Below are 56803 nucleotides of genomic sequence, written 5' to 3'. Positions count from 1 at the left end.
GGGGGAGGTGCCCCAGTGGCCCAGCAGCCGGGGTTTGATGTGCTCCGGGCGCAGCGGCTCGGACAGCAGCGGGTTGGCCATCAGGTAGATCTGCCCGGCGGACAGGTAGTTGGCGGCCCGCCAGTGCGCGTCGAGGGCGTTCAGCTCGCTCGGGCCGAGCGGGGCGGCGGGGTCGGCCGCGCCGGCTGCCGAGGGCGGCGGCGCGGTGGTCGTCGGGTTTCCGGGGTGTCCCACGCTCGGCTCCTCGGTTCGCGCGGTGCGGGCGGCGGCTCGGCCCGGCGCGCCCTATCGGTTGCGCCGTTCGACGGTCCGGGGCGCCTCCCGATCGGTCGCGAGGTACTGCTCCGCCTCGATGATCGCCTCGTGGACGGTGCGCCGGCCCATCAGCACGCACAGCGTGTACGCGAGGTCCTCCAGCTGACGCCGGGCCACCGGGTCGTGCGGGTCGGCGAGCACCACCCGCTCCCAGACGCGGTAGCGCCGCAGCAGCGAGGCGAGTACGGACTTGTCCGGCAGCAGCATGCCGTCTTCTTCTCCCGACATCGGCCCGGCGTGCGTGCCCGGGGCGGCTGGCGGGCGCGTCGAGGGTGCGCCCGGACCGGAGTGGCTCCCACCTTGCGCCGGACGGGCGGTCGCTGCAACCGGACGGGCCCACCGCCTGAGCCGCCCGGCCTCAGTCGGGCGGCTCAGGTGCCGGGTCCTCGCCGGGACGGGCGCCGGGCGGCTCCTCGGGGGCCGTTCCGGGGTCCTCCGCGGGCTCCTCGGCCGGCTCGGGCGTCCCCGGGTCGTGCGGCACCGGCCGCGGTCCACTGGGCACGGGCCCCGGCCCGTCACCCGTCGTTGCCCTGCTCATGCTGGTGGTTCTCCCTCCTGGGTGGTTCCATCGTGCGCCGGTCCGCCGCCCGCCGCCCTTCCGGGGAATCCGCCCGCCGCGGCGCCGACCCGTTGATACGTTCACGTCATGGATGAGCGTGCGTGCGACGGCAGTGCCGGCGATGTGGACTACGGCGCCGTCGGCGGGGGCTACGCCGAGCACCGCCGCCCCGACCCGCGGATCGCCGCCCGGATCGACCGGGCCCTGGGCGCCGCGCGCACGGTGGTGAACGTCGGAGCCGGCGCCGGCTCCTACGAAGCGACCTCCCGCGAGGTCACCGCCGTCGAGCCGTCCGCGGCGATGCGCGCCCAGCGGCCGCCCCACCTCGCCCCGGCGATCGACGCGGTCGCCGAACAACTCCCCTTCGCCGACGACTCCTTCGACGCCGCGATGACCACCTTCAGCGTCCACCAGTGGAGCGACCAGGCGGCCGGGCTGCGCGAGCTGCGCCGGGTGGCCCGCGGCCCGGTCGTCGTGCTGACCTGCGACCCGCGGCGGGTCCGGGACTTCTGGCTGCACGCCTACTGCCCCGAGGTCCTGGACACCGAGGCCCGCCGCTACCCCGGGATCGACGCGCTGGCGTCCGCTCTCGGCGGCACCGTCGCCGTCGAGCCGGTCCCGATCCCCCTGGACTGCTCCGACGGCTTCAACGAGGCGTACTACGGGCGCCCCGAGCGCCTCCTGGACCCCGGCGCCCGCCGGGCGTGCTCCGCCTGGAGCTTCGTCGACGAGCCGGCCCGCACCCGCTTCGCCGACGCGCTCCGCCGCGACCTGGCCGACGGCACCTGGGACGCCCGCCACGGCGCACTGCGCGAACAATGCTTCCTGGAGGGTTCGTTGGTCCTGCTCAGGGCCCTCCCGGACTGACCCTCGCGGGCCCTCCGACCGGCACCGATCGCACTTTCGGGGCGGCTGTGCTCCTCTGGTAGCGAGGACGGTCCCGGTGCGGGCGTCGGACCGCGGGCCGAGGAGCACCGAGGAGCGCCGCGCCATGCCCCCCACCACCTTCCGCATCGCGATCATCGGGGCCGGCCCCGGCGGGCTGGTCTGCGCCCGGGTGCTCCAGCGGTACGGGGTCCCGGTGACGGTCTTCGAGCGGGCCCTCGGCCCGGTGGGCGTCGCGCCCGGCGGCCCCCTGGAGCTGCGGGCGGCGACCGGGCAGGCGGCGCTGCGGGTGGCCGGGCTGGAGCGGGAGTTCCACGCCGCGGCCCGGCCCGTCGGCCAGGAGCTCCGGCTGCTCGACCGCACCGGTGCGGTGCTCCACCGGGACCTGCCCGAACCCGGCACGCCCGCCGAGCGCCCGGAGATCGGCCGGCGCGAGCTGTGCCGGCTGCTGGTGGACTCGCTCGCCCCCGGCACGGTCCGTTGGGGCTCCTACCTGCGGACGCTGCACCCGCGCGGCGGCGGCCGGCACCAGGCGGTCTTCGACGACGGCGGGTCGGCCACCTTCGACCTGGTCGTCGGCGCCGACGGGACGTGGTCCCGGGTCCGCCCGCTGCTGTCCGAGGCGACCCCGCACTACTCCGGCGTGACCTTCGTCGAGACCGGCCTCGACGACGTCGACGCCCGGCACCCGGCGATCGCCCGGCTGGTCGGCCGCGGCACCATGATGGCGCTGTCCGCGGGGAAGGGGCTGATCGCCCGGCGCGACGGCCGCGGCCGGGTCCGGGTCTACGCGGCCCTGTGCGGCTCCGAGGACTGGGCACGGGAGGCCGGGGTGAACATCGCGGACGCCGAGGCGGTCCGCGGCGCGCTGCTGACGGCGTTCGCCGGGTGGCACGACCGGCTGCTGGCGCTGCTGCGGGACGGCGGCGAGGGGTTCGCCAACCGCCCGCTGTTCGCGCTGCCGGTGCCGCACACCTGGCCGCACACCCCGGGCCTGACGCTGCTGGGCGACGCCGCGCACCTGATGACCCCGCTCGCCGGTCCGGGCGCGGACCTGGCCCTCCAGGACGGCTGCGAGCTCGCCCAGCACCTCGCCGAGGCGCACACCTGGCAGACCGATCCGGACCGCGCGGTGCGGGTGTACGAGGCGGCGCTCTTCCCCCGCTCGACCGCGGCCGCGGAGGGGGCCGCCCGCGGCCTGGAGGCCGCCCTCGCGCAGGACGCCCCGCGCCGCGCGCACCACCTGCTCCGCCGCCGGCACCTGCACCCGCACCGACCCTGACCCGGCCCCGTCGTGCCGGGTTGCGGGCCCGCACCGCCCGTCGGACGATCGGCAGCGGAGGGACGCCGGGGGCGGCGCGCCCGCGCTCCGCCCGCCCGGCCCGCGGCACCGAGGGACGGAGCAGCGCGTGAAGATCACCGAGATCACGCCGGGCGCGCCCTGCTGGGTGGAGCTGGTCACCTCGGACGTGGCCGCGGCCGCGGTCTACTACCGCGAGGTCTTCGGCTGGCACGCCGGGACCGACCCGCGGGCGGCGGCCGGCGGCTACACGCTCTTCTCGATGGGCGACGCCCGGGTCGCCGCGGCGACCCCGCTGTACGCGCCGGGCCAGCCGACCGCCTGGACCGTCACCTTCGCCACCGACGACGCCGAGGCGCTGGCCGCGGCCGTGACCGAGGCCGGCGGCAGCGTGCTGGTGGATCCGCGGGACGTCTTCGACCTGGGCCGGTTCGCGGTGCTGGCCGATCCGACGGGCGCGGCCTTCGCGGTCTGGCAGGCCCGCGGCTTCGCCGGCGCCGAGCTGCTGAACGCGCCCGGCGCGCTCGGCTGGGTCGAACTCGCCACCGACGACGCCGAGTCCGCGGTGGCGTTCTACTCCCGGGTCCTCGGATGGACGGTCAGGGCCCATGGCACGTACACCCAGTGGGGGATCGGCGGCGCCGACTTCGGGGGGATGAGCACCGTGGAGGCGCGCGACCGGGAGGACGTCCGGCCGCACTGGCTGCCGTACTTCGCGGTCGAGTCGGTCGACGGGACCGAGGCGCGGGCCGCCGAGTCCGGGGGGATGGTGCTGATGGCGCCGACGGACGTCCCGGACGGGCCGCGGATCGCGATGGTGCGGGATCCGCAGGGCGCCGTCTTCGGGATCCACCAGGCGGGTACGGAGGGTTGACCGCGCGCACCGGCGCGCCGGGGGGCGAGTGAATTCCTTCGGCCGACGGGCCCATGCGGCGTCACACGGTCGGCCGCGTTTTCGTCGTTTCACCACACTGTTTGTGGTGTTTGCGCGTAATGTCCGCAACGCACCGATGGGTGGCACTGCGCGGCAACGCATCGCGCGTCGAGAACAGGAGACCCCTATGTCCACGACCGACGTCCTCGTGGCCCGAGGCAAGAAGCTCGCAGCCGGCGCGGGCGCACTGACCACGGCCGTCGCCCTGGGGGCGACGCTGTTCGCAGCGACTCCGGCCCAGGCGACGCCCCACCCCCTGCCCAGCCCTCAATCGCAGCCCTTTCCCCAGGAGCTGACCGGTCCGGACTACACGTACGGCACCGTCACCGCCGGCCGCGGGATGAACGAGCGCGAGTACCCCAGCACCGACTCCGCGTCCCGCGGCTACCTCCGCAACGGCGCCCGGGTCTACCTGGTCTGCAAGGTCCGCGCCCAGAACATCCGCGGCAACGAGGTCTGGTACCTGGTCCGCGGCGGCCGGCGGACCTGGATCGCGGCCAAGCACGTGACGAACACCGGCGCCGTCAAGTACTGCAACGACGGGCGTCGCGACCGCGTCCAGGGGAACGAGGCCGCCAGGCACGCCGGCTGAGGCCGCCCCACGCGGCGGGCTCCGGAACGGGCCCGGCCCGGCACCCCTCAAGGTGTCGCGCCGGGCCCGGTGTGCGCCCGCGCCCGACCGGTCACCGCCCTTCCGTATTACTGGAACGCGTTCTACTGTGCCCCCGACCCCGGAATCCGACGGGCCGTCAGCACCCGGGCGGCCACCGGGCGACGGGACGAGTGGACCGGACGACTGGTGGAGGGGCCGTGCACCTGGACTACACCCCGGAACAGCAGCGACTGCGCGCCGAACTGCGCACGTACTTCGGCGAACTGGTGCCGGACAACGCCTACGCCCGGTACGCCGACCCGGCCGCCCAGAAGCGCTTCTACCGCGCCACGGTGCGCCGGCTCGGCTCCGACGGCTGGCTGGGCGTCGGCTGGCCCAGGGAGTACGGCGGGCGCGGGATGACGCCCATGGAGCAGTTCATCTTCTTCGACGAGGCGGCCCAGGCCGGGGTGCCGCTGCCGCTGATGGCGCTGAACACCGTCGGCCCCACCCTCATGCGGTTCGGGACCGAGGAGCAGAAGGCGTACTTCCTGCCCCGGATCCTCTCCGGCGAGATCGACTTCGCGATCGGCTACAGCGAGCCCGACGCCGGCACCGACCTGGCCGCCCTGAAGACCCGCGCGGTGCGCGCGGGCGACGAGGAGACCGGCCACTACGTCGTCAACGGCCAGAAGATCTGGACCACCAACGGGGACACCGCCGACTGGGTCTGGCTCGCCGTCCGCACCGACCCGGACGCCCCGCCCCACAAGGGCATCACCATGCTCCTGGTCCCCACCAGCGACCCCGGCTACTCCTGCACCCTGATCAACACCCTTGCCTCGCACGACACCACCGCCAGCTACTACGAGAACATCACCGTCCCCGCCACCCGCCGGGTCGGCCAGGAGAACAAGGGCTGGCGGATCATCACCAACCAGCTCAACCACGAACGGGTCACCCTCGCCGCCCACGGCACCATGGCCATCCGCGCCCTCCACGACGTCCAGCGCTGGGCGGCCGGCACCAAGCTCGCCGACGGCCGCCGGGTCATCGACCTGGGCTGGGTGCGCGGGCGACTGGCCCGCACCCACACCCGACTGGAGGCCATGAAGCTGCTGAACTGGCGGATGGTCGACGCGCTCCAGCGGGGCACGCTGACCCCCCAGGACGCCTCCGCGGTCAAGGTCTACGGCTCCGAGGCCCGCCGGGACGCCTACGCCTGGCTGATGGAGGTGGCCGGCGCGGCCGGCTCGCTGACCGAGGGCTCGGCGGGCGCGGTGCTCCACGGCGAACTGGAACGCGGCTACCGCTCCGCGGTCATCTTCACGTTCGGCGGCGGCAACAACGAGATCCAGCGCGAGATCATCTCGTGGATCGGCCTGGGCATGCCCCGGGTGCGGCGGTGACCGGCCGGCGGGCGGCGCGGTGACGGCCGGCGACCCCGGGCTCTTCGGGCCCCGCTCGGTGACCTGGCAGCTGCACGCCGACCCGATGATGTGGATCGCCGGCGTCCGGGCCCTCTACCTCCAGGCGCTGCACCCGCGCGCGGTGCGCGGCGTGCGGCAGAACTCGGCGGCCTTCCGGATGGACGACCGGGGCCGGCGCGATGCCTGGGGCCGACTGATGCGCACCGCCGACTTCGTCGGCACCCTCACCTACGGCACCACCGACGCCGCCGAACGGGCCGGTGCCGCGGTCCGCGGCCTGCACCGCCGACTGACCGCCACCGACCCGGCCACCGGCGAGCGCTACCGGATCGACGAACCGGAACTGCTGCGGTGGGTGCACTGCGCCGAGGTGGACTCCTACCTCCAGGTGCTGCGCCGCTCCGGCTACCCGCTCACCGACCGGCAGGCCGACCGCTACCTCGCCGAACAGCGCACCGGCGCCCGGCTCGTCGGCCTGGACCCGGACACCGTCCCCGGCGACCGGGCCGCCCTCGCCGCCTACTTCGCCCGGATCCGCCCCGAGCTCGCGCTCACCCCCGAAGCCCGCCAGGTCGACGCCTTCCTGCGGCGCCCGCCGATGCCGCCCGCACTCGTCCCGGCCCGCGAGCTGCTCTGGCGGCCGGTGGCCGAGCTCGCCTACGCGGCGCTGCCGGGCCACGCGCACCGGCTCTACGGCCGGCCGGCACCCCCGCCGGATGTCGCCACCCGCCGGCTGCGCACCGCCGGCCGGCTGCTGCGCGCGGTACCGGCCACGGTCCGCTGGCAGCTGCCGCCGCGGCACGTCCTGCGGGCGGTGGCGCGGCTCGGCCCCGGCGCGCGGCCGGGTCCCTTCAAGCTCCGGGACTCCGCCGCCATACTGGACGGGCACGGCACACAGGGGGATCCACGCGGCTGAACGCGGGAGCGGGGGCGGCGACAGGGATGGCGGAGCACAGGCTGATCCAGGGGCGGTACCGGCTGCTCGACACCATCGGGCGCGGCGGCATGGGGGAGGTGTGGCGGGCCCGCGACGAGGCGCTGGGCCGGCTGGTCGCCGTCAAGTGCCTCAAGCCGATGGGGCAGCGCCAGGAGCCCGGATTCCTACGGGTGTTGCGGGAGCGCTTCCGGCGCGAGGCCCGGGTCGCGGCCGCACTGCAGCACCGCGGGATCACCGTCGTGCACGACTTCGGCGAGGACGACGGCATCCTCTTCATCGTCATGGAGCTGCTGAACGGCCGTAACCTCAGTCAGCTGCTGGACGACAACCGGCGCCAGCCGCTGCCCGTCCCGGACGTCATCGAGGTCGCCGAGCAGATCGCCGCCGCCCTCGCCTACACCCACGAACAGGCCGTGGTGCACCGCGATCTGAAACCGGCCAACATCGTCCGGACCACCGACGGCACGGTCAAGATCTGCGACTTCGGCATCGCCCGGCTCGGCCACGACATCGGCTTCACCGCCCGGCTCACCGGCACCGGCGTCGCCATGGGCAGCCCGCACTACATGTCGCCCGAGCAGATCGGCGGCGGCACCGTCGACCACCGCAGCGACCTGTACTCCCTCGGGTGCGTGCTCTACGAGATCGCCACCGGCGCCCCGCCGTTCGCCCAGGGCGACGCCTGGGCGGTGCTGGTCGGCCACCGCGACACGCCTCCGGAACCGCCGCGCGCGGTCCGCCCCGACCTGCCCGAGGCGTACGAGCGGATCGTCCTCGACCTGCTCGCCAAGGACCCGGACGAGCGCCCGCGGGACGCCGACGAGCTCGCCAAGCGGCTGGCGGACGCCCGCCACCGGCGCACCCCGCGCGGCGCCGGCCCCGCGCCGGACGACCTGACGCTGCCCACCCCGCGGCTGCCCTCCTGGAGCCGCGGGATCACCGCCGGTGCCCCGGCCGTCGGCGCCCGGGCGCCGCACCGTCCCTGGACGGACCCGGCGGTCGCGGTCCTCACCGACGTCTGGACCTCGGCCCGCGACCCGCTGCGCGGCGAGGCGTCCCCGGCCCTCGGCCCCGACCGGCCGAGCCCGTCCGGCGAACACCAGGCCCTCCTGGCCACCCTGGCCGCCCGGCTGGCGCACGCCCACACCCTGACCCGGGCGAGCCGGCACTTCGAGGCGCAGGAGCTCTTCACCGAGGTGCTGGCCGGGCGCGAGCGGCTGCTCGGCCCGGACCACCCCGACACCCTCGGCTGCCGCCACCACCTCGCGGTCGGCCTCGGCCGGCTGGGCCGCCTGGAGGAGTGCCGGACCGCCGCCCGGGAGGTCGCCGAGGCGCGCGCCCGGGTGCTCGGCGCCCACCACCCCGACACCCTCGCTTCACGCTGGCAACACGCCTTCGTATCAGGGCAGTTGGGGCGCTGGCCGGAGGCGCTCGCGGCCTATCACGGCGTGGCCGCGGGGCGCGCGGCGGCGCTCGGCCCGGACCACCCGGACACCCTCGCCGCCCGCTACGAGACCGGTGTCGCCCTGGGCCGGCTGGGCCGCAGCGCGGAGGCGCTGGCCCACTACCGCGACCTGGTGGCGGCCCGCACCCGCGCCCAGGGCCCCGACGACCCGGAGACCCTCCGCGCCCGGCACGGCCTGGGCGTCAACTACGGCCGTCAGGACCGCTGGCACGAGGCGCTGGCCGAGGCCCGCGAGGTCGCCGCGGCCCGCGCCCGGGTGCTCGGCGCCGACCACCCGGACACCCTGGCCAGCCGCCGGGAGATCGCCGTGGCGCTGGGCCGGCTCGCCCGCTGGGCCGAGGCGCTGGACGTCTACCGCCAGGTCGCCGACGCCCGCGCCCGGACCCTGGGCCCGGCCCACCTCGACGCGCTGGCCAGCCGCGGCGAGCAGGCCCAGTGCCTGGCGCGGCTGGGGCGGACGGACGAGGCGGACGCGCTGCACCGCCGGGTCGCGGCACTGCGCCGGGAGCGCGCCGGACACCGGCGGTAGCCAACGCCCCTGCGGGCCCTTGCGGACGACACAGGGGCTCGCAGGGGGCCGCAGGCCCGCAGGGTCAGCGCTCCGGTCGGACCCGGTAGAGCACGGTGGCGTGCGGCGGAACCTTTCGGGCGATGATGGTCCGGGCGGTCCGCACGCTGCGCCCGGTGACCAGATCGCGCAGCCGGTAGGACTGCGCCGCCGGCAGCCCGGCCGCGCGCGCCGTGATCGACAGCGTGCGGGCGGTGCTGCCGCCGTTGAACAGCGCGATCGCCCGGTCGCCGTTCCGCAGCGGCTTGGACAGCACCGCCGCGTCCCCGTCCTGCTGGACGATCTGGCCCTGGACGCCCAGCGGGTCCTGGTCCACCGCGATCACCTCGCGGTTCCCGAGGATCGCCAGCGCCGCCGGGGAGAGCTTGCCCAGGTCGGTGCTGGAGATCAGCGGCGCGGCCATCATCGCCCACAGCGACATCTGGCTCTGCATCTCGTCGCGGCTCAGGCCGGAGTCGCCGACCAGCAGGAAGTCGGGGTCGTTCCAGCGCCCGGGGCGCTGGAGGTCGGCGAGGTTGGCGTTGTAGCGGAAGTTGCCGCTGATGGACGCCCACTTCGCGGCCGGGGTGCTCTGCTGCAGCGCGATGTCCGCGCCGCCCCGCCACAGGTTGCCCAGCTGCCCGGACCACGTGATGACCCGGTGCCAGACCGCGTCCCCGGCGAACTGGAAGTAGGCGGGCGCGGAGATCGAGAAGGTGATGGGCCGCCCGGTGGCCCGCAGCGCTCGGCTCTGCTGCGTGTACAGGTCGTGGAACACCTTCTCCTTGCTCTGTCCCGAGGGCACCGGGACGTTGCAGCCGTCGGCCTTGAGGTAGTCCACCCCCCAGCTCGCGAAGAGCTTGGCGTCCTGCTCGAAGTGCCCGAGGCTGCCCGGGTACTTCCCGCAGGTCAGCTTGCCGACGTCCTCGTAGATGCCGAACTTCAGCCCCATCCGGTGGAGTTGCGCTCCGACGTACGCCATGCCGTGCGGGAACTTCGCCGTGTCGACGACCAGCTCGCCCTGGGGGCCGCGCTCCTTGGTCATCCAGCAGTCGTCGACGGTGACGGTGCGGTAGCCCTTGTGCGCCAGCCCGCTGCGGACCAGCGCTCGTGCGTTGTCCAGGACCACCTGCTCGTTGAGGCCGCCGCACTGGTAGTACGACCAGTTGTTCCAGCCCATCGGGGGCGTGGGGGCGAGGTTGGGGTAGTCGGACTCGTGGGCGGTGCCGGGCGCGCGGGCGGCGGAGGCCGGCGCGGTGGCCGCCAGCAGCCCCGCCGAACAGGCGGCGACGGTGGTGAGTCCGAGGAGGGTGCGGCCGATGCGGGATACCGACGGATGGGACACAGGTCACCTCACGTGGCGGGTGGGCCGGCCGATGAGAACGGCCGACGGGGGCGGTTCCAGGGCGCGCACGGCCGGACGCTAGAAGCGGACTGACGAGCGGTCAAGAAGCCGCACCGCCCGGAACAAACGATTCATTCGGCCGGCGCCGCGCGTTTCCTCCCTGGTGGTCGCCGGACCTCCGTGCTACCAAGAGGCATGCCGGAACGGACTTCGTACGACGTCGTCATCGTCGGCGGCGGGCACAACGGACTGGTGGCCGCCGCCTATCTCGCCCGCGCCGGGCGGAGCGTGCTGGTGCTGGAGCGGCTGGACCACACCGGCGGCGCCGCCGTCTCCGCCCGGGCCTTCACCGGGATCGACGCCCGGCTGTCCCGCTACTCCTACCTCGTCAGCCTGCTGCCGCCGAAGATCGTGCGGGACCTCGGGCTCCGCTTCGCGGTCCGCAAGCGCACCGTCTCCTCGTACACCCCGGTCGTACGCGCCGGCCGGCCCACCGGCCTGCTGGTCGGCGGCGGGGCCGCCCGTACCCGGGCCTCTTTCGCCGAACTCACCGGTTCCGACCGCGAGTTCGATGCCTGGCAGGACTTCTACGCCACCACCCGCCGGCTCGCCGAGCGGGTCTTCCCCACGCTCACCGAACCGCTGCCCACCCGCGCCGGGCTCCGTGCCCGGATCGACGACGACGCCGCCTGGCACGCCCTCTTCGAGCGACCCCTGGGCGAGCTGATCGAGAAGACCTTCCACGACGACCTGGTGCGCGGCGTGGTCCTCACCGACGGGCTGATCGGCACCTTCGCCACCGCCCACGACCCGACGCTCCGTCAGAACCGCTGCTTCCTCTACCACGTCGTCGGCGGCGGCACCGGCGACTGGGACGTCCCCCTCGGCGGGATGGGCGCCCTCACCGACGCGCTCGCCGACGCCGCCCGCCGGGCCGGCGCCGAGATCGTCACCGGCTGCCCGGTCACCGCCCTCGCCACCGACGGCCGCACCGCGGAGGTCACCGGTGAGGGGTGCGGCACGATCGGCGCCCGCCACGTCCTGGTCAACGCCGCGCCCCGGGAACTGGCCCGGCTGCTCGGCGAGCCCGCGCCGCCGCCCGCCGAGGGCGCCCAGCTCAAGGTGAACATGCTGCTCACCCGGCTGCCCCGGCTCCGCGACCCGCGCACCGACCCGCGCGAGGCGTTCTCCGGCACCTTCCACATCGCCGAGGGGTACGACCAGTTGGAGACCGCCCACGGAGAGGCCGCGGCCGGCCGGCTGCCCAGTGCGCCGCCCTCGGAGATCTACTGCCACTCCCTGACCGACCCCTCCATCCTGGGCGCCGACCTGGTCCGTCGGGGCCACCACACCCTCACCCTGTTCGGACTGCACACCCCGGCCCGGCTGTTCGCCGCCGACACCGCCGAGGAACCGGCCACCCGGGACAAGCTGCTGGCCGCCACCCTCGCCCAACTCGACGCGCAGCTGGCCGAACCGCTCGCCGACTGCCTGGCCGAGGACGCCGACGGTCGCCCGTGCGTCGAGGCGCGCAGTCCCCTCGACCTCGACCGCGAACTGGGCCTGCCCGGCGGCAACATCTTCCACCGCGAGCTGGCCTTCCCCTACGCCGACGAGGCGGACGACCTCGGCACCGCCGCCGCCCGCTGGGGCGTCGCCACCGGCCACGCCAACGTCCTGCTGTGCGGCGCGGGCGCGCTCCGCGGCGGCGGGGTGAGCGGCATCCCCGGCCACAACGCGGCGATGGCGGTCCTGGAGGAGTCGGCGGCGCGGTGAGGGAGACCAGTTTCTGGCGCAGCATCAGAAAATCTCTTCCCTCGTGCGGCCCGCTGCGGCATCCTGCGCCCATGCAGACGGAGCTGAGCAACGCGCTGGGAGTCGAGCACGCCGTCTTCGGGTTCACGCCGTTCCCCGCGGTGGCCGCCGCGATCACCCGGGCCGGCGGGTTCGGGGTGCTCGGCGCGGTCCGCTACACCGCACCCGGCGAACTGGCCCGCGACCTGGACTGGATGCAGGAGCACACCGACGGACTGCCCTACGGCCTCGACGTGGTGATGCCCGCCAAGAAGGTCGAGGCCCCGAAGGGCCAACCGCTGAGCGAGGCCGACGTCGAGGCGATGATCCCGCAGGAGCACCGCGCGTACGTCGCGGCGCTCCTGGACACGTACGACGTGCCGCCGCTCGCCCCCGGCGAGGCGTCCGGCTGGCGGATCACCGGCTGGATGGAACAGGTCGCCCGCACCCAGCTCGACGTCGCCTTCGACTACCCGATCAAACTGCTCGCCAACGCCCTCGGCTCCCCGCCCGCCGACGTCGTCGAGCGCGCCCACCGGCACGGCGTCCGGGTCGCCGCCCTGGCCGGCAGCCCGCGCCACGCGCTGCACCACAAAGCCGCCGGGATCGACGTCGTCGTGGCCCAGGGCTACGAGGCCGGCGGCCACACCGGGGAGATCGCCACCATGGTGCTCACCCCGGAAGTGGTGGCCGCCGTCGATCCGCTGCCGGTGCTCGCCGCCGGCGGGATCGGCACCGGCGAGCAGATCGCCGCCGGACTCGCCCTGGGAGCCCAGGGCGTCTGGCTCGGCTCGATCTGGCTCACCACCGAGGAGGCCGATCTGCACTCCCGGCGACTGACCGCGAAGCTGCTCGCCGCCGGCCCCGGCGACACCGTCCGCTCCCGCGCCCTGACCGGCAAGCCCGCCCGCCAGCTGCGCACCGCCTGGACCGACGCCTGGGACGACCCCGACGGCCCCGGCACCCTCCCGATGCCGCTCCAGGGGCTGCTGGTCGCCGAGGCCAACTCCCGCATCCAACGGCACGAGGTCGAGCCGCTGCTGGGCACCCCGGTCGGCCAGATCGTCGGCCGGATGACCAGCGAGCGCAGCGTCCAGGCGGTCTTCGACGACCTCACCCGCGGCTTCGAGCGGGCCATCGACCGCATCAACCGCATCGCCGGACGCGCCTGATCCGCCGATCCGCCGATCCGCGATCCGACGATCCATCGATCCGCCGATTCGTCACTGCCCGAGGAGGACCCGACCATGACCGACACCCCCAACGGCTTCTGGGCGCAGGCCACCGCCGACCCCGGCCGGACGGTCCTGATCGCGCCGGACGGCGAGGAGTGGACCGCCGGCCGCCTGCACGCCGCCGCCAACCGGCTGGTCCACGGGCTGCGCGCGGCCGGCCTGGAACGGGGCGACGCCTTCGCCGTGGTCCTCCCCAACGGCGTGGAGTTCTTCACCGCCTACCTCGCCGCCTCCCAGGCCGGTTTCTACCTCGTCCCGGTCAACCACCACCTGGTCGGCCCGGAGATCGCCTGGATCGTGGCCGACTCCGGCGCCAAGGTGCTGATCGCCCACGAGCGGTTCGGCGACGCGGCCCGTCAGGCGGCCGACGAGGCGGGCCTGGCGGCCGGGCGACGCTACGCCGTCGGCGCCGTCCCCGGCTTCCGCCCGTATGCCCAACTCCTCGACGGGGAGCCCGAGTCCGCGCCCGCCGACCGGACCCTGGGCTGGGTGATGAACTACACCTCCGGCACCACCGGCCGCCCCCGCGGCATCCGCCGCCCGCTGCCCGGCAAGCCCCCCGAGGAGACCTTCCTCGGCGGCTTCCTCGGCATCTTCGGCATCCGGCCGTTCGACGACAACGTCCACCTGGTCTGCTCGCCGCTCTACCACACCGCCGTCCTGCAATTCGCCGGCGCCTCCCTGCACATCGGGCACCGCGTCGTCCTCATGGACAAGTGGACGCCGAAGGAGATGCTGCGCCTGATGGCCCGGCACCGCTGCACCCACACCCATATGGTCCCCACCCAGTTCCACCGCCTCCTCGCGCTCCCCGAGGAGGTCCGCCGCGGCTACGACGTCTCGTCGATGCGGCACGCCATCCATGGCGCCGCGCCCTGCCCCGACCACGTCAAACGCGCCATGATCGACTGGTGGGGCGGCTGCGTCGAGGAGTACTACGCGGCCAGTGAGGGCGGCGGTGCCTTCGCCACCGCCGAGGACTGGCTGAAGAAGCCCGGCACGGTCGGCCGGGCCTGGCCGATCAGCGAGCTCGCGGTCTTCGACGACGACGGCAACCGGCTCCCGGCCGGTCAACTCGGCACCGTCTACATGAAGATGACCACCGGCGGCTTCACGTACCACAAGGACGAGGGCAAGACGCGGAAGAACCGCATCGGCGACTTCTTCACCGTCGGCGACCTCGGCTACCTCGACGAGGACGGCTACCTCTTCCTCCGCGACCGCAAGGTCGACATGATCATCTCCGGCGGGGTGAACATCTACCCCGCCGAGATCGAGTCGGCGCTCCTCGCCCACCCGGCCGTCGCCGACGCCGCCGCCTTCGGCATCCCGCACGACGACTGGGGCGAGGAGGTCAAGGCGGTCGTCGAGCCCGCCGAAGGCCACCGGGCCGGACCGGAGTTGGCCGCCGAGATCCTCGACCACTGCGCCCGCCTACTGGCCGGCTACAAGCGCCCCCGCTCCGTCGACTTCACCGCCGCCATGCCCCGCGACCCCAACGGCAAGCTCTACAAGCGACGGCTGCGCGACCCGTACTGGGAGGGCCGGGAGCGCGCCGTGTGACCGACGGCCGCACCGCACCTCCCACCCCCCGAGGCGACGCGAGCCGCTCCGGCCGCAACGGCTAGCCTGGACCCCTGACACGGCTCGTGCCGAGGAAACTCATCGGAGTGCGCACACGGTCCTCAGGGGGAAGTCGAACAGGTGGAGCAACCGGCGGAAGACCTCGGGGGCGAGCTGCGGCAGCTGTACCGCGCGGCCGGAAGTCCGGCCGTGGACAAGCTCGTCGAGCTGTCCCAGGGGCAGCTGCCGGTCAGCCAGTGGCCGACCCCGTCGGCCGTCCACGGCTGGTTCCACGCCGGCGCGGTGCCCACCTCGTGCGCCGTCCTGCTGGCCTTCGTCGAACTGCTGGACGGCTTCGCCCGACAGGCCAGCGACGGCGCCCACCTGCCGCGCTCCGCCCAGTGGTGGGAGCTGCTGTGGTACCGCACCACGCGGCCACCGGCGGACGCCCCGGGGCCGGGGCCGGGGCCGGGGACGGGGGGCGGCAACCTCGTCGAGGGACACGCCCGACTCCTCGGCCCCACGGTGCAGGCCGGGGCCATCAACGGCGGTGTGCACGTCCATCCGCCGGCCGACCCGGGCGGCGCACCGCCCCCGTCGCAGCCCCCCGGCGTACCGTCGCAACGGGACCCCCGGGTCGTCATCCGCGTACAACGGGGCACCGAGACCATCGAGTTCTACGACGAGGGGCTGGCGCGCATCTGGATCACCGCGGTACTCGACCAGCGGCACGCCGAAGACGGGAAGCGCAACGATGAGCACTGACCACGGGATCGATCCGGCGACGGCACTGCGGGCCGCGGAGATCCTGGAATCCCCGCGCCGGCTGCACCGGGGGCTGGAGGAGACGGACGACGCCATCGCCACCCTGGACAAGGTGCTCACCGCCACCCCGCCGGGACCGCTGCGGATCACCATCCTGTCCAACCTGGGCCTGATCCGGATGGTCCGCTTCCAACTCACCTCCTCCGTGGCCGATCTGGACGCCGCCATCCACTGCTTCCGGGAGGCCCAGACGGCACACACCGCCCAGCTGCCCGAGGGCAGCCACCCCGAGCTGACCGCCACCATCCCCAACCTGATCGGCGCCCTGCACGCCCGGGCCGAGTACACCGGCAACTGGGACGACCTCGACGAGGCGATCGTCCTGGGCCGCGAGGCGGTGGTCCGCATCCCGCCCGGTCTGCCCCAGCGCTCCGCCGCGCTCGCCAGCCTCAGCAGCGCCCTGCGCATCCGCTACGAGCGCGCCGGCTACGAAGGCGACCTGACGGAGGCCATCGACCTGGGCCGGCAGGCCAGCGCGGACCTGCCCGCTGACCACCCGCGGCAGGGCGCGGTGCTCTCCAACCTCGGCAGTTCCCTGCTGGCGGCGGGGCTGTCGGCGGACGCCGTGCGCGCGTACGAGCAGGCGGTCGAACGGTTCGCGGCGGCGGGCAACCGGCACGGCCGGGCCCGCACGCTCACCAACCTCGCCGGGGCGCTGGCCCAGGACGGCCGGATCGAGCAGGCGCTGGCGGCGTCCTGGCAGGCCCTGGCCGAGTTCCGGACCCTCGGCGACGCGTCCGGCGAGGCCCGGGTGAAGAAGAACGTCGCCTCGTCCCTCGCCGTGTGGGAGGAGTCCGCCGCGCAGGACGCGCACCACACCCGGGAGGTGTACGCGCACGCCCTCGCGGACTGCGTGCGGGTCCTGGGGGAGGACGACGCCACCACCCGGGCCCTGACGGACCGGCTCGCCGTCCTGCGGCACGGCGCGGCACCCGCCGGCGACGCGTCGTGACCCGCCCCCGTCCAGTACCTTGACCGGCCCCCGGGCGCACCGCAGGATCGCCGCATGACGGATGCGAGGGACGCGCCCGGAGCGCGCAGCAACACGGTCGACGGGGTCCTGCGGCGCAGCGCGCGTCGGGTGCCGGAACGGACCGCGGTCCGGTACGCGGGGCGGAGCTGGAGCTACCGCGCACTGGACGACGCGGTGACCGCCGCCGCGCGGGTGTTGCGCTCCGAGGGGCTGCGCCCCGGCGACCGGGTGGCGTCCTACGGGCACAACTCCGACGCGTATCTGATCGGCTTCCTGGCCTGCGCCCGCGCCGGGCTGGTGCACGTGCCGGTCAACCACGGTCTCACCGGCGAGGAACTGGCGTACCTGCTGGACCAGTCCGGCAGCGCCCTGGTGCTCACGGACGTCGCGCTGGCGTCCCGGTTGCCGGCCGGGACCCGGGCCGTCCCCCTGCACGGCGCGCCGGACGGGCTGCTGGAGCGGCTGGCGGAGCAGCCGGCACAGGACGGGGCGGCGGCCGACGCCGGTGCGCTGCCCGAGGCGTCCGAGGACACCCTGGTCCAGCTGCTCTACACCTCGGGCACCACCGCGCTCCCCAAGGGCGCGATGATGACCCACCGGGCGCTGGTGCACGAGTACACCAGCGCCGTCATCGCCCTCGACCTGAAGGAGAGCGACCGCCCCGTCCACGCGCTGCCGCTCTACCACTCCGCGCAGATGCACGTCTTCCTGCTGCCCTATCTGGCGGTCGGGGCGGAGAACACCCTCCTGGACGGGCCCGATCCGGAGCGGATCTTCGCGCTGGTGGAAGCGGGCGCGGCGGACAGCCTGTTCGCCCCGCCCACGGTGTGGATCGCGTTGACCCAGCACGCCGGCTTCGACACCCGGGACCTCGGCGGGCTGCGCAAGGCGTACTACGGCGCCTCGATCATGCCGGTGCCCGTACTGGAACGGCTCCGCGCCCGGCTGCCGCACCTCGCCTTCTACAACTGCTTCGGCCAGAGCGAGATCGGCCCGCTGGCCACCGTCCTGGGCCCGGACGAGCACGAGGGCCGGATGGAGTCCTGCGGCCGTCCGGTGCTGTTCGTCGAGGCCCGGGTGGTGGACGAGGACGGCCGGGAGGTGCCGGACGGCACCCGCGGCGAGGTCGTCTACCGCTCGCCGCAGCTGTGCACCGGCTACTGGGACAAGCCGAGCGAGACCGCGGAGGCGTTCCGGGACGGCTGGTTCCACTCGGGGGACCTGGCCGTCCGGGACGCGGCGGGCTATTTCACGGTGGTCGACCGGGTCAAGGACGTCATCAACTCCGGTGGCGTCCTGGTCGCCTCGCGCCAGGTGGAGGACGCGCTCTACGCCCATCCGCAGGTCGCCGAGGTCGCGGTCATCGGGCTGCCGGACGAGCGGTGGATCGAGGCGGTGACCGCGGTGGTGGTCCGGCGCACCGACGGCGCGGAGGAGAACGGCGTGGTCGGGGAGGCGGAGCTGATCGCGGCGGCGCGGGCTCGGCTGGCGCCGTTCAAGGTGCCCAAGCGGGTGGTGTTCGTGGACGCGCTGCCGCGCAACGCCTCCGGCAAGGTCCTCAAGCGTGCGCTGCGCGAGCGGTTCGACACCCGCCGGGCGGCGCGCTGAGGGCGGCTGTCAGTGCCCGCTGCCATGCTGGGAATCGGTACTGACCAGCGCGTGATGGGAGCTCCACTGATGCTGACGACCCACTTCGTCCCGGGCTCGCCGAACTGGCTCGACCTCGGCGCGCCCGACGTCGACGCCGCCGCGGCCTTCTACTCCGCGGTGTTCGGCTGGACCTTCCAGTCGGCCGGCCCGGAGAGCGGCGGCTACGGCTTCTTCCAGCTCGACGGCAGAACGGTCGGCGCGGTCGGCCCGCTGACGGAGGAGGGCGCGAGCCCGTCCTGGACGCCGTACTTCCACACCGCGGACGCGAACGCCACCTGCAAGGCGGTGGAGCAGGCCGGCGGCCGGGTCCGGGTCGCGCCGATGGACGTCTTCACCGCCGGCCGGCTGGCCATGCTCACCGATCCGACCGGCGCCGACTTCGCCGTCTGGCAGCCCGGCGAGGTCAAGGGCCTGGAGGCGGTCATGGAGCCCGACACCCTGTGTTGGACGGAGCTCTACACCACCGACGCCGCCGCGGCCAAGGAGTTCTACGCCTCGGTGTTCTCATGGAGCTACCAGGACATGCCGATGGGCGGCGGCCCCGTCTACAGCATCGCCTCCGCCCCCGGCGCCGGACAGGGCGAGGACACCGCGCACGGCGGCATCATGCAGCTCCCGCAGGAGAATCTGGACGCCGGCTCGACGCCCGAGTGGCACCCGTACTTCGGCGTGACCGACTGCGACGCCACCTTCAACGCCGCCGTCCAGCACGGCGGTACGCCGCTCATCGCCCCGATGGACGTGCCCGGCGTCGGCCGGCTGGCGATGCTGATGGATCCGGCGGGCGCCCCCTTCGCGCTGATCAAGGGGGACCCGTCGATGACCTGACGTCACCCGCTCCGGCGCGCGTCCACGATGCGCTTGAACTTCCCGACCGAGCGCTCCAGCGTCTCCGGATCGACGATCTCGACGGCGACCGTGACGCCGATGCCGTCCTTCACGCCGCGGGCGATCCGGTCGGCGGCGGCCGTCCGGTCGTCCGCCGTGGCGCCCGGTCGGGCCTCGGCGCGGACGGTCAGCTCGTCCAGCCGGCCCTCGCGGGTCAGCCGGAGCTGGAAGTGCGGGGCGACCCCCGGGGTGCGCAGCACGATCTCCTCGATCTGCGCCGGGAAGAGATTGACCCCGCGCAGGATGATCATGTCGTCGCTGCGCCCGGTGACCTTCTCCATGCGGCGGAAGGCCGGGCGGGCGGTGCCGGGCAGCAGTCGGGTCAGATCCCGGGTGCGGTAGCGGATGACCGGCATCGCCTCCTTGGTCAGGGAGGTGAGGACCAGTTCGCCGTGCTCGCCGTCCGGCAGCACCTCCCCGGTGATCGGATCGACCACCTCGGGATAGAAGTGGTCCTCCCAGATGTGCAGTCCGTCCTTGGTCTCCACGCACTCCTGTGCCACGCCGGGGCCCATCACCTCCGACAGGCCGTAGATGTCGACGGCGTCGATGGCGAACCTCTCCTCGATCTCCCGGCGCATCTCCTGGGTCCAGGGCTCGGCGCCGAAGATGCCGACCTTCAGCGAGGTCGAACGGGGGTCCACGCCCTGCCGCTCGAACTCGTCGAGCAGGGTGAGCATGTAGGACGGCGTGACCATGATGATCTCGGGGCGGAAGTCCTGGATGAGCCGCACCTGACGGCTGGTCATCCCGCCGGACGCCGGGACGACCGTGCAGCCGAGCCGCTCCGCGCCGTAGTGCGCCCCGAGTCCGCCGGTGAACAACCCGTACCCGTAGGCGATGTGGACGGTGTGCCCCGGTCGGCCGCCCGCCGCGCGGATCGAACGGGCCACCAGGTCCGCCCAGTCCGAGAGGTCCCGCTCGGTGTAGCCCACGACCGTCGGCCGCCCGGTGGTGCCGCTGGAGGCGTGCAGCCGCCGCACCCGCTCCCTGGGGACGGCGAACATCCCGAACGGGTAGTGCGCCCGCAGATCGTCCTTGACGGTGAACGGGAAGCGGGCCAGGTCCGCCGTCGAGCGGCAGTCCTCGGGACGTACCCCCGCCCGGTCGAACGCCTCGCGGTAGAAGGGGACGTTTTCGTAGGCGTGCCGCAACGTGGCCCGTAGCCGGCTGACTTGGAGCGTGTGCAGGGCGTCCGTCGAGAGCCGCTCCGCGTCGTCGCACCAGTCGGTCCCGCAGGCCCCGAGGTTCGCCCCGCTGTCCGTCGCCGTTTCCGGCATGGATCTCACCGCCTCGTTTCCCTACCGATCATTCGGTAGCTGCGTGCGGGTCCAAGTAATCAGCGCGCGGCGAACACGTCAAGGGGCGTGCCGAGGAAGGCCCACGGGTAGCGTCGGGCGCATGGGTGACATACGGAAGGTGCAGGTGGGCGACGTCCGGCTGGCGTACCGCGGATGGGGCGCGGCGGACGCGCCGCCGGCGATCCTGCTGCACTGCCTCGGGGAGGACGGCGAGGACTGGCGCGGCGTGGTCGGGCGACTGGCCACCACGCACCGGGTCCTCGCCCTCGACCAGCGCGGACACGGCCGCAGCGACTGGCCGGGGGAGTACGGATTCGAGCGCTGGCGGGACGACGCGATCGGCTTCGTCGAGACGCTCGGCCTCGGCCCCGTCACCCTCGTCGGCCACTCCGCGGGGGCCACCGCCGCCCTCCTGCTGGCCGCCCACCGCCCGGACCTGGTCACCCGCCTGATCGTGGAGGAGCCCGCTCCGCCGGTCCCCGCCGACCCGCCGCAGGAGGTCCCCGAGCCGCCGCCCGGCCCGCCGACCTTCGACTGGCAGGCCAAGATCGCCGTGGTGGCCGAACGGAACGCCCCCGCCCCGCACTGGCGCGACGGCCTGCCCGCCATCACCGCCCCCACCCTCGTCATCGCCGGCGGCCCCACCAGTCACATCCCCCAGCACCACCTCGTCGAACTGGCCGGCGCCATCCCCAACGCCCGCCTGGTCACCATCGACGCCGGCCACCTCGTCCACGAGGAGCGGCCGGCCGCGTACCTGGCGGCGGTCACGTCGTTCCTGGCGGGCGGCCGGTGAGAGCCCGGCGGGGCGGCGGACGGCGCCTGGCGCGCAGGCCGGGGCGGCCGTAGGCTCCCGGCATCCGCAACCCCCCGTGGCCCGCGCGCCGTTCGCCGGGCCGCGGTTCCCAGAAAGGCTCGATGTGCAGGTGACCACCTCGATACGCCGTGCGCTGCTCGCCGGGACCGCCGCGGCGGTGCTGTTCGCCGGGGCCGGGAGCGCCGTCGCGGCGCCGGCCGCCGGGGCCGCGCGTCCGGTGAGCGCGCCGGTCGGTGCCGCACCCGCGCCGATCGGGCAACTCCGGCCGCTGGTCGCGCTCTCCGCCGAGCGGCTGGCCACCGCCGATCTGGTGGCCGCCGCCAAGTGGGGCACCGGCGGCCCGATCGACGACCCGGCGCGGGAGCGGGAGGTGCTGGACGCGGTGGCGGCCCTGGCCCGCCGGCTGGGCGCCGACCCGGCCGCGACCGTGCGGATCTTCCGGGACCAGATCGAGGCGAGCAAGGTCGTCCAGCGCGGTCTGCACCGCCGCTGGACCGCCGACCCGGCGCAGGCGCCCACCACCCGGCCGGACCTCGCGCGGATCCGCACGGAGATCAACCGCATCAACGGGGAGCTGGTGCGGGCCATCGCCGCGTCCCCGCAGGCCCGCACGGCGCCCGGCTGCGCGCCGCGGCTGGCGCTGTCCGCGCTGTGGGTGGGCCACGAGCGCCGGCTGGACGCGCTGCACGCGGCGGGGCTGGCCCGGTCGCTGCGCTCGGTCTGCGGGGGCTAGGGCGCGATGTGGACACGAGCTGGGGCCCGCAACGTTGCGCCCGCCGCCCGGTCGGTCGCTCACGCCTCCCGTTCGCCCGCCGCCACCGCCTTCGCCCAGCGGTAGTCCGCCTTGCCGCTGGGCGACCGCTGGATGCGGTCGGCGAAGACGACCTGGCGCGGCACCTTGTAGCCGGCCAGCCGGGTCCGGCAGTGCGTCTGGAGGACGGTGAGGTCCAACGGGCCAGCACCCGGGCGGAGTTGGACGACAGCGGCGACCCGGTTGCCCCAGCGGTCGTCCGGGACGCCGGCCACCAGCGCGTCGTAGACGTCCGGATGCGCCTTGAGGGCCTGCTCGACCTCCTCCGGATAGATCTTCTCCCCGCCGGAGTTGATGCACTGCGAGCCCCGGCCGAGCACGGTGACCACGCCGTCGGCGCCGAGGGTGGCCATGTCGCCGAGCAGCACCCACCGATCGCCGTCGGCCTCGAAGAACGTCTCGGCGGTCTTGTGCGGGTCGTTGTGGTAGCCGAGCGGGACGTGGCCGCGCAGCGCGAGCCGGCCCGGTTCGCCGACCGCTGAGCGCCGGTGGGTGGCCGGATCCACCACGGCCATCCGGGAGTTGACGTTCAGCCGGAAGCCCTTGTCCGGGCCGGAGTCGTCGGTGGCGGTGCCGTTGAATCCGGACTCCGAGGAGCCGAAGTTGTTCAGCAGTAACGCGTTCGGCACCAGCGCGGCGAACTGGGCGCGGACCGTGTCGGAGAGGATCGCCCCGGAGCTGCTGACGCTGAACAGGGACGAGCAGTCGGTCCCCTTGAGCGGTCCGGCAAGGGCGTCCACCAGCGGCCGCAGCATCGCGTCGCCCACCAGGGAGACGCTGGTGACCCGCTCCCGCTCGATGGTCCGCAACACCTCCTCGGGCACGAACTTGCGGTGGACGACGACCTTCTGGCCGAAGTGGAAGGCGATGAACGCGGTGAGCGTCGAGGTGCCGTGCATCAGCGGCGGCGTCGGGAAGAAGACCAGGCCCTCGCCGCCGGCCGCCACCCGCTCGGCCAGTTCCTGAGGGCGGCCGACCGGCTCCCCGGTCGGCGCGCCGCCGCCCATCCCGGAGAAGAAGATGTCCTCGTGGCGCCAGACGACGCCCTTGGGCATTCCGGTGGTCCCGCCGGTGTAGATGACGATCCGGTCGTCGGCGGAGCGCGGCCCGAAGCCGCGGGCGGGGGAGCCGGCCGCCACGGCCTGCGCCAGCGGCACCGGCGCGATCGACGGCTCGGCGGCCCCCGCGGGCGGGGCGCCGACCCGCACCAGGTGCCGCAGCCTCGGCGCCTGCGGCAGCACCCCGGCGACCCGCTCGGTGAACTCCCCGTCGAAGACCAGTGCCACCAGGTCGGCGTCGCGGTAGAGGTAGGCCAACTCCTCCTCGACATAGCGGTAGTTGACGTTGACCGGGACGGCGCGGATCTTCAGGCAGGCGTAGGCGGTCTGGAGGTACTCGACGCCGTTGTAGAGGTGCAGGCCGACGTGGTCGCCGGGGCCGACGCCGTGGTCGGAGAGGTGGTGGGCCAGGCGGTTGGCGGCCCGGTCCAGCTCCGCGTAGGTCAGTCGCCGCTCGGCGCCGGTGCCCGGATGGTCGAGGTGCACCAGCGCCTCGCGGTCGGGGACGGTGTCGACGATCGACTCGAAGAGGTCGGCGAGGTTGTACTCCATGGCTCCTCCAGACCGGGCGGGCGTCGGCTCGGGCGTCATTAGAGCGTCGTGGCGTAGCGCAGGGAAGGGCCCCGACCAAGAAAACTGACTGGTCGTCAGAAAAGCCTTGAACTCGCCGTGCGGCTACTGCAACCTGTTCTACGTCGTGAGACGGGAGGACGGAATGGGCGGGACCGAACACGCCGCGACCGCACCGGCTCGGCCGGAGGACGCGGGCACCGAACACCTCACCGTGACGCGCACCGGCGCGACACTGGTGCTCACCCTCAACCGGCCGGAGGCGAAGAACGCGCTGTCCCTGCCGATGCTCGTCGGCCTCCATGACGGCTGGCTCGCCGCCGACGCCGACGACGGCATCCGGTCGATCGTGCTGACCGGCGCCGGCGGCTCCTTCTGTGCCGGCATGGACCTCAAGGCGCTGGCCGGCGGCGGGATGACCGGCGAGGCGTACCGGGAACGGCTGCGCGCCGACCCCGACCTGCACTGGAAGGCGATGCTGCGCCACCACCGCCCGCGCAAACCGGTGATCGCCGCCGTCGAGGGCCACTGCGTCGCCGGCGGCACCGAGATCCTCCAGGGCACCGACATCCGGGTCGCCGGCGAGGGCGCCACCTTCGGGCTCTACGAGGTCCGGCGCGGCCTGTTCCCCATCGGCGGCTCCACCGTCCGCCTGGCCCGCCAGATCCCCCGCACCCACGCCCTGGAGATGCTGCTCACCGGCCGCCCCTACCCGGCGCCCGAGGCCGCCCGGATCGGCCTGATCGGCCACGTCGTCCCCGACGGCACCGCACTGGAGAAGGCCCTGGAGATCGCCGAACGGATCAACGCCTGCGGCCCGCTCGCCGTCGAGGCGGTCAAGGCGTCCGTCTACGAGACCGCGGAACTGACCGAGGCCGACGGGCTGGCCGCCGAACTCGCCCGCGGCTGGCCGATCTTCGACACCGCCGACGCCAAGGAGGGCTCCCGCGCCTTCGCCGAGAAGCGGCCACCGGTCTTCCGGCGCGCCTGATCCCACCCGACCGAGGAGTCCGCCATGTCAGAGGTCCTCACCGCACCGCTCGTCGTGGAATTCCCCTTCACCCGCTCGCTCGGGCCGGTCCAGGGCGCCTTCCTCACCGGACTGCGCGAACGCACCGTCCTCGGGATCCGGGCCCGCGACGGCCGGGTGGTGGTGCCGCCCGTCGAGTACGACCCGGTCACCGCCGACGAACTGCGCGACCTGGTCGAGGTCGCCCCGACCGGCACCGTCACCACCTGGGCCTGGAACCCCTCCCCGCGCCGCGGCCAGCCGCTGACCACCCCCTTCGCCTGGGTCCTGGTCCGGCTCGACGGCGCCGACACCGCCCTGCTGCACGCCCTCGCCGCGCCCGCACCGGAGGCCGTGCGCACCGGGATGCGGGTCCGGATCCGCTGGGCCGTCGCACGCACCGGCGCCATCACCGACATCGCCTGCTTCGAGCCCGCCGACGGTGCGGCGGCCGAGTATCAAGTCACCTCACACAGCGGTGAGTTCGCCGATCCCGTCACCGGTATCACCGCCCCGGCCCGGCTCGACTACGCCTACGCGCCCGGCGGCGCCCAGTCCCGCTACATCCAGGCGCTCGCCGAACGGAAGACCGTCGGCGAACGCTGCCCGGCCTGCCGCAAGGTGTACGTGCCACCCCGCGGTGCCTGCCCCACCTGCGGCGTGGCGACCGACGAGCAGGTCGAGGTCGGCCCCCGCGGCACCGTCACCACCTTCTGCATCGTCAACATCAAGGCCCGCAACCTCGACATCGAGGTGCCCTACGTCTACGCCCACATCGCCCTGGACGGCGCCGACCTGGCGCTGCACGCCCGGATCGGCGGCATCCCCTACGACCAGGTGCGGATGGGGCTGCGCGTCGAACCCGTATGGACCGAGGGCGCACGGTTCCCCGACCACTACCGCCCCGCCGGCGAGCCCGACGCCGACTACGACAGCTACAAGGAGCTGATCTGATGTCCGAGCCAGTGCGCGGCCCGGTGCGCGAGGTCGCCGTCGTCGCCTTCGGGCAGAGCGAGCACGTCCCGGACAGCGCGGAGACCTCCGAGGTCGAGATGCTGATGCCGGTCCTGCACGACGTGCTTGCGCAGACCGGCCTGAAGGCCCGGGACATCGACTTCACCTGCTCCGGCTCCTCCGACTACCTCGCCGGCCGCGCCTTCTCCTTCACCATGGCCCTGGACGGCGTCGGGGCCTGGCCGCCGATCGCCGAGTCCCACGTCGAGATGGACGGCGCCTGGGCGCTGTACGAAGCCTGGGTCAAGATCCTCACCGGCGAGGCCGACACCGCACTGGTCTACGCCTACGGCAAGTCCTCGCCCGGCGACCTGCGCGAGGTCCTCACCCGCCAGCTCGATCCGTACTACGTCGCGCCGCTCTGGCCCGACTCGGTGGCGCTCGCCGCCCTCCAGGCCCAGGCCCTGATCGACACCGGGATCACCGACGCCCGCGAACTGGCCGGGATCGGCGCGCGCAGCCGCGGCGGCACGGACGCCGACCCCGGCCGGCAGCTCGTCGGACCGCTGCGCACCGGCGACTGCCCGCCGGTCGTGGACGGCGCCGCCGCGGTGATCCTCGCCGCCGGCGACACCGCCCGCCGCCTGGTCGACCGCCCCGCCTGGATCCGCGGCATCGACCACCGCATCGAGGCGCACAGCCTGGGCGTCCGCGACCTGACCGACTCGCCCTCCACCCGGCTCGCCGCCGAACGCGCCGGAGCCTTCGAGGCGCCGGTGGACACCGCGGAACTGCACGCCCCGTTCACCTCCCAGGAGGTCGTGCTGCGCCGCGCGCTGCGCCTCGACGCCGCCGGCGGCACGGTCCGCGTCAACCCGTCCGGCGGCGCGTTGGCCGCCAACCCCGTGATGGCGGCCGGGCTGATCCGCCTCGGGGAGGCCGCCGCCGCCATCCACCGCGGCGCCTCCGACCGCGCCCTGGCGCACGCCACCTCGGGGCCCTGCCTGCAGCAGAACCTGGTCGCCGTCCTGGAGGGGGAGCGATGAGCAACGCAGCGACCGCGAAGGAGCCGGTGGCCGTCGTCGGCGTCGGTCAGACCAAGCACGTCGCCGCCCGGCGCGACGTCTCGATCGCCGGACTCGTCCGGGAGGCCGCCCAACGCGCCCTGGCGGACGCCGAGTTGACCTGGGCGGAGATCGACGCCGTGGTGATCGGCAAGGCCCCCGACTTCTTCGAGGGGGTGATGATGCCCGAGCTGTACCTCGCCGACGCGCTCGGCGCCGTCGGCAAACCGATGCTCCGGGTGCACACAGCCGGCTCGGTCGGCGGCTCCACCGCCCTGGTCGCCGCCAACCTCGTCGCCGCCCGGGTGCACCGCACGGTCCTCACCCTCGCCTTCGAGAAGCAGTCCGAATCCAACGCGATGTGGGGGCTGTCCCTGCCGATCCCGTTCCAGCAGCCGCTGCTGGCCGGCGCCGGCGGGTTCTTCGCCCCGCACGTCCGCGCCTACATGCGGCGCACCGGGGCCCCCGACGCCATCGGCTCCCTGGTCGCCTACAAGGACCGCCGCAACGCCCTGAAGAACCCCTACGCCCACCTCCACGAGCACGACCTGACCCTGGAGAAGGTCCAGTCCTCGCCGATGCTCTGGGACCCGATCCGCTACTCCGAGACCTGCCCCTCCTCCGACGGCGCCTGCGCCATGGTCCTCACCGACCGGGCCGGCGCGGCCCGCGCCCCGCGCCCGCCGGCCTGGGTGCACGGCGGGGCGATGCGCAGCGAACCGACCCTCTTCGCAGGCAAGGACTTCGTCTCCCCGCAGGCCGGCAAGGACTGTGCGGCGGACGTCTACCGGCAGGCCGGCATCACCGATCCGCGCCGCCAGATCGACGCCGTCGAGATGTACGTCCCGTTCTCCTGGTACGAGCCGATGTGGCTGGAGAACCTGGGCTTCGCCGCGGAGGGCGAGGGCTGGAAGCTCACCGAGTCAGGCGCCACCGCACTCGACGGCGACCTGCCCGTCAACCCCTCCGGCGGGGTGCTCTCCACCAACCCCATCGGCGCCTCCGGAATGCTCCGCTTCGCCGAGGCCGCCCTCCAGGTCCGCGGCCAGGCCGGCGAGCACCAGGTGGACGGCGCCCGGCGGGCGTTGGGGCACGCCTACGGCGGCGGCGCACAGTTCTTCTCGATGTGGCTGGTGGGCGCCGAGGCCCCGGTCGGGTGACGGCCCCGCAGCGGCCGGACGTCCCCTGTCCGTCCCAGGGTCCAGTCGTTACCCTGGCCACCGACGACGACCGGGAGGAGTGGTTACGTGGCCGACACGATCACCGACCAGCGGCTCGCGGGCGGGCCCAGGCCCGCACTCGACCTCACCCACGCGGAGTGGCAGACGAGCACGCGGGGCGTGGGGGGAGACGTCCAGATCGCCTTCGTCGAGGGCTATGTCGCGATGCGCAACGGCCGCAGCCCGGAGATCCCGGCGTTGATCTTCACCCCCGGGGAGTGGCGCGGCTTCGTCCTCGGCGCCCGTGCGGGCGAATTCGACCTGACCTGACCCGACCTGATCCCGGCAGGTCCGACCCGGGCAGGTCCGATCGGACTGCCACCGGCGCGTGACGACCGAGGCCGGCCCCGCCCGACGGCGAGGGCCGGCCCGTCACGTGAGCACCACGCACCCCCGCTCCCGCAGCGCCCGGACCGGCGCCGCCGCGTCGTCCACCGCGTTCCAGCGCAGATCCAGCTTCTCCAGGGACGGCAGCCCGGCGATCCACGGCGGCAGCGCGTCGATCCGATTGCCGCGCAGGTCCAGCCGTCGCAGCAGGGGCAGTCCGCGCAGCGCCCCGGGGACGTGCGGCAGCGCGTTGTCGCGCAGCTCCAGCTCGCGCAGCGCGCCGAGCCCGGCGACCCCGTCCGGCAGCCCGGTCAGCGCATTGCCGCCCAGCCACAGCTCACGGAGCCCGCGCAGCCGTCCCACCGACTCGGGAAGGGCCGTCAACCCCGCCCGCTGCACCCGGAGTTCGACCAATCCGGCCATCGCCCCGATCCCCTCCGGCAGGCGCCCGAGCGGATTGTCCCCGGCGTTGAGATACCCCAGCCGGTCCAGCCGGCACAGCGCGTCCGGCAGGGCGGTGAGGCGGTTGTCGTGGACGTAGAGGAAGCGGGTCAGGCTGCCGGCCAGCGCGCCGATCTCCTCGGGCAGCTCGGTGAGCGCGTTGTGCCCGAGGTCGAGGGTGTGCAGGCGGCGCAGTCGGCCGAGGCCGGCGGGGAGCCGGGTGAGGCGGTTGTCGGCCAGGATCAGGACCTCGCAGCCCTGGTGCCGCCACACCTCCTCCGGTACCGAACCCAGGCCCGCCCGCCAGTAGTTGAGGTGCCCCGGAGCGGGCCGCGGCCTCAGGGCCACGGCCGCAGTTCCGGCAGCGGACCGGCGACGCCCGCCCGCACGCACCCGAGCGGGGTGTGCGGGGCGCGGCCGGCCAGCCAGGCCGCGAGCGCGGTGAGCGGACCGCGCACGGTCACCACCGGCGCGTCGGCGGGACCGTACCGCAGCGCCGCCGCCTCGCCCGCCGGTTCCAGCACCAGTCGGACGCCCTCGGGCGCCCGGGGCGCCAGATGGGCCAGGAGGTGGTGGCACAGCTCCGGCGGCCACTGGTCCGTCCCGTGCCCCAGGTCGGCGTCCGACGTGTGGATCACCAGCTCCCGCCACCAGGCCAGCAGCGCGTCGCGCAGCGCGCCGTCGCGGTAGCGCACCGGGCGGGACCAGTCGTCCGGACCGACCGCCGCCCAGGCCGCGGACGCCTCCGCCAGCGCGTCGCCGACCGCCGTCCGCAGCGCCGCGGCGTCGCGCCGGGCGCCCTCCTCGATGGCGGCGGTGCGGGCCGGGAACCCGCCGTCGTACGGCTCGATCAGCTCCCCGCGCAGGGCGTAGCGGGCCTGGCGGGCCATCGCCCGGCCGATGCCCTCGATGTGCGCGAGGACATGGGCCCGGGACCAGCCCGGCAGGGCGCTGGGCGCGCGCACCGCGGCGTCGGTGAGCCCGGGCAGCAGGGCGCGCAGCCGGGCGTGCCCGGCCTCGACGGCGTCCCGTACGGCCTCGGCGGCAGGGGGTGCGCCCGCCGGCGTGCCGGCGGCGCGGTGGGTCATGGCCACAGCAGCTCCTTCGTCCATGCGGTCCCGGTACGGCGGTACGCCGGCCGGTTGTGGTCGCGCGTCGCCACCGGATCGAAGTCCGGCGGCTCGCCGTCCCCGAACACCGGCGGATCGCACAGCAGTTGACGGAGATCAGCCATGCTTCCCCCCTCGGGTGTTAATGGATGAGCGAGACCGTACCATTAGCGCCATGGACGCAACACGGCTCGCTCTGGATCTCGCCGTCACCATCCGCCACGACGGAAACGGCGGCGTCGCCGACGACCTGGCCGACGCCGCCGGGCTCGCGGCCTGGACGGCCGACCGGGCCGCCGCCCTGGACTGCGCCGAGGGCGACCCGCCCCCGGCGGACGAGGCGCTGCTCACCGCAGTACGGGAGCTGCGGGCCGCGGTCCGCTCACTGTTCGCCCGTGCCGTCCGCCCCGGCCCGCCCAGCTCCGCCGACGCCCACCGGCTGCTCCCGGAGGACGAGGCGCTCGCCCGACTGAACGCCGCCGCCGCCCGGGTCCCGACCGCCCCCCGACTCGTCTGGGAACCCGGCGCACCCCCCGTCCTGCGCGACCTCCCGGCCGGCGCCCCGCCCGCCGCCGACCGGCTCACCGCCGCACTGGCCCGGGCCGCCCTCGCCTTCCTCGCCGGCCCGGACCGCGACCTGCTGCGGGCCTGCCCGGCCCCGCGCTGCGTGCGGTACTTCGTCAAGGACCACGCCCGCCAGGAGTGGTGCAAACCCTCCTGCGGCAACCGCGCCAGGGTCGCCCGCCACCACGAGCGGCGCCGGCGGAGCGGGGACGTCTGAGAGCGCGCCACGGCGGTGCGCCGGGGGCGGGCGCCCGCGCGGTGCGCCGGGCCGGGCCACGTACGATGGCGGCATGTCCTTCCTCCGCCGCCGCAGCGCCACTCCCGCCGGTCCAGACTTCGACGTACTCGCCATGGACCCGGGAGACTGGCCCGGCAATCTCGGGGCCGGGCTGCTGCCCGCGCCCGACGGGAGCTGCCAGGGCGTGTTCCTGCGCTACGACCTGTTCGGCGGCCGCGGCCCGGCGATGATCATCGGCAATCTGCCGGAGGGCTCCCCGGCCCGCGAGGTCGAGGAGGGACAGGTGCCCTTCGAGGTCGCCCAACTGCTCGCGGCGCTCGGCAACGACGAACCGGTCACGGTCGTCGAGACCGAGGACACCCCCGTGATGCACCAGGACAACCTCCTGATCGTCAAGCGCATCAAGTGCTCCGAGAGCCGCATCTCCTGCGTGCAGTTCGACCGGAACGACGGGGTGCTGGTCACCATCGCCAGTTGGGACCGCCCGATCACCGACGACCTCTACGCCCTGCTCAAGCCGCTGCCCGCGGAGCTCTTCCAGCAGGGCTGACCCGGCGGCGGACCGGCGGCGCACGCAACGCGCCCGGTGGGGCCCCAGGGCCACCACCGGGCGCGTTGCGTTCCCGCCCGTCAGGGCGCTACGCCCCCGAGGACCGGACGTCCACGTCGGCCGCCCGCACATAGCCGACCCGGTGCCCGACCTGGATCTCGTAGTACACGTCCCGGCCCCGGACCACCGCGTGCTTGGTCACGTCGAAGGTCGGGGAGTAGAAGTACTCCGACCGCACCCGCCCGCCGACCGCGTACTCCTGGCCGGCCAGCAGCCGGTACGGCAGCGGGGTGACCGCCTGTACCGGCACCTGCGCCGGATACGCCTCCTTCTCCGGGTACGCCCGCCCGTAGACCGGGATCTCCGCCCGGCCCGCCTTCGGCGTGGCCACCAGACCCTTGGCGTTCACCGCCGTCGGATGCGAGCGCGGGTTGTGGAACCACGCCCGCTGCCCGAGGTACCAGATCGCCGTCCAGTCGCCGGACCGGCCCGCCACCGCGAACCGCTGGCCGGTCGTGGCCCGCGCCCCGGTGTCGTTCACCCCGGTCGTGGAGGCGGCGCCGTCCGGGTGCAGCCCGATGTCCTGGACCAGCGGCGCGCTCTCGCTGGGCGCGGTGTACAGCCGCACCGCGCCGGACCCGTGCGCCGCACAGGGCTGCCCGGCCTTCTCGCAGTCGGTGTAGACCGGCCGGTTGCGGTCGTAGGACGGGCGGATGGTGACCAGGCCGCCGCGCGGGCCCGCGGTACGGGCGAACGGCCGGCCCAGCAGGGTGAAGTAGTGCGCCCAGTCCCAGTACGGGCCGGGGTCGGTGTGCATCCCCGGGATCGTCGAGGGGACCGTGCCGGGCACGTTGTCGTGGCCCAGGATGTGCTGCCGGTCCAGCGGGATGCCGTACTTCGTCGCCAGGTACTTCACCAGACGGGCCGAGGCGCGGTACATCGCCTCCGTGTACCAGGCGTCCGGCGACGCGAGGAACCCCTCGTGCTCGATGCCGATCGAGTGCGAGTTGAGGTACCAGTTGCCCGCGTGCCAGGCGACGTCCTGGGTCCGCACGTGCTGCGCGATCAGCCCGTCCGCCGAGCGGATGGTGTAGTGCCAGGACACGTACTTGGGGTCCTTGATCAGCCGCAGCGTGGTCTCCCACGACCCCTCGGTGTCATGGATGACGATGGTGTCGATCCGCTGGTCCTTCGGGCGGTCGGCCAGATCGTGGTTGCCGTAGTTGGTCCCGTCGTCGTACTGCTCGTACGGGGCCGGCCAGGACTCGCAGGCCACCGACCAGGGGCACTCCAACGCCCCGCCGGCACCGGACGCGGCGGCGCGGCGGGCGGTGGCGGCGCTGCTGAGACGTTTCTCTTGGGCGGCGTCGGCGGTCAGCCGGGGCGCCGCGGCCAGCGTGACCCGCTGGCCCGCGTCCGTGGTGCGGCTCAGCCCCTGCCGCATCACCCCGAAGACGTCCCGGGCGAAGGCCGCTCCGCTGCGCGGATCGTCCCCGCTGCCGTAGCGCGCCACCGCCGTGTACCACTTCGCCGGGTCGCTGCTGGTCGGCAACCCCAGCGCGCGCTGCGCTGCGGCCAGCAGGGCGGCCCCGCCCAGCACGTTCGCCGCCGGATCGGTGCGCAGCCTCGCCGCCGGCAGCCCGGTCAGCCGCGCCGCGGTCGGCAACGTCCGCAGCCGGTACGGGAGTTCGGCGGGCGGCGCCACCCGCCGGGACGGCGACCGCCCGGCCGTGCGCAGGGGCCGCGCGCCGTCGCCGCGGGCGTCCTCGTCGTCCGCGCTGTACTCCGGTGCCCGCGCCACGGCCGCCCGGGCGTCGGTCAGGTGCATCGGCCCGTAGCCCCCGGAGACGCTGGGCGCACCCCCGTGGGCATCCCAGCGGGACTCCAGGTACGAGACGCCCAGCAGCACGCTGCGCGGGACGTGGTAGCGCGCGGCGGCGTCGCCGAAGGCCCGCTGCAGGGCGCCGGACGGGGGCTCGCCGGCCCGCGCGGACGGGGCCGCGGCGAGCAGGGGCAGCAGCAGCGCCGCGGCGGCGACGGCGGTGGCGGATCTGCGCAGGGCGGGGTGGCGGGTTCTCGGCGCGTCTTCCGGTGCGGATCCTCGCAAAACAGCCTCCTCAAGCCGGCCCGAGCCGGGGCGGTGTGACGGTGGTGTGCCAGGGCCTGCCCGGTGGTGGGTGAACCGGCCAGGCCGCGGTCGCGCGGGAGAACCCGAGAGTAAGGCCCCGGTCGGCCGAGAACCATAGATTTGCCGACGCGCCGTCAATCACCCCACCCGGTTGGGTTTTCGCATGTCAGGGCAGCACCGCCAGGATCCTTCCCGAAGTCGGCCCGGGACCTGCGGGGCATCAGTGGAATGGACCAACGCACGGGTGAGCGGCGCGGCCCGGGTACGGGCGCGCCGCTCACAGATTTCCCCTTGGCACCGGTCGGCACCCGGCGGTCAGCGGGTGCCGACCGCCGCCCGCACCGCCCGCCGCGCCATCTGCGCGTCGTCGTGCAGCCTGCGCAGCAGCAGTCGCTGCTCCTCGCCCGCCGTGGGCGCCCCGGGGTGGTGGCCCGCCCCCGGAGTGGTGGTCGGCGCGGGCTCGCGCATGGTCCGCTGCACCGCGGTCTCGTATCGCCGGATCTCGCGGGTGAGCACCAGCATGAGGTTCACCAGGAAGGCGTCCCGCGCGGTGGTGCCCGCCGCCTGGGCGAGCTGGCTGATGTGCCGGCGGGCCACCGGCGCGTCGCCGAGCACCGTCCACAGCGTCGCCAGGTCGTAACCCGGCAGGTACCAGCCCGCGTTGTCCCAGTCCAGCAGCACCGGGCCGGCGGGCGAGAGCAGGACGTTGTTCAACAGGGCGTCACCGTGGCAGAACTGGCCCTGGGTGTGCGCCAGCCCGTGCAGCAGCTTCTGCAGATCGCCCATGTCGCGGTCGGTGAGCAGTCCCAGATCGTGATAACGCCCGATCCGGCCGGCGTAGTCCAGCGGGGCGTCGAACAGCCCGGCGGGCGGACGCCAGGTGTTGACCCGGCAGATCGCCGCCAGCGCGGCCCGCACATCGGCCCGCGGCGGGGCCTCGGAGGGGTGCCGCGCCAGGGCCGCCACCCGCCCCGGCATGCGCTCCACCACCAGCGTGCAGTTGTCGGGGTCGGCCGCCACCAGCCGTGGCACCCGGACCGGCGGACGGTGCCGGACGAACGCCCGGTACGCGCTTATTTCCTGCCGGAAGCTCTCGGCCCACGCGGGGGAGTGGTCCAGTAAACACTTGGCGACGGCGCTCATCCGACCGGTCGTCCCCAGGAGCAGTACGGACTTCCCGCCGCGGCGCAGCACCTGGACCGGATTGAACTCCGGGCAGATGCGGTGCACCGAGGCGACGGCGGCGCGCAGCTGGGCGCCCTGGGGGCCGGACAAATCGAGTCTCCCGCTGAGCGGTTGGGTGCCCGTCCCCTGTGCCCGCCGGTTCCGGCCGCCGGGGAGCCCGGTCATCGCCCCGGCGGCCGGGGAGGGATCGAGATACGGCCCGCTCCCTTGGGGGTGCGGGCGGTACGTCCGGGTGGGGGCGGTCACGGCGGACGATGCTGCATACATGGGTGAGACAGGTCCCTTCGTGCGCCGACGAGTTGCGTGCGCTCCCGGCCCGGTGGCGGGAACCCGTGAACGGGCCCCGTACAGGCGGCCGATCCGTAGGTCCCCGTGCAGGGCACGCACCCTGGGGAATGCGGTCCCGTCACCGGGCCGGGGGCTGCACACCTACCGAACACGCGGGTGCGGGTGGCAGACCATCTGGCGCACCCTGGCGAACCCTGGCGAATGCTCGCAGCCCATGTCAGCGGCCGTTAGTGTCAACTCAGTCGAGGAACCTGGGGGCTTGACGTGAGCAGGGAGCCGAACACCCGTCTCGCGGACCTTTTCGGCCTGGCCGGCTGGTCCAAGGGAGAACTCGCGAGGTTGGTCAACCGGCAGGCGGCGGCCATGGGCCATCCGCAGCTGGCGACCGACACCTCGCGGGTCCGGCGCTGGATCGACATGGGCGAGACGCCCAGGGACCCGGTGCCCAAGGTCCTCGCCTCCCTCTTCACCGAGCGCCTCGGCCGTGTCGTAACCATCGAGGACCTCGGGTTCGCCCGGTCAGGTCGCGCGGGGAAGCGTCAGGCCATGGACGGTCTGCCGTGGGCGCCCGAGCGGACCGCTGCGGTCCTCACGGAATTCACGGGAATGGACCTCATGCTCAATCGACGCGGCTTGGTGGGGGCGGGCGCGGCGCTCGCCGCGGGCTCCGCACTCACCGGCGCCATGCACGACTGGCTGCACACCGACCCCGCCCCGATGGCCCTCCGCCACGACGATCCGCTCGCCCACGAATCCCTGCACGAACTCGACCAGATCGGCCTCGACCGCTACGAGGCGGCCCCCGTGGGGTCACAGGAGATCGACGCCCTGGAGCACTCCGTCGAGGTGTTCCGCCGGTGGGACGCGGCCCGCGGCGGCGGCCTCCAGCGCAAAGCGGTGGTGGGCCAGCTCAACGAGGTCGGCGGGATGCTCGCCTACCGCCACCCCGACCACCTCCAGCGCCGGCTCTGGGGCGTGGCCGCCAACCTCGCGGTGCTGGCCGGCTGGATGTCGCACGACGTGGGCCTGGAGCCCACCGCGCAGAAGTACTTCATCATCGCCGCGCACGCGGCCCGCGAGGGCGGCGACCGCCCGCGCGCCGGCGAGGCACTGTCCCGCGCCGCCCGCCAGATGGTCCACCTGGGCCGCCCGGACGACGCCCTCGACCTGATGAAGCTGGCCCAGTCCGGTTCCGGCCAGGAGACCCTGCCGCGCACCCGCGCCATGCTGCACACCATCGAGGCGTGGGCCCATGCGTCCAAGGGCCACGGCCAGGCGATGCGCCGCACCCTCGGCGAGGCCGAGGAGCTGTTCGTCTCGGACAAGGGCGATGTGCCGCCGCCGGCCTGGATGCAGATGTTCGACGAGGCGGACATGCACGGCATGCAGGCGCTGGCCTTCCGCACCCTCGCGGAGCACGATCCGGCTGCCGCCAGGATCGCCCAGGGGCACGCCAAGAAGGCGCTCCAACTGCGCAGGAACGGTCACCAGCGGTCGCAGATCTTCGACTACATCTCGATGGCCTCGGCCTGTTTCATCGGCGGCGACCCCGAACAGGCCGACACCTACGCCCGGTTGGCGCTGGTCTCCATCGGTGAGAACTCCTCGCACCGCACCTGGGACCGGCTGCGGGAGATGTTCCGGCTCACCGGCCAGTACGCCGGCTGCGGCAAGATCCAGGAGCTCCGTGAGGAGCTCCAGCAGGTCCTGCCGAAACCGCGGCCCAAGGGGCAGACGACGGCGCTGGGGCCGGGCATCGGGCCGGAGCTGGGGCCGAACTTCTCACTCTGAGCGCCGCCGTGCGACCCGCCCCCGCGCTCCGACGGCGTGGGGCGGCCCGTCCTCGATCCTTGTCCACCGACCGATGTCCACCGACCGAAGTCCAGCGGACCATCCGCCGGACGATCTGCCAACCATGCTGCGTCAGCTGATATATGACACCCCATTAATGACCGGGGCCTTTCGGGGCGGCCGGCTCTCGCGCAGCCGGTCCGCCCTGGACGGTCGCGCCGTGCGTCAGTCGCCGACTTTGGCGATCAGGACACAGGTGTCGTCCTCGCGCTCGGTCGCGCCGAACTCCTCGACCACGATGCGGACGCTGTCCTGCGCGCTGCGGGCCGCGCCGAACCGCGGTGCCAGGTCCAGCAGCCGCTCGGTGCCCTCATGGGTGCTCTCCGGGCCGTGGGCGCGGCGCGGGACCAGTCCATCGGTGTGCAGCACCAGCAGGTCGCCGGGCTCCAGCTGCTCGGTGTGCTGGCCGTAGTGCGCGCCCGTCGTGGCGCCGAGCAGTACGCCTTCCGGCGGGTCCAGCGCGCGCCCCGTGCCGCCGCGGAACAGCAGCGGTGCGGGGTGCCCGGCCTGGCCCCACTCCAGCGTCCGCGTCGCGGGATCGAACTGGCAGCACACCGCACTGCCCAGCGCCGGCTGGGCGGCGGTGTCCAGCAGCTGGTTGAGGAAGGCCATCAGCTGCCCCGGCCGGTGGCCGGCCACGGCCATCCCGCGCAGCGCACCCAGCACCATCGCCATCCCGGACGTCGCCGCGACCCCGTGCCCGGTGAGGTCGCCGACGCTCAACAGCGTGCGCCCGTCGGGGAGTTGCAGCGCGTCGTACCATCCGCCGCCGATCAGTGCGGAGCTGCCGGCGGGGAGGTAGCGGCCGGCGAGGTCCAGGGTGACCGGGCCGCCCTCGGGGAAGCGCAGCGAGCCGCGCCAGGGCGGCAGCACGGCCTCCTGCAGCTCGACCGCGAGCCGGTGCTCGGTCTGCGCGATGTGCCGCTGGCGCTGGAGCGAGTCACCGGTCTCCCGCACCGCCATCTGGCTGCGGCGCAGCTCGCTGACGTCGCGGAGGACGGCCCACATGCAGGCCGTGCCGCCGTCGGAGTCGAGCACCGGTTCGCCGACCATGTGGACGGTGCGGATACCGGAGTCGGCGCGCACGATCCGGAACTCGCCGTCGATGGGCCGGCCGTCCACCAGGCAGTCGGTGACCATCACGGCCAGCTTCTCCTGGTCGTCGGGATGCACCAGGGACGGCAGCTCGTCCAGGGTCAGCGGTCCGTCGGCGGGCTCCCGGCCGAACATCGTGAAGAGCTCGTCGGACCAGGTCACCTCGTCGGTGAGCAGATTCCACTCGGCGCTGCCCACCCGGCGCAGCAGTGCGCCGCGCTCGGGTGCCGCGGGCTCCGGCGGCGCCGCCGGCAGCTCGACGGGCGGCTCCACGACGTCGGTCAGGTCGGCGGGCAGGCCCTCTCTGAGCTGGTCGAGGTGGCCGCCGAGGTCGTCCAGGTGGTGGACGGCGAGGTCGCACAGCGCCCGCTGCCAGCGCAGCTGCGGGTCGGCGGCGAGGTCACCGGCCACCGAGGACTCTCTGCGTACCGCATCGAGGCCACCGCGCAGGGTGCGGGCCTGCGAGATGAGTGCCTCGACCGTGTCACGCTCGGGGGTCCGATCGGCTGGGTGATCCGCGAAGAGAGGGGGCGGCATGACGTACTCCGTGATCAGGCGGCGCCGGAACGTATGGGCCGGTTACGACTCTTGCACAGGCTGCGACCGTCCGTAAGGGATTTGGCATTACCCGATACGGTGGTGCACCTGGCATATGTCAACGGCCTCCCTTCGGTGGTCGGGCCGAATCGGCGGAATAACGCGTTCCACGCTAGGCTTCGGCCGCCGTACAGCTGTCTACCCCGCCGATCCATGGGGGGAACGACGCATAGGGCCCGCAGTCACCGGCAAGAATGCCGGTCAGCGGAAATCCCGTTGCCAGCCTGTCCCCCGCACCGGATGCTGACCTCATGTTCGATCCAGACATAGCGCCCAGTGGCACCCTGCTCGGCCTCCTTCAGCGAGGCCGCGGCGACGGGACCCTGCATGCCCTCGCGGCGCCGCGGGCCGAGGCGCTCGCGGCACTCAACGACAGTGTGCTGTGCGACTCGCGCCGGGACTGGCAGGTGGAGAACCGCTCGCTCTACTACGCGCGCCTCTACATGCAGCTCGACGGCGGCCTTGAGGAGATCGAACGGCACCTGTTCCACCCCGACGACCTCACCGACACCGGCGAGGAGCGCACCGGCCTGGCCCTCTCGGTCCTCGGCCACCTCGCCGCGTACGGCAGGGACGCCGCCCGCCTGCTGCTGCGCAGCTACGCCGCGGTCGGCGGCAACTGGCGCTGGGCCCTCGACGAGCTCGCGCTGCGGGACGACGACGCCGGGCTGATCGGGCTGGCGCCGGCCGTCCTGGCCCGCTTCCCCGAGACGCCGGAGGGCGACGCCCAGCTGGCCACCGCCGTCCGCGACGCCTTCGAGCCCCGCCCCTGGCGGCTGTGGGCCGAGGACCCCCGCTACCGCGCGCGGCTGGCCGCAGCCGGGGAACAGGGCTCCTTCGACCGCTGGCAGCGGCAGCTCCGACCGCGCGGACCGCGCCCCGGCTGGAGCGTGACCGAGGTGCTGGAGTGGGCCCAGCAGGAGCTCGAACCGCGCCCCGGGGAGCACCGCTACATCGCCGCCGCCCGCTGCCTGAGCGCCGTCGCCGGTCCCGAGGACCGCGCCGAGCTGTTGCGGGCCGGTCGCGACGGGCCGGACGCGGCGCGCGCCGCCGTCCTGCACCACCTCGCCGAACGCGGCGACCCGGAGGTCCTCGACCTCGTCGAGGCCGCCGTCACCGATCCGCTCTCCGCCGAACCGCTGGTCGCCGCCGCGCTCTCCTCGTACGAGCGGATGCGCAGCGTGGCCGCCGTCGAGCGGGCCCGGGGGTGGGCCGCGCGCACCGACCGGCTGGGCGCGTCCGCCGCCGGCATGCTCGCCCGGCGCGGGGCCCGCCGCGACACCGACCTGGTGCTGGCCGCGCTGCGCCGCACCGTGCGGGAGGACGGCCCGGACGCCGACGCGCTGTGGGAGCTGGTGGACGGGGCCGGCCGCCTCGGGATCACCTGCGCCGCCCCCGTATTGCGCCACCTCTACCGCGAGACCTCCTCCTCCCATCTGCGCGGTCGGGCCGCCGCCGCGCTCGCCGTCACCGACCCCGGGTTCGCCGCCGGCTTCGCCGTCGAGTGCCTGTGGGACTGCGAGGAGACCACCCGGGAACTGGCCGCCCGGCACGCGGCCACCGGCGACGACCGGGTCGTCGAACAGCTCCGCCGGCTCGCCGCCGACCCGGCCGAGGAGGCCGAGGTGCAGACCGCGGTCCGCGCCCGCATCGGCCCGGACGCCTCGGCGGTGTGACGCCGCGGGCGATGCCCGCCTGATCGGGCGCAGCGGCGAACGCTCATGGGACGTTCGCCGGTTGGAAAGATCCCCTTGGCCCGGTCCACGCACGGTCCGCCGACAACAGCGGTATGCGTGTCGCCCTGGTCACCGAATCCTTCCCGCCCGACGTCAACGGCGTCGCGCACTGTGCCCTGGAAACCGCCCGCCACCTCGTCCGACGCGGGCACGAGCCGCTGGTCATCGCGCCGCTGGCGAACTCCGCGCCGGCCGCCGCCGCGCTCGCCTACGAGAGCCCGTGCCCGGTGGTGCGGGTGCCCTCGATGCCGCTGCCCGGATACCCGCAGGTGCGGATCGCGCTGCCGGGGCGGCGGCTGTCCGCGGCGCTGGACGGACACCGGCCCGATCTGGTCCACCTGGCCAGCCCGTTCGTGCTCGGGGCGCGCGGGATGGCGGCCGCGGCCCGGCGGGGGGTGCCGGCGGTCGCGGTGTACCAGACCGACATGGCGCGTTATGCGCGGACCTACCTGGGGCGCGGCGCGGCGGCGGCCTGGCGGCGGATCCGGGCGGTGCACGCCGCCGCCGACCTCACCCTGGCCCCGTCCAGCGCGGCGCTGCTGGACCTGACCGAGCACGGCGTGCCCCGGGTGCGGCTGTGGCCGCGCGGGGTCGACTCGGCGCGGTTCCACCCGGGGCGGCGGGACGCGGTGCTGCGCAGCTCGCTGCTGGCGGGGCGGGAGATGTTGGTGGGTTACGTGGGGCGGCTGGCGCCGGAGAAGGACGTCCGGCTGCTGGCCGAGACCTCCCGGCTCCCCGGCGTCCGCACCGTGGTGATCGGGGAGGGGCCCAGCGCCGCCGCCCTCCGGGCCCAGCTGCCCGAGGCGCGCTTCCTGGGCCGCCGGACGGGCGACGAACTGGCCCGGCTGTACGCCTCGTTGGACGTCTTCGTGCACACCGGGCCGTACGAGACCTTCTGCCAGACCGTGCAGGAGGCGATGGCCTCCGGCGTCCCGGTGGTCGCGCCGGCCGCCGGCGGGCCGCTGGACCTCGTCGACCACGGGCGGACCGGGCTGCTGGTCCCGCCCGGGGACGGCGGCGCCCTGCGGGACGCGGTACGGGCGCTGGGCGGCGACGCGGAGCTGCGGGTGCGGTACGGCGCCGCCGCCCGGCAGGCGGTCGCGGCCCGCACCTGGGAGGCGGTCGGCGACCAGTTGCTGGGCCACTACGCGGACGTGCTGGCCGACCGGACGGCGGTGGCGGCGTGACCGCCCGCCGGACCCGGGACGCCCGGGCCGGACTGCGGATCGTCCGGATCGCCAACTTCGTCGCCCCGGCCTCCGGCGGGCTGCGCACCGCGCTGCGCGAGCTGGGCGCCGGCTACCGGGCCGCAGGCCACGAGCCGCTGCTCATCGTGCCCGGCCCGCCGGACGCGCTGGGGTCGCGCGGCATACGGGACGAGGAGACCGCGCAGGGACGGGTGCTGACCCTCCCCGGGCCGCTGGTGCCCGGCAGTGGCGGCTACCGGGTGCTGACCGACCGCCCCCGGCTCCGACGACTGCTGGCGGAGCTGGCCCCGGACCGGCTGGAGGTCTCGGACCGCACGACGCTGCGGTGGACGGGGGAGTGGGCCCGGCGGGCCCGGGTCCCCGCGGTGATGGTGTCGCACGAGAGCGTGGACGGGGTGCTGCACACCTGGGGCGTGCCGCGCCCGCTGGCCCGCGCCGTCGCCGACCGCGTCAACTCCCGTACCGCGTATGCCTACAGTCGGGTGGTGTGCACCACCGAGTGGGCGGCGGCGGAGTTCCTGCGGGCGGGTGCGCGCAACGTGGTACGGGCGCCGCTCGGCGTCGATCTCACCGCCCGGCACCCGGGCCTGCGCAGCCCGGCCGTGCGCGACCGGTACGCCCGGGGCGCCGCCGTACTGCTGCTGATGTGCTCCCGGCTGTCGACGGAGAAGCGGCCCGGGCGGGCCCTGGACGCGCTCGTCGAACTGCGCCGGCGGGGTGTCGACGCGGCGCTGGTGGTGGCCGGCGACGGGCCGCTGCGGGCCCGGCTGGAGCACCGGGCGCGGACCGGGCGGCTGCCGGTGACGTTCCTCGGGCACCTCGCCGACCCGGGGCGGCTGGCGGCGCTCCAGGCCAGTGCCGACCTGGCCCTGGCGCCCGGCCCGGCCGAGACGTTCGGGCTCGCCGCGCTGGAGGCGCTGGCCTGCGGCACCCCGGCGGTCGCCAGCGCGACCTCGGCGCTGGCCGGCCTGGTGGGCGACGGCGGGGACACCGCGCTGGACGACGGCCCGTCCTTCGCCGACGCGGTGCAGCGGGTGCTGGCGCGGCCCGAGCCGGCCCGCCGGGCCGCCGCGCGGCGGCGCGCCGAGGGCTACGGCTGGCAGCCGGCGGTGGCCGCGTTCCTGGCGGCCCACGACGCACCGCGGCCGGCCGGCGGGCGACTGGCCGGGAGGCCCGGGCCGCGGGCCGTGGGTCCCTGGAGTGCCTGGTGACGCCCCGGTTCGTGGCCCTGGGGGACTCGTTGACCGAGGGACTCGGCGACCCCGTGGCGGGCGGCGGCTGGCGGGGCTGGGCGGCGCTGCTCGCCGGCGCGCTGGGGGAACGGCCGGGCGGTGTGGGGCTGGTGAACCTCGCGCGCAGCGGGGCGCTGGCCGACGAGGTGGCGCGGGAGCAGCTGCCGGTGGCCCGGGAGCTCGCCCCGCGCTTCGCGTCGCTCCTGGCCGGCGCCAACGACACGCTGCGCGCGGCGTTCGCCATCGAGCGGGTGGCCGCCGCGCTGGACCGGACGCACGGCACGTTGAGCGCCGACGGCACCGTGGTGCTGACGGCGTGTCTGCCCGACCCCGGGCGGATGTTGGGGCTGCCCGGGCCGCTGGCCCGCCCCCTGGCCCGCCGGATGCGCGCCGTCAACACCGTGGTGCACGCGGTCTCCACGCGCTACGGAGGCGTCCACGTCCACCTCGCCGAGCATCCGTGGGTGGCCGACCGGGCCACCTGGAGCGTGGACCGGCTGCACCCCAGCGAGCGCGGCCACCGGTTGCTGGCCCGCGACTTCCACACCGCGCTCGCCGCCCGTGGGCTGGCCGCCGGCCCGCCGCCCCCGCTGGACCTGGACGGCCCGCCGCCGACCCGGGCCGGTGCCGCGCTGTGGATGGCGACCCGCGGCACCCGGTGGGTGGCCGACCGGTGCACCGACCTGCTGCCCGGCCTGCTGGCGCTGGCCGTCCGGGAGTGCCGGTACGGCCTGGCCGGATCCGGTCGGCTGCTGGACGCCGCCGCCGAGCGGGCCACCCGCAGTGCGCTCGCGGCCCTGTCCGAACCGGGCGGCGCTGCCACAATGGCGGGGTGACCGGACGCTGGGAGTTCTGGATCGACCGCGGCGGTACCTTCACGGACGTGGTGGGCCGGCGCCCGGACGGGCGCCTGGTCACCGGCAAGCTGCTGTCCCACCACCCCGAGCGCTACCGGGACGCCGCGGTCGCCGGGATCCGGATGATGCTGGGGCTCGCCCCGGACGCACCGGTGCCCGCCGAGCGGGTCTCGGTCGTCCGGATGGGCACCACCGTCGCCACCAACGCCCTCCTGGAGCGCACCGGCGAGCCGACGGTGCTGCTGACCACCGAGGGCTTCCGGGACGCGCTGCGGATCGCGTACCAGAACCGGCCGCGGATCTTCGACCGGCGGATCGTGCTGCCCGAGGCGCTCTACGACCGGGTCATCGAGGTGCCGGAACGGGTCGGCGCCCGCGGGGAGCCGGTCCGGCCGCTCGACCGGGAGCCGGTCCGCCGGGAGCTGCTCCGGGCGCGCGCGGACGGCCTGCGCAGCGCCGCCGTGGTGCTGCTGCACGGCTACCGCCACCCCGCGCACGAACGGGCGGTCGCCGAGCTGGCGGAGGAGGCGGGCTTCACCCAGGTCAGCTGCTCGCACGAGGTCAGTCCGCTGATGAAGCTGGTGGCGCGCGGCGACACCACGGTCGTCGACGCCTACCTCTCGCCGATCCTGCGGCGGTACGTCGACGAGGTCGCCGCCCAACTCCCCGGGATCCGGCTGCTGTTCATGCAGTCCAACGGCGGGCTGCGGGAGGCCACCCACTTCCGGGGCAAGGACGCGGTGCTGTCCGGTCCGGCGGGCGGGGTGGTCGGCATGGTGCGGACGGCAGCGGAGGCCGGCGGTCCGGGCGGCGGCTTCGACCGGGTGATCGGCTTCGACATGGGCGGCACCTCCACCGATGTGTCGCACTACGCGGGCGAGTTCGAGCGGATCTTCGGCAGCGAGGTGGCCGGGGTGCGGATGCGCGCCCCGATGATGAACATCCACACCGTCGCGGCCGGCGGCGGATCCGTGCTGCACTTCGACGGCCGCCGCTACCGGGTCGGCCCCGACTCGGCCGGCGCGGACCCCGGACCGGCCTGCTACCGGCGCGGCGGCCCGCTCACCCTCACCGACGCCAACGTGATGCTCGGCCGCATCCAACCCGACCACTTTCCCGCGGTGTTCGGACCCGAGGGCGACCAGCCGCTGGACGCCGCCACGGTCCGCACCCGGTTCGCCGAGCTGGCCGCCCGGGCCGCCGCCGCGACCGGCGACGACCGCGGCCCCGAGGACGTCGCCGCCGGCTTCCTGGACATCGCGGTGCTCAACATGGCCAACGCGGTCAAGAAGATCTCCGTCCAGCGCGGCCGGGACATCACCCGCTACGCGCTGGTGAGCTTCGGCGGCGCCGGCGGCCAGCACGCCTGCGCGGTCGCCGACGCGCTGGGCGTCGGCACCGTCCTGGTCCCGCCGCTGGCCGGGGTGCTCTCCGCGTACGGCATCGGGGTCGCCGACGCCACCGCGATGCGGGAACAGGCCGTCGAGGAGCGGTTCGCGGAACCGGGCGGGATGGACCGGGTCCGCGCGGTCTGCGACGCCCTCGCCCGGCAGACCCGGCGCGAGCTCCTCGACGACGGCGTGCCGGCCGCGTCGCTCACCACCCGCGCCCGGGTCCTGGTCCGCTACGCCGGGACCGACGCCGCCCTCGCCGTGCCGCTCGCCGACCCCGCCACCATGACCGCCGCGTTCGTCCGGGCACACCGCGAGCGGTACGCCTTCACCATGGACAAGCCGCTGGTCGCCGAGGCGGTGTCGGTGGAGGCGCGCGGCGCGGCCGGCGGCGCGACCGGCTACGACGTCCGACTGGCCGAGCGGGACGGGGAGTTGGCTCCCGCGGCGAACGTCCGGATGTACGTCGGCGGGCGCTGGCGGGACGCCGCGCTCCATCGCCGCGGCGACCTGCGGCCCGGCGACGTCCTCACCGGCCCGGCGATCATCGCCGAGGAGAACGCCACCACCGTCCTCGACCCCGACTGGCGGGCCGCTGTCGGCGAGCGCGGCCATCTGCTGCTCACCCGGGCCCGGCCGCGCCCCGACCGGATCGCCGTCGGCACCGCGGCGGACCCCGTACTGCTGGAGGTCTTCAACAGCCTCTTCATGGCCATCGCCGAGCAGATGGGCGTCCGCCTGGAGAACACCGCGCACTCCGTCAACATCAAGGAGCGGCTGGACTTCTCCTGCGCGCTCTTCGACGCCGAGGGCAATCTGATCGCCAACGCCCCGCACATCCCCGTCCACCTGGGGTCGATGGGCGAGTCCATCAAGGAGGTGCTGCGACGGCGCGGGAGCGACCTGCGGCCGGGCGATGTGTACGCGATCAACGACCCGTACCACGGCGGGACGCATCTGCCGGACATCACCGTCGTCACCCCGGTGTTCGCCCCGCCGGGCCCCTCGGGCGGCGCACTCCTCTTCCTGGTCGCCTCCCGCGGCCACCACGCCGAGATCGGCGGGATCACCCCCGGTTCGATGCCCGCGTTCAGCAGCACCATCCAGGAGGAGGGGGTCCTCTTCGACAACTGGCTGCTGGTCCGGGACGGCAGGCTGCGCGAGCGGGAGACCCGCGAACTGCTCTGCTCCGGGCCGTATCCGTCCCGCGCCCCGGACGTCAACCTCGCCGATCTGCGCGCCCAGATCGCCGCCAACGAGAAGGGCATCCACGAACTGCGCCGGATGACCGACCAGTTCGGGCTGGACGTCGTACGGGCCTACATGCGGCACGTCCAGGACAACGCCGAGGAGTCGGTGCGCCGGATCCTGGCCCGGCTGCCGGACGGGCACTACCGCTACGAGACGGACGGCGGCGCGGAGATCCGCGTCGCGGTGACCGTGGACCGCGCCGCCCGCAGCGCGGTGCTGGACTTCGCCGGCACCTCGCCGCAGCAGCCCGGCAACACCAACGCGCCCAGCTCGGTGGTGATGGCGGCGGTGCTGTACGTGCTGCGGACCCTGGTCGCCGAGGACATCCCGCTCAACAGCGGCTGCCTCAAGCCCGTCGAGGTGCGCATCCCGGAGGGCTCGATGCTGGCGCCCGTCTTCCCGGCGGCCACCGTCGCGGGGAACGTGGAGACCTCCCAGGCGGTCACCGGCGCGCTCTACGCCGCCCTCGGCGTGCAGGCCGAGGGCTCGGGCACGATGAACAACCTCACCTTCGGCAACGACCGGGTGCAGTACTACGAGACCGTCGCCAGCGGCTCCGGCGCCGGCGACGGCTTCGACGGCGCGGACGCCGTCCAGACCCACATGACCAACTCCCGGCTCACCGACCCCGAGGTGCTGGAGTGGCGCTATCCGGTCCGCGTCGACGGCTTCGCGCTGCGCGACGGCAGCGGCGGCACCGGACGCTGGCACGGCGGGCGCGGGGTCGAGCGGCGGCTGCGGTTCCTGGAGCCGATGACCGTCGCCCTGCTCTCCGGCCACCGCCGGGTCCCCCCGTACGGGATGGCGGGCGGCGGGCCGGGGGCGCTGGGCGTCAACTTCCTGGAGCGGGCGGACGGTTCGCGGGAGGAGTTGCGGGGGTGCGACACGGCGGAGGTCGGGGTGGACGACGTGCTGGTGATCCGCACACCGGGCGGCGGCGGGTACGGGGTGGCCTAGGCGCTGCCGTCGAACTCCCGCCTGCCGTCCGGCGCCCGACCGGGGACACCGCAGGGTCCGCGGCCGGGCACCGGGTTGTTCGCGCGGGCTACTCCTCCGCCGCCGCGCGGCGGCACGCCCCGAGGGCGATCACCGCGGGCACGTAGTCCCGCCGCAGTTCGGCGTAGCAAGCTCGAACGCCCGCGGGGCCGCCCTCGCGCCCGAGCAGACATGCTCCTTCGGCCACTTCCGGATCGGCGCCGGGGTGCTGTTCCAGGACGGTGTAGAAGCACGCCTGCGGGGTGGCGTGGGCGGCCGGGGCGAGCGCGACGACACCGCCGAGGGCGAGGGTGAGACCGCTGAGGGCGGCGGCGAGGCGAGGGATGAGGCGCATGGTGGTGGCGGTTCCTTCCGTGCGGGAGCCCGAGCGGGTCACTCGGGGCATCTGATCCGCTACGGACCGTGCCCAGCTGCGGTGCCCGTGACGCGAGGAGGGGCGGGGCGCCGGGCGTGAACGCCCGGCGCACGGGGCGTACTTCGGGCGGCGGTCCGCGCCGCCGTCACCGGGGGCGCGCCGCCCGCTCCGGCCGTCGGCCGATCCGTGCGAACCGCACCGGGGTCCCCGGTACCGCCTGCGCCGCCGCGGCCAGCCACCGCTCCGGGACGACCCCCACGACCGGGTAGCCGCCGGTCGTGGGGTGATCGTGCAGGAACAGCACCGGCAGGCCGTTCGGCGGCACCTGGAGCGCGCCCAACGGCATGCCCTCGCTGGCGAGTTCGCCGTCCCGGGCGCGCTCCAGGGACGGGCCCTCGGTGCGCAGCCCGATCCGGTTGGAGGCCGCGGAGACCCGGAACCGGCCGGCGGCCAGCGTGCGCAGCCCGGTCGCGGTGAACCAGTCGTCGCGCGGACCGGGCAGGAACGGCAGCACGAGTTCGGCCGCCGGCCCGGCGTGCGGGACCGCGTCGGCCGCCGCCGGGGGACCGTACGGCGACCCCAGCGGGAGCACCGCGCCGTCCGCGAGCGGGGCCGGGCCCAGGCCGGAGAGGAGGTCGGTGGCGCGGCTGCCGAGCACCGGCTCGGCGTCGATGCCGCCGGCGACGGCGAGGTAGGCGCGCAGCCCGTGGGTGGCCGTCCCGGCCTCCAGCACGGCGCCGGCCGGGACGTGGACCGGGGCGCCCCACGGGGCGGGGCGGCCGTCCACCGTCACCGGGCAGGGGGCTCCGGTGACCGCGACGGTGGCGGCGGTCCGCAGCCGGACGGCGCAGCCGGTGAGGGTGGTCTCCAGGGTGGCCGCCGACGCGGGGTTGCCCACCAGGCGGTTGGCGAGCCGGTGTGCGGGCCCGTCCAGCGCACCGGAGTGCGGCACCCCCAGGTGGGCGTGGCTGGGCCGGCCGAGGTCCTGGACGGTGGTGAGCGCACCGGCCCGGACCACCGAGAGGGCGCGGTCGGTCATCGGGCGGGCTCCTCGGGGGCGCGGTCGGGGCGGGACGGGGCGGTGCGCGGGGTCGGGACGGTGGCGTCCGCGGGGACGAAGCGGACCGGGGTACCGGGGGCGAGCAGCGCCGCCGGTTCGCGCCGGGGATCCCACAGGACGGCGTCGGTACGGCCGATCAACTGCCAGCCGCCGGGGGAGGAGCGCGGATAGATCCCGGTGTACGCGCCGGCCAGGCCGACCGACCCGACCGGGACCCGGGTGCGGGGGTTCTCCCGGCGGGGGACGTGCAGGTGCGCGGGAAGCCCCGTCAGATAGCCGAAGCCGGGCGCGAATCCGCAGAACGCGACCCGGAAGGTGGTGCCGGAGTGCAGGCGGACCACCTCGTCGGCGGACATCCCCCACAGCGCGGCGACCTCGGCGAGGTCGGGACCGTCGTAGTGGACCGGGAGCTCCACGGCGGGGCGGTCGTCGGTGGTCGGCGGAGGGATCCGCCAGCCGGCCAGCTCCGCGGCCAGCGCGGACGGGTCGGCCAGGCCGTCGAGGAAGACCGTGCGGGCGGCCGGCACCATCTCGCGGACCGCGGGGAGGGTGCCGGCGGCGGCCCGGCGCAGCAGCTCGGCGTGCAGCGCCTCGACGTCCCGGGAGGTCGGCAGTTCGATCAGCAGCCCGTGGTCGCCGACCGGCAGCGTCGTCAGGGGCGGCAGCCCGGCCCCGCCGGTCGCCGCCCCCGCGCCCTGGGACGTCATGCGAAGCTCCGGATGTGGACGCCGGCCGCGGTCAGCTCGGACCGGACCCGTCGGGCCAGCTCCGCGGCGCCCGGGGTGTCGCCGTGCAGACACAGGGAGCGCGCGGCGACCGCGATCCGGGTGCCACCCAGGGAGGTGACCGCCCGGTCGCGGGCCAGGCCCACGGCGCGCTTGACCACCGTGTCGGGGTCGTGGACGACCGCGCCCGGCTCCCGGCGCGGCACGAGCGTGCCCCGGTCGGTGTAGGCGCGGTCGGCGAACGCCTCGCCGACGACCGGGAGTCGGGCCTCCGCGGCGGCCCGGTGCAGTTGGGACCCGGGCAGCCCGAGGACCGGCAGGCGACCGCCCGCGGCACGGATCCCGGCGACCACCGCGGCGGCCTGTTCGGCGTCGTGGACGCAGCGGTTGTAGAGCGCGCCGTGCGGTTTGACGTAGCCGACGCGGGCGCCGGCCGCGCGGGCGAAGACCTCCAGCGCGCCGATCTGGTAGGTGATCTCGTCGGCCAGTTCCTCGGGCGGCACGTCCATGGCGCGGCGGCCGAAGCCGGCCAGGTCGCGGTAGGAGACCTGGGCGCCGATCACCACCCCGCGCTCGGCGGCCAGGGCGCAGACCCGGCGCATCGTGCTCGGGTCGCCGGCGTGGAAGCCGCAGGCGACGTTGGCGCTGGTGACGACGGACAGCAGGGCCTCGTCGTCGGTGAGCTGCCAGCGGCCGAACCCTTCGCCGAGGTCGGCGTTGAGGTCGATGAGGGGAGGGGCCGCGGAGTCGCTCATGGATGTCCGTTCCGGGTGCGCGGGTGCAGGGATGCGGAGGGGGAGGGGAGGGTGACAGCAAGCGAGAGGGGGATGGGGGAGGGGAATGTGGGGGGAGAACGTGGGGGGCCGCAGCGCAAGTCAACGTACAGATCGTTGAACGATCCGACAAGAGGTGTGTTGTCCCGTCCCGTCATCTGGGATTGACTTCGGCTGACAGCGCAGCGGGACGGGCCTCGCCGGTCCGTCCGAACGGACGGAGCGGACAGCGGTATGGCCGGCGGAGTGGCGAAGAACGATCAGCGGCGGCTCGCCGAGGTCGCGGGACTGGAACGGGACCGCGCCCTGCTCGGCCGCGCCAGCACGGCCGAGCGGGTCGCCGACATCCTGCGCGAACGGATCACCGAGGGCTACTTCCCGCCCGGCGTGCGGCTGTCGGAGGAAAGCATCGGTGGCGCGCTGGGCGTCTCGCGCAACACCCTGCGCGAGTCGTTCCGGCTGCTCACCCACGAGCGGCTGCTGGAACACCGGCTCAACCGCGGGGTCTTCGTGCGGATGGTGACCGTCGAGGACCTCGACGACATCTTCCGGGTGCGGATGCTGGTGGAGTGCGCCGCGGTGCGCGGGCTGGGGCCGGGGCCGTACGACGCCGCGACCGCCCGTTCGGTGGCGGCGATCGAGGAGGCGGTGCGGGCCGGCGAGGCGGCCGCGGCGGACCGCGTCTGGGCCGAGCTGTCGACCGCCAACCTCCGCTTCCACCAGGCCGTCGTCGCGCTGGCGGGCAGCCCGCGCACCGACGAGCTGATGCGCGGCGTGCTGGCCGAACTCCGCCTGGTCTTCCACGTGATGGACGACCCGCGGCGCTTCCACTCGCCCTATCTGGTCCGTAATCGGCAGATCGCCGAGACCCTGCTGGCCGGCGACGCGGTCGAGGCCGAACGGCTGCTGCGCGCCTATCTGGAGGACTCGCGCGCCCAGCTCTCCGCCGCGTACGCCCAGCGCATCGCCGAGGGCTAGGGCCTGTCCGACCCTCGCCCATCGGGCAGAGCCATCGAGCGGACCCGGCGGACCGACCCCCGGTCCTGTTTTGTCGTCCCCAACCCCTTGTCGGATCGTTCAACAATCGCATAGCCTCCGCTGCAATTCCTGAGCAACCCTTCAACGCTCCCCCAGTGTCCGCTGCCCGTCGCCGTCGCGGCGCGCATCCGCGGGGGACCCGTCTACGCGGAAGGCGGATCCATGATCGTCCTCCTCGGCGTGCTCGTGGTCGTGATCGGCTTCGCCACGAAACGCAATGCCCTGCTGGTCGTCGCGGCGGCCGGCATCATCACCGGTCTGCTCGGCGGGCTCTCGCCCGCGAAGGTGCTGGCCGCCTTCGGCGAGGGCTTCGCCGGCAGCCGCGCGGTGACCATCTTCGCGATCACCCTCCCGGTCATCGGCCTCCTGGAGCGCTACGGCCTCCAGGAGCAGGCCCGCACCCTGATCGCCCGGTTCGGCCGGCTCACCACCGGGCGGTTCCTCGCGCTCTACCTGGGCCTGCGGCAGATCGGCGCGGCTGTGGGCCTGACCAACGTCTTCGGGCACGCCCAGACCGTCCGCCCGCTGGCGGTCCCGATGGCGGAGGGCGCCGCCGAGCGCCGCTACGGCCAACTCCCCGCCCGCACCCGGGAGAAGATCCGCTCGTTCGCGGCCGGCGCGGACAACGTCGGCCTCTTCTTCGGGGAGGACGTCTTCCTCGCCGTCGGCTCGATCCTGCTGATCACCGGCTTCGTCAACACCACCTACGGGACCCACCTCGAACCGCTGCACCTGGCGCTGTGGGCGATCCCCACCGCGCTGTGCGCCTTCGTCGTCCACGGCTGGCGGCTGCTGCGACTGGACCGCTTCCTGGAGCGCGAACTGCTCGCCGCCGACACCCACCCCACCACCGCAGAAGGGGCCGACCGATGATCAAGGCAGAGTGGTTCTACTGGCTCGTCGGCCTCAGCTTCCTGGTGATGGCCGCCCAGATGGTCACCGACCGCAGCAACCCCAAGCGCTTCGGTACCGGCGCCTTCTGGGGCCTGATCGGCGCCGGGTTCATCTACAGCAGCTGGGTCGTCACCAAGCAGGCGCCGGCCGAACCGCTGGGCGCCGCGGTGCTCGTCATGGCCGTCCTCGCCGGCTTCGGCTTCACCGGCCGCGGCACCCCGCGCACCACCACCCCCGAGGAGCGCACGGCGAGCGCCGCCCGGCTCGGCAACAAGCTCTTCGTCCCGGCCCTGACCATCCCGGTCGTCGCGATGGCCTGCGCGATCGGCGTCAAGCACCTGTCCATCGGGGGCGAACCGGTCCTCCAGACGGGCAGCGAGACCATCCTCGGCCTCGGCCTCGGCGCGGTCGTCGCGCTCGTCGTCGGCATGGTGCTGCTGCGCGAGAAGCGCCTCTCGGTGCCCGTGCAGTCCGGTCGCACCATGCTGGAGGCGATGGGCTGGGCGATGCTGCTGCCGCAGATGCTGGCCACGCTCGGCGCCATCTTCCAGGTATCCGGCGTCGGCGGGCAGGTCGGCAAGCTCGCCACCGCCGTGCTGCCGAAGGACTCCCTCTACGTCGCCGTGGTCGTCTACTGCGTGGGCATGTTCGCCTTCACGCTCATCATGGGCAACGCCTTCGCCGCCTTCCCCGTGATGACCGCCGCCGTCGGCTGGCCCGTCCTGATCGGGCACTTCCACGGCAACCCGGCCGCCGTCCTGGCCCTCGGCATGCTCGCCGGCTTCTGCGGGACGCTGGTCACCCCGATGGCCGCCAACTTCAACATCGTCCCGGCGGCGCTACTGGAACTGAAGGACCAGTACGGGCCCATCAAGGCGCAGTTGCCGACCGCCGGCATCCTGCTGGGCTGCAACATCGTGATCATGGCGCTGTTCGCGTTCTGACCCGCCCCGACGGTCGCCCACGGTCGTCGACGTCCGCTCCGCCCGCCTTCGCACCGCCCGAGAGGGACCGCATGACCTCCGCCACCCCGCCGAGCCGCACGACTCCCACCCCGCCCACCCGCGTCCTGTTCACCGGCTTCGAGCCGTTCGGCGGCGAGCCCACCAATCCGTCCTGGCGCGCGGTGCGCGCCGCGGTGGCCGCCCCGCTCGACGGGCTGGCGCTGCACGCCGCCGAACTCCCCTGCGTCTACGGCGAGTCGTTGACCGTCCTGCGCACGGCGATCGACGAGGTGGATCCAGACATCGTGGTATGTGTCGGACAGGCGGGCGGGCGCCCGGACCTCACCGTCGAACGCGTCGCCCTCAACGTGGACGATGCCCGCATCCCCGACAACGCGGGCGCGGAACCGATCGACGCGCCGATCGTGCCGGGCGGTCCCGCCGCCTACTTCGCCACCCTGCCGATCAAGGCGTGCGTGGCCGCGGTGCGCGCCGCGGGCCTGCCGGCCTCGGTCTCCAACACCGCCGGGACCTTCGTCTGCAACCACGTCTTCTACGGGCTCGCCCACCTCATCGCCACCGAACTGCCCCATGTGCGCGGCGGATTCGTGCACATCCCCTACGCGCCCGAGCAGGTCACCGACCGCGCCCAGCCGTCGCTGCCGGTCGACGCGGTCGCCACCGCGCTGCGCGAGATCGCCGTCACCGCCGCCCGCACCCGCACCGACCTGCGGGTCGCCGAGGGGGCCACGCACTGAGCCGCCGGCGCCGCCGGTAAAATGACCGGTCGGCCGGCCCGTGGGCCCCGTCGGGAATCCGGCGGCGGTCCGCCCATGAGCCGATCCGCGCCGTTTCGTCCGTTGTCGGTGCCAGCGCCTACGCTGTGCGACGTGACTTTCTCCGCCCCGGGGGCCGCTGCGCCCCAGCTCAACGGCCACGGCCGGCCCGCGCCGGGCCCGGCCGCCGACGAAGGACTGGCCCGCCGGCTGCGCGCGCTGGCGTGCACCGCGCCGCTGCACGACCTCGACGCGCGCAAGGCCAACCTCGCGGGCGAGTACGGGGTCTACGCGATGGCGGAGGTGGCGCTCGCCGTCATCGACCTGGTCACCCTGAACATGGACTTCGACACCGGCGCCGACCACGAGGAGATAGTGGCCAAGGTCCTCCCGCGGATCGCCGCCCAGGCCCCGGACCGCCCCGCCGCGGAGCACGAGCGGGTGGCCCGCTGGGTGCTGGAGAACCTCATCAACGTCGGCAGCGTCGACCGCGGCTTCCGCGCCGTCTACGGCACGTTCGACACCGACGGCGCATACGTCCGCCGCGACTACGACTTCAAGCTCGTCGAGGAGGTCCCCGGCGCCGGCGGCACGGTCTACCTCCGCGCCACCGACGAGGCGGTCAACGTCCTCGTCGGCGCCCTCGACACGGACGTCACCAGCGCCCAGATCGCCGCCGAGGTCAAGCTGGAGGTGCTGATCAGCCGGGGCCGGCTGGCCGACGCCCAGCTCGCCGCCGAGCAGGCCCGCTACCGCACCGTCCAGTACGCCGAGACCCTCCGCAAGACCCTGGAGGCCACCCGGCGCAACGTCCGCTCGGTCGACTGGCTGCGCACCGTCCCCGACATGATCAACGAGGCCCTGGACCACGTCGCGGACCGCTACCGCCACGAGAACGCCATCCTCACCAACATCCGCAAGGCCCGCGACGAGGCCGAGGCCGTCGACGCGCGCACCGGCGAGCACAAGCGGCGCGCCGCCGAGCTGGTCGACATCGTCAAGGACTGCATCCGCCGGCACACCCAGCTGCAGTCCCGGCTCCTGGAGGCCGGCCCGCTCTTCCGGGCCGAGCAGGACCGCCAGGCGTTCGCCGCCCCCGCCGCCCGCACCGGCCTCGACCTCTACGGTCAGCTCGTCGCCCCCGTTCTCCCGCTCCCCGTCGAGCAGGCCACCCGGGTCACCGACGCCTTCTTCGCCCGCGGCACCGGCCTGCGCACCCCCGCCGCCGTCCGGGTCGCCGATCTCGTCGAGGTGCTGCTCACCCCGCCCGTGGAGCGCGAGCACCTGGGCGCCGAGATGCCCGAGCCCGACCTGGTCGCCACGCCCGACGACAGCCGCTTCAGCGAGGCCCAGCTCGACGCCGCGACGGCGCTGCTCGCGCTGCCCGCCGACGCCCCCCGCCGGCTCTCCGGCCTGCTCGCCGAGGCCCGCCGCGAAGACCCCGAACTCCCGTATCTGGTCGCCCTGTTGGCGGTGCACGCCGCCAGCCCCCCGGTCGGCACCGCCTACCGCCAGGGCGAGCAGCAGCTGCTCTTCGCCGTCGACGACGGCACCGAGCTGATCGACCCCGAGTTCGGCGGCGCCGACCTCATCGTCGGCACCGCCCTGCTGGACGCGGCCGGGATGGCCGCCGACCGCTCCGAGGTCGCCTGATGCCCGCCGCGCAGCCCCGCCTCCTGATAGCGGCCGGACCGCCCCCGCTCCGCTCCGCGATACCCCCGACCGTCCCCCGCAAGGAGCTCCTCCCGTGACCCAGTACGACGCCGACGAGGTGCCGCAGCCCGACCCGGCGCCGGACACCGGCGAAACGGCCTGGGGCGCGCCCGCCGACGCCCCCGAAACGCCCCCAGCGGCCCTCACCCCGGCCGACGCCGCCGACGCCGCCCGGCTGGTCTCCTTCGGCCTCCAGCCCAAGCTGCTGCCGGCCCGGGACGTCGAGTACGCCGACCTGCTCCGCCGCTATCGGGACGAGCCCGCCTTCGCCCGGCTCGCCGACGCCGTCGCCGGCGGCCTCGGCCTGGTCGTCCTGGAGGTCTCCACCCGCGCCGGGATGGCCGTCGCCGCCGCCGAGGACTCGGTTTTCGCGGTCCGGATGGGCGACTACGCCCGCCGCGCCTCCGCCGACTCCGCCGACCGCTTCCTGCACGGCCTGGCCCATCTGGCGATCGCCGCGATGTCCTTCCCGCGCCCCGAGGACCTCGCCGACGACGGCTACATCGGCCGGATCACCGTCAACGGCGTCGACGCCTTCGTCCGCCAGGCGTGCCGCCGCCTGGAGGAGCGCGCCGAGCAGGACGGCGAGAACACCGACCCGGTCACCGACGCTCCCGGCCTGGAGTCCGCCTGGCGGGTCTATGCCCGGCGCAGCGCCACCGGCGCCACCAAGGACGCCCGGCGGCTGGCCGGTTCGACCACCGGCATCATCGCCAAGGCCGTCACCTTCCTCGTCGACTCCGGCTTCCTCCAGCGCACCGGCGACGACGCCGGCGGCGCCTACCGCACCACCGCCCGCTATCAGCTCCAGGTCCGCGACATGGCCGGCACCGCCGCCATGGCCGAGCTGCTGGAGCTCGGCATCGTGCCGGTCTCCGACGGCAGCGCCTCGCTGCTGCCCGGTGAGGAGACCGACGACCTCGACCTGGTCGCCGAGGCCGGCCTGCCGTTCCACTCCGGCTGACCCCCCGCCGCCCTCCCCGCCCACCGACCCCTCCACACACCAACGAGAGTCCGCCATGTACGAGCTGTCCCGGGTCCGTCTCTACTCCATCGGGCCCGCCGGTGCGCGTTACGCCGACACCGTCCTGGACCTGCGCGGGGTCGGCGCGCCGGTGCCGCAGCCGGCCCCGGCCCAGGCGGACTTCTTCGAGGACGAACCGGTCGGCCCGCCGCGCCGCCCGGCCCCGGCCGGCGTGCTCTTCCTGGAGAACGGCGGCGGCAAGTCCGTCCTGCTCAAGCTGATCTTCTCGGTGATGCTGCCGGGCCACCGCAACACCCTCGGCGGCGCCAGCTCCGGCGTGCTGCGCAAGTTCCTGCTGGCCGACGACTGCGGCCACGTCGCCCTGGAATGGCAGCACGTCGTCACCGGCGAGTCCGTCGTGGTCGGCAAGGTCAGCGAATGGCGCGGCCGCCAGGTCTCCAACGACCCCCGCAAGT

The 56803-nt window shown here is 74.7% G+C and carries 52 protein-coding genes (2 of these 52 cut by a window edge); 36 read left to right on the top strand and 16 right to left on the bottom strand.

What is annotated here, in order from left to right; translation table 11 throughout:
* The 3 genes from JNO44_RS09460 to JNO44_RS09450 form a co-directional block, all read right to left on the bottom strand.
* Positions 1–234: the start of a phosphoketolase family protein gene (locus JNO44_RS09460; protein ID WP_205362972.1), read on the bottom strand. The gene continues 2232 nt to the left of window position 1, outside the view; the window shows 234 of its 2466 coding nt (coding positions 1–234); it begins with the start codon at positions 232–234; its stop codon lies beyond the left edge, outside the window.
* A gap of 51 nt (positions 235–285) precedes the next feature.
* Positions 286–543: a DUF5133 domain-containing protein gene (locus JNO44_RS09455; RefSeq protein ID WP_235092769.1), complete on the bottom strand. Its 258-nt coding sequence runs from the start codon at positions 541–543 to the stop codon at positions 286–288.
* 130 nt (positions 544–673) lie between these two features.
* Positions 674–853 (bottom strand): hypothetical protein, encoded by a 180-nt coding sequence (locus JNO44_RS09450; protein WP_073447355.1) that lies wholly within the window; start codon positions 851–853, stop codon positions 674–676.
* 108 nt (positions 854–961) lie between these two features.
* On the opposite strand from JNO44_RS09450, the gene JNO44_RS09445 reads away from it, so the two are divergent.
* From JNO44_RS09445 to JNO44_RS09415, 7 genes are all read left to right on the top strand, one after another.
* A complete protein-coding gene (locus JNO44_RS09445; protein WP_205362971.1) occupies positions 962–1741 on the top strand; it encodes a class I SAM-dependent methyltransferase in 780 nt (259 codons plus the stop codon).
* A 124-nt stretch (positions 1742–1865) separates the two neighbouring features.
* Complete coding sequence (locus tag JNO44_RS09440) at positions 1866–3041, top strand: FAD-dependent oxidoreductase (RefSeq protein ID WP_205362970.1); 1176 nt, start codon at positions 1866–1868, stop codon at positions 3039–3041.
* A 127-nt stretch (positions 3042–3168) separates the two neighbouring features.
* The gene (locus JNO44_RS09435; protein WP_205362969.1) at positions 3169–3933 is read left to right on the top strand and encodes a VOC family protein; all 765 of its coding nucleotides are present in this window, start codon (positions 3169–3171) and stop codon (positions 3931–3933) included.
* A 187-nt stretch (positions 3934–4120) separates the two neighbouring features.
* Positions 4121–4585, top strand: a complete 465-nt coding sequence (locus JNO44_RS09430; RefSeq protein WP_205362968.1) for an SH3 domain-containing protein — start codon at positions 4121–4123, stop codon at positions 4583–4585.
* Positions 4586–4803: 218 nt separating this feature from the next.
* A complete protein-coding gene (locus JNO44_RS09425; protein ID WP_205362967.1) occupies positions 4804–5994 on the top strand; it encodes an acyl-CoA dehydrogenase family protein in 1191 nt (396 codons plus the stop codon).
* Positions 5995–6013: 19 nt separating this feature from the next.
* On the top strand, positions 6014–6931 hold the full coding sequence (locus JNO44_RS09420; protein WP_205362960.1) for an oxygenase MpaB family protein: 918 nt from the start codon (positions 6014–6016) through the stop codon (positions 6929–6931).
* A gap of 26 nt (positions 6932–6957) precedes the next feature.
* Positions 6958–8946 (top strand): serine/threonine-protein kinase, encoded by a 1989-nt coding sequence (locus JNO44_RS09415; protein WP_205362959.1) that lies wholly within the window; start codon positions 6958–6960, stop codon positions 8944–8946.
* Positions 8947–9010: 64 nt separating this feature from the next.
* Here JNO44_RS09415 and JNO44_RS09410 read toward each other — a convergent pair whose 3' ends face one another.
* A complete protein-coding gene (locus tag JNO44_RS09410; protein WP_205362958.1) occupies positions 9011–10309 on the bottom strand; it encodes a glycoside hydrolase family 27 protein in 1299 nt (432 codons plus the stop codon).
* Positions 10310–10504: 195 nt separating this feature from the next.
* On the opposite strand from JNO44_RS09410, the gene JNO44_RS09405 reads away from it, so the two are divergent.
* The 7 genes from JNO44_RS09405 (at position 10505) to JNO44_RS09375 (ending at position 19177) form a co-directional block, all read left to right on the top strand.
* On the top strand, positions 10505–12085 hold the full coding sequence (locus JNO44_RS09405; protein ID WP_205362957.1) for a phytoene desaturase family protein: 1581 nt from the start codon (positions 10505–10507) through the stop codon (positions 12083–12085).
* A gap of 71 nt (positions 12086–12156) precedes the next feature.
* Positions 12157–13275 (top strand): NAD(P)H-dependent flavin oxidoreductase, encoded by a 1119-nt coding sequence (locus JNO44_RS09400; protein ID WP_205362956.1) that lies wholly within the window; start codon positions 12157–12159, stop codon positions 13273–13275.
* 75 nt (positions 13276–13350) lie between these two features.
* A complete protein-coding gene (locus JNO44_RS09395; RefSeq protein ID WP_205362955.1) occupies positions 13351–14901 on the top strand; it encodes an acyl-CoA synthetase in 1551 nt (516 codons plus the stop codon).
* Between the two features lie 141 nt (positions 14902–15042).
* Positions 15043–15666 carry a hypothetical protein gene (locus JNO44_RS09390; protein WP_205362954.1) on the top strand — a complete coding sequence of 208 codons (624 nt, stop codon included), beginning with the start codon at positions 15043–15045 and terminating at the stop codon, positions 15664–15666.
* Positions 15656–16678, top strand: a complete 1023-nt coding sequence (locus JNO44_RS09385) for a tetratricopeptide repeat protein (protein WP_205362953.1) — start codon at positions 15656–15658, stop codon at positions 16676–16678. The genes JNO44_RS09390 and JNO44_RS09385 overlap by 11 nt, the downstream gene beginning before the upstream one ends.
* Positions 16679–16732: 54 nt before the next feature.
* Positions 16733–18307: a fatty acyl-CoA synthetase gene (locus tag JNO44_RS09380; protein WP_205362952.1), complete on the top strand. Its 1575-nt coding sequence runs from the start codon at positions 16733–16735 to the stop codon at positions 18305–18307.
* Between the two features lie 69 nt (positions 18308–18376).
* Entirely contained in the window at positions 18377–19177 is an 801-nt protein-coding gene (locus tag JNO44_RS09375; RefSeq protein WP_205362949.1) for a VOC family protein, read from the top strand.
* Between the two features lie 2 nt (positions 19178–19179).
* Here the strand turns inward: JNO44_RS09375 and paaK are convergent, their stop codons facing one another.
* Positions 19180–20517: a phenylacetate--CoA ligase PaaK gene (paaK, locus tag JNO44_RS09370; RefSeq protein ID WP_205362947.1), complete on the bottom strand. Its 1338-nt coding sequence runs from the start codon at positions 20515–20517 to the stop codon at positions 19180–19182.
* Between the two features lie 121 nt (positions 20518–20638).
* Between paaK and JNO44_RS09365 the strand changes: the two genes are divergently transcribed.
* Both JNO44_RS09365 and JNO44_RS09360 read left to right on the top strand, forming a co-directional pair.
* The gene (locus JNO44_RS09365; protein WP_205362944.1) at positions 20639–21334 is read left to right on the top strand and encodes an alpha/beta fold hydrolase; all 696 of its coding nucleotides are present in this window, start codon (positions 20639–20641) and stop codon (positions 21332–21334) included.
* 124 nt (positions 21335–21458) lie between these two features.
* On the top strand, positions 21459–22088 hold the full coding sequence (locus tag JNO44_RS09360) for a chorismate mutase (RefSeq protein ID WP_205362938.1): 630 nt from the start codon (positions 21459–21461) through the stop codon (positions 22086–22088).
* A gap of 59 nt (positions 22089–22147) precedes the next feature.
* Here JNO44_RS09360 and JNO44_RS09355 read toward each other — a convergent pair whose 3' ends face one another.
* Positions 22148–23776 carry an acyl-CoA synthetase gene (locus JNO44_RS09355; protein WP_205362937.1) on the bottom strand — a complete coding sequence of 543 codons (1629 nt, stop codon included), beginning with the start codon at positions 23774–23776 and terminating at the stop codon, positions 22148–22150.
* 163 nt (positions 23777–23939) lie between these two features.
* Between JNO44_RS09355 and JNO44_RS09350 the strand changes: the two genes are divergently transcribed.
* From JNO44_RS09350 to JNO44_RS09330, 5 genes are all read left to right on the top strand, one after another.
* A complete protein-coding gene (locus JNO44_RS09350) occupies positions 23940–24785 on the top strand; it encodes a crotonase/enoyl-CoA hydratase family protein (protein WP_205362936.1) in 846 nt (281 codons plus the stop codon).
* A 24-nt stretch (positions 24786–24809) separates the two neighbouring features.
* Entirely contained in the window at positions 24810–25757 is a 948-nt protein-coding gene (locus JNO44_RS09345; RefSeq protein ID WP_205362935.1) for a Zn-ribbon domain-containing OB-fold protein, read from the top strand.
* Positions 25757–26803 (top strand): thiolase domain-containing protein, encoded by a 1047-nt coding sequence (locus JNO44_RS09340; protein ID WP_205362928.1) that lies wholly within the window; start codon positions 25757–25759, stop codon positions 26801–26803. Before JNO44_RS09345 ends, JNO44_RS09340 begins: the two co-directional genes overlap by 1 nt.
* The gene (locus JNO44_RS09335; protein WP_205362927.1) at positions 26800–27981 is read left to right on the top strand and encodes a thiolase domain-containing protein; all 1182 of its coding nucleotides are present in this window, start codon (positions 26800–26802) and stop codon (positions 27979–27981) included. The genes JNO44_RS09340 and JNO44_RS09335 overlap by 4 nt, the downstream gene beginning before the upstream one ends.
* Positions 27982–28068: 87 nt before the next feature.
* Positions 28069–28311: a DUF397 domain-containing protein gene (locus JNO44_RS09330; RefSeq protein WP_205362926.1), complete on the top strand. Its 243-nt coding sequence runs from the start codon at positions 28069–28071 to the stop codon at positions 28309–28311.
* Between the two features lie 102 nt (positions 28312–28413).
* Here JNO44_RS09330 and JNO44_RS09325 read toward each other — a convergent pair whose 3' ends face one another.
* The 3 genes from JNO44_RS09325 to JNO44_RS09315 are packed head-to-tail and all read right to left on the bottom strand — an operon-like array spanning position 28414 to position 30043.
* Positions 28414–29157 carry a leucine-rich repeat domain-containing protein gene (locus JNO44_RS09325; RefSeq protein ID WP_235092753.1) on the bottom strand — a complete coding sequence of 248 codons (744 nt, stop codon included), beginning with the start codon at positions 29155–29157 and terminating at the stop codon, positions 28414–28416.
* Entirely contained in the window at positions 29148–29897 is a 750-nt protein-coding gene (locus JNO44_RS09320; protein ID WP_205362925.1) for a maleylpyruvate isomerase family mycothiol-dependent enzyme, read from the bottom strand. Before JNO44_RS09320 ends, JNO44_RS09325 begins: the two co-directional genes overlap by 10 nt.
* A complete protein-coding gene (locus tag JNO44_RS09315) occupies positions 29894–30043 on the bottom strand; it encodes a hypothetical protein (protein ID WP_205362924.1) in 150 nt (49 codons plus the stop codon). The genes JNO44_RS09320 and JNO44_RS09315 overlap by 4 nt, the downstream gene beginning before the upstream one ends.
* A 50-nt stretch (positions 30044–30093) precedes the next feature.
* Between JNO44_RS09315 and JNO44_RS09310 the strand changes: the two genes are divergently transcribed.
* Both JNO44_RS09310 and JNO44_RS09305 read left to right on the top strand, forming a co-directional pair.
* Positions 30094–30699 (top strand): ABATE domain-containing protein, encoded by a 606-nt coding sequence (locus tag JNO44_RS09310; RefSeq protein WP_205362923.1) that lies wholly within the window; start codon positions 30094–30096, stop codon positions 30697–30699.
* Positions 30700–30772: 73 nt separating this feature from the next.
* Positions 30773–31270, top strand: a complete 498-nt coding sequence (locus JNO44_RS09305) for a hypothetical protein (RefSeq protein ID WP_073447381.1) — start codon at positions 30773–30775, stop codon at positions 31268–31270.
* Positions 31271–31358: 88 nt separating this feature from the next.
* On the opposite strand, the gene JNO44_RS09300 is transcribed toward JNO44_RS09305, so the two are convergent.
* Both JNO44_RS09300 and JNO44_RS09295 read right to left on the bottom strand, forming a co-directional pair.
* A complete protein-coding gene (locus tag JNO44_RS09300) occupies positions 31359–33377 on the bottom strand; it encodes an N-acetylmuramoyl-L-alanine amidase (RefSeq protein ID WP_205362922.1) in 2019 nt (672 codons plus the stop codon).
* Between the two features lie 336 nt (positions 33378–33713).
* On the bottom strand, positions 33714–34850 hold the full coding sequence (locus tag JNO44_RS09295) for an aminoglycoside phosphotransferase family protein (protein WP_205362920.1): 1137 nt from the start codon (positions 34848–34850) through the stop codon (positions 33714–33716).
* 285 nt (positions 34851–35135) lie between these two features.
* Here JNO44_RS09295 and JNO44_RS09290 point away from each other — a divergent pair, with 285 nt between their 5' ends.
* Positions 35136–36662 (top strand): DNA-binding protein NsdB, encoded by a 1527-nt coding sequence (locus JNO44_RS09290; RefSeq protein WP_205362918.1) that lies wholly within the window; start codon positions 35136–35138, stop codon positions 36660–36662.
* Positions 36663–36887: 225 nt separating this feature from the next.
* Here the strand turns inward: JNO44_RS09290 and JNO44_RS09285 are convergent, their stop codons facing one another.
* Positions 36888–38354 (bottom strand): PP2C family protein-serine/threonine phosphatase, encoded by a 1467-nt coding sequence (locus JNO44_RS09285; protein ID WP_205362916.1) that lies wholly within the window; start codon positions 38352–38354, stop codon positions 36888–36890.
* 311 nt (positions 38355–38665) lie between these two features.
* On the opposite strand from JNO44_RS09285, the gene JNO44_RS09280 reads away from it, so the two are divergent.
* From JNO44_RS09280 to JNO44_RS09260, 5 genes are all read left to right on the top strand, one after another.
* Positions 38666–40090 (top strand): HEAT repeat domain-containing protein, encoded by a 1425-nt coding sequence (locus tag JNO44_RS09280; protein ID WP_205362915.1) that lies wholly within the window; start codon positions 38666–38668, stop codon positions 40088–40090.
* A gap of 113 nt (positions 40091–40203) precedes the next feature.
* Complete coding sequence (locus JNO44_RS09275) at positions 40204–41337, top strand: glycosyltransferase family 4 protein (protein ID WP_205362913.1); 1134 nt, start codon at positions 40204–40206, stop codon at positions 41335–41337.
* Positions 41334–42569 (top strand): glycosyltransferase, encoded by a 1236-nt coding sequence (locus JNO44_RS09270; RefSeq protein WP_205362911.1) that lies wholly within the window; start codon positions 41334–41336, stop codon positions 42567–42569. Before JNO44_RS09275 ends, JNO44_RS09270 begins: the two co-directional genes overlap by 4 nt.
* Positions 42566–43426 (top strand): SGNH/GDSL hydrolase family protein, encoded by an 861-nt coding sequence (locus JNO44_RS09265; RefSeq protein ID WP_205362909.1) that lies wholly within the window; start codon positions 42566–42568, stop codon positions 43424–43426. The genes JNO44_RS09270 and JNO44_RS09265 overlap by 4 nt, the downstream gene beginning before the upstream one ends.
* Positions 43423–47046, top strand: a complete 3624-nt coding sequence (locus tag JNO44_RS09260; RefSeq protein WP_205362907.1) for a hydantoinase B/oxoprolinase family protein — start codon at positions 43423–43425, stop codon at positions 47044–47046. The genes JNO44_RS09265 and JNO44_RS09260 overlap by 4 nt, the downstream gene beginning before the upstream one ends.
* Positions 47047–47134: 88 nt before the next feature.
* Here the strand turns inward: JNO44_RS09260 and JNO44_RS09255 are convergent, their stop codons facing one another.
* From JNO44_RS09255 to JNO44_RS09240, 4 genes are all read right to left on the bottom strand, one after another.
* On the bottom strand, positions 47135–47419 hold the full coding sequence (locus JNO44_RS09255) for a hypothetical protein (RefSeq protein WP_205362905.1): 285 nt from the start codon (positions 47417–47419) through the stop codon (positions 47135–47137).
* A 166-nt stretch (positions 47420–47585) separates the two neighbouring features.
* Positions 47586–48479 carry a 5-oxoprolinase subunit C family protein gene (locus JNO44_RS09250; protein ID WP_205362903.1) on the bottom strand — a complete coding sequence of 298 codons (894 nt, stop codon included), beginning with the start codon at positions 48477–48479 and terminating at the stop codon, positions 47586–47588.
* Positions 48476–49207, bottom strand: coding sequence for a 5-oxoprolinase subunit PxpB (gene pxpB, locus JNO44_RS09245; protein ID WP_205362900.1), 732 nt, complete (start codon positions 49205–49207; stop codon positions 48476–48478). The genes JNO44_RS09250 and pxpB overlap by 4 nt, the downstream gene beginning before the upstream one ends.
* On the bottom strand, positions 49204–49980 hold the full coding sequence (locus tag JNO44_RS09240) for a LamB/YcsF family protein (RefSeq protein WP_205362892.1): 777 nt from the start codon (positions 49978–49980) through the stop codon (positions 49204–49206). The genes pxpB and JNO44_RS09240 overlap by 4 nt, the downstream gene beginning before the upstream one ends.
* A 252-nt stretch (positions 49981–50232) precedes the next feature.
* On the opposite strand from JNO44_RS09240, the gene JNO44_RS09235 reads away from it, so the two are divergent.
* The 7 genes from JNO44_RS09235 to JNO44_RS09205 all read left to right on the top strand — a co-directional run.
* Positions 50233–50976 (top strand): GntR family transcriptional regulator, encoded by a 744-nt coding sequence (locus JNO44_RS09235; protein WP_205362890.1) that lies wholly within the window; start codon positions 50233–50235, stop codon positions 50974–50976.
* Between the two features lie 222 nt (positions 50977–51198).
* A complete protein-coding gene (locus tag JNO44_RS09230) occupies positions 51199–51909 on the top strand; it encodes a DUF969 domain-containing protein (RefSeq protein ID WP_205362888.1) in 711 nt (236 codons plus the stop codon).
* The gene (locus tag JNO44_RS09225; RefSeq protein ID WP_073447397.1) at positions 51906–52874 is read left to right on the top strand and encodes a DUF979 domain-containing protein; all 969 of its coding nucleotides are present in this window, start codon (positions 51906–51908) and stop codon (positions 52872–52874) included. Before JNO44_RS09230 ends, JNO44_RS09225 begins: the two co-directional genes overlap by 4 nt.
* Positions 52875–52945: 71 nt before the next feature.
* On the top strand, positions 52946–53632 hold the full coding sequence (gene pcp, locus JNO44_RS09220; protein ID WP_205362886.1) for a pyroglutamyl-peptidase I: 687 nt from the start codon (positions 52946–52948) through the stop codon (positions 53630–53632).
* Between the two features lie 132 nt (positions 53633–53764).
* A complete protein-coding gene (locus JNO44_RS09215; RefSeq protein ID WP_205362883.1) occupies positions 53765–55303 on the top strand; it encodes a hypothetical protein in 1539 nt (512 codons plus the stop codon).
* A 94-nt stretch (positions 55304–55397) separates the two neighbouring features.
* A complete protein-coding gene (locus tag JNO44_RS09210; protein WP_205362881.1) occupies positions 55398–56327 on the top strand; it encodes a hypothetical protein in 930 nt (309 codons plus the stop codon).
* A gap of 55 nt (positions 56328–56382) precedes the next feature.
* A protein-coding gene (locus JNO44_RS09205; RefSeq protein ID WP_205362879.1) for a coiled-coil domain-containing protein crosses the window boundary here: on the top strand, positions 56383–56803 show its start. The gene runs 4271 nt beyond the window's last position; only the first 421 of its 4692 coding nucleotides appear in the window; the start codon lies at positions 56383–56385; its stop codon lies off the right edge, out of view.

The organism is Streptomyces noursei (assembly GCF_016917755.1).
Classification (GTDB): Bacteria; Actinomycetota; Actinomycetes; order Streptomycetales; family Streptomycetaceae; genus Streptomyces; species Streptomyces yunnanensis.
This window is presented reverse-complemented; position numbering and strand designations above follow the sequence as displayed.

Bases quoted from the DNA above. Each gene is read 5' to 3' on its own strand.
- JNO44_RS09455 (WP_235092769.1), bottom strand. From the start codon at position 543: ATGTCGGGAGAAGAAGACGGCATGCTGCTGCCGGACAAGTCCGTACTC.
- JNO44_RS09450 (WP_073447355.1), bottom strand. From the start codon at position 853: ATGAGCAGGGCAACGACGGGTGACGGGCCGGGGCCCGTGCCCAGTGGA.
- JNO44_RS09445 (WP_205362971.1), top strand. From the start codon at position 962: ATGGATGAGCGTGCGTGCGACGGCAGTGCCGGCGATGTGGACTACGGC.
- JNO44_RS09440 (WP_205362970.1), top strand. From the start codon at position 1,866: ATGCCCCCCACCACCTTCCGCATCGCGATCATCGGGGCCGGCCCCGGC.
- JNO44_RS09430 (WP_205362968.1), top strand. From the start codon at position 4,121: ATGTCCACGACCGACGTCCTCGTGGCCCGAGGCAAGAAGCTCGCAGCC.
- JNO44_RS09415 (WP_205362959.1), top strand. From the start codon at position 6,958: ATGGCGGAGCACAGGCTGATCCAGGGGCGGTACCGGCTGCTCGACACC.
- JNO44_RS09405 (WP_205362957.1), top strand. From the start codon at position 10,505: ATGCCGGAACGGACTTCGTACGACGTCGTCATCGTCGGCGGCGGGCAC.
- JNO44_RS09400 (WP_205362956.1), top strand. From the start codon at position 12,157: ATGCAGACGGAGCTGAGCAACGCGCTGGGAGTCGAGCACGCCGTCTTC.
- JNO44_RS09395 (WP_205362955.1), top strand. From the start codon at position 13,351: ATGACCGACACCCCCAACGGCTTCTGGGCGCAGGCCACCGCCGACCCC.
- JNO44_RS09385 (WP_205362953.1), top strand. From the start codon at position 15,656: ATGAGCACTGACCACGGGATCGATCCGGCGACGGCACTGCGGGCCGCG.
- JNO44_RS09380 (WP_205362952.1), top strand. From the start codon at position 16,733: ATGACGGATGCGAGGGACGCGCCCGGAGCGCGCAGCAACACGGTCGAC.
- JNO44_RS09375 (WP_205362949.1), top strand. From the start codon at position 18,377: ATGCTGACGACCCACTTCGTCCCGGGCTCGCCGAACTGGCTCGACCTC.
- paaK (WP_205362947.1), bottom strand. From the start codon at position 20,517: ATGCCGGAAACGGCGACGGACAGCGGGGCGAACCTCGGGGCCTGCGGG.
- JNO44_RS09365 (WP_205362944.1), top strand. From the start codon at position 20,639: ATGGGTGACATACGGAAGGTGCAGGTGGGCGACGTCCGGCTGGCGTAC.
- JNO44_RS09355 (WP_205362937.1), bottom strand. From the start codon at position 23,776: ATGGAGTACAACCTCGCCGACCTCTTCGAGTCGATCGTCGACACCGTC.
- JNO44_RS09350 (WP_205362936.1), top strand. From the start codon at position 23,940: ATGGGCGGGACCGAACACGCCGCGACCGCACCGGCTCGGCCGGAGGAC.
- JNO44_RS09345 (WP_205362935.1), top strand. From the start codon at position 24,810: ATGTCAGAGGTCCTCACCGCACCGCTCGTCGTGGAATTCCCCTTCACC.
- JNO44_RS09340 (WP_205362928.1), top strand. From the start codon at position 25,757: ATGTCCGAGCCAGTGCGCGGCCCGGTGCGCGAGGTCGCCGTCGTCGCC.
- JNO44_RS09335 (WP_205362927.1), top strand. From the start codon at position 26,800: ATGAGCAACGCAGCGACCGCGAAGGAGCCGGTGGCCGTCGTCGGCGTC.
- JNO44_RS09320 (WP_205362925.1), bottom strand. From the start codon at position 29,897: ATGACCCACCGCGCCGCCGGCACGCCGGCGGGCGCACCCCCTGCCGCC.
- JNO44_RS09315 (WP_205362924.1), bottom strand. From the start codon at position 30,043: ATGGCTGATCTCCGTCAACTGCTGTGCGATCCGCCGGTGTTCGGGGAC.
- JNO44_RS09310 (WP_205362923.1), top strand. From the start codon at position 30,094: ATGGACGCAACACGGCTCGCTCTGGATCTCGCCGTCACCATCCGCCAC.
- JNO44_RS09305 (WP_073447381.1), top strand. From the start codon at position 30,773: ATGTCCTTCCTCCGCCGCCGCAGCGCCACTCCCGCCGGTCCAGACTTC.
- JNO44_RS09295 (WP_205362920.1), bottom strand. From the start codon at position 34,850: ATGTATGCAGCATCGTCCGCCGTGACCGCCCCCACCCGGACGTACCGC.
- JNO44_RS09285 (WP_205362916.1), bottom strand. From the start codon at position 38,354: ATGCCGCCCCCTCTCTTCGCGGATCACCCAGCCGATCGGACCCCCGAG.
- JNO44_RS09280 (WP_205362915.1), top strand. From the start codon at position 38,666: ATGTTCGATCCAGACATAGCGCCCAGTGGCACCCTGCTCGGCCTCCTT.
- JNO44_RS09275 (WP_205362913.1), top strand. From the start codon at position 40,204: ATGCGTGTCGCCCTGGTCACCGAATCCTTCCCGCCCGACGTCAACGGC.
- JNO44_RS09255 (WP_205362905.1), bottom strand. From the start codon at position 47,419: ATGCGCCTCATCCCTCGCCTCGCCGCCGCCCTCAGCGGTCTCACCCTC.
- JNO44_RS09250 (WP_205362903.1), bottom strand. From the start codon at position 48,479: ATGACCGACCGCGCCCTCTCGGTGGTCCGGGCCGGTGCGCTCACCACC.
- pxpB (WP_205362900.1), bottom strand. From the start codon at position 49,207: ATGACGTCCCAGGGCGCGGGGGCGGCGACCGGCGGGGCCGGGCTGCCG.
- JNO44_RS09240 (WP_205362892.1), bottom strand. From the start codon at position 49,980: ATGAGCGACTCCGCGGCCCCTCCCCTCATCGACCTCAACGCCGACCTC.
- JNO44_RS09235 (WP_205362890.1), top strand. From the start codon at position 50,233: ATGGCCGGCGGAGTGGCGAAGAACGATCAGCGGCGGCTCGCCGAGGTC.
- JNO44_RS09230 (WP_205362888.1), top strand. From the start codon at position 51,199: ATGATCGTCCTCCTCGGCGTGCTCGTGGTCGTGATCGGCTTCGCCACG.
- JNO44_RS09225 (WP_073447397.1), top strand. From the start codon at position 51,906: ATGATCAAGGCAGAGTGGTTCTACTGGCTCGTCGGCCTCAGCTTCCTG.
- pcp (WP_205362886.1), top strand. From the start codon at position 52,946: ATGACCTCCGCCACCCCGCCGAGCCGCACGACTCCCACCCCGCCCACC.